Annotated in this window: 53 protein-coding genes and 3 tRNA genes (1 of these 56 cut by a window edge); 27 read left to right on the top strand and 29 right to left on the bottom strand. The window is 66.9% G+C overall.

The window, feature by feature from the left end:
• The 16 genes from BMY12_RS06395 to BMY12_RS06320 form a co-directional block, all read right to left on the bottom strand.
• Positions 1–778, bottom strand: the 5' portion of a protein-coding gene (locus BMY12_RS06395; protein ID WP_093283593.1) for a sterol desaturase family protein. The gene continues 26 nt to the left of window position 1, outside the view; 778 of the gene's 804 nt are visible here — the first part of the coding sequence; it begins with the start codon at positions 776–778; its stop codon lies beyond the left edge, outside the window.
• Positions 778–1,851 carry a MarR family winged helix-turn-helix transcriptional regulator gene (locus tag BMY12_RS06390; protein ID WP_093283592.1) on the bottom strand — a complete coding sequence of 358 codons (1,074 nt, stop codon included), beginning with the start codon at positions 1,849–1,851 and terminating at the stop codon, positions 778–780. Before BMY12_RS06390 ends, BMY12_RS06395 begins: the two co-directional genes overlap by 1 nt.
• Before the next feature lie 213 nt (positions 1,852–2,064).
• Positions 2,065–2,532, bottom strand: a complete 468-nt coding sequence (locus BMY12_RS06385; RefSeq protein WP_143068865.1) for a hypothetical protein — start codon at positions 2,530–2,532, stop codon at positions 2,065–2,067.
• A gap of 15 nt (positions 2,533–2,547) precedes the next feature.
• Positions 2,548–4,542, bottom strand: a complete 1,995-nt coding sequence (locus tag BMY12_RS06380) for a CopD family protein (protein WP_093283587.1) — start codon at positions 4,540–4,542, stop codon at positions 2,548–2,550.
• A complete protein-coding gene (locus BMY12_RS06375) occupies positions 4,539–4,928 on the bottom strand; it encodes a copper resistance CopC family protein (protein WP_093283584.1) in 390 nt (129 codons plus the stop codon). The genes BMY12_RS06380 and BMY12_RS06375 overlap by 4 nt, the downstream gene beginning before the upstream one ends.
• A gap of 18 nt (positions 4,929–4,946) precedes the next feature.
• Positions 4,947–5,543, bottom strand: coding sequence for a hypothetical protein (locus BMY12_RS06370; RefSeq protein WP_093283582.1), 597 nt, complete (start codon positions 5,541–5,543; stop codon positions 4,947–4,949).
• On the bottom strand, positions 5,543–6,772 hold the full coding sequence (amoB, locus tag BMY12_RS06365) for a bacterial ammonia monooxygenase, subunit AmoB (RefSeq protein WP_093283579.1): 1,230 nt from the start codon (positions 6,770–6,772) through the stop codon (positions 5,543–5,545). The genes BMY12_RS06370 and amoB overlap by 1 nt, the downstream gene beginning before the upstream one ends.
• Positions 6,773–6,782: 10 nt before the next feature.
• Positions 6,783–7,538, bottom strand: a complete 756-nt coding sequence (locus tag BMY12_RS06360; protein ID WP_093283576.1) for a methane monooxygenase/ammonia monooxygenase subunit A — start codon at positions 7,536–7,538, stop codon at positions 6,783–6,785.
• Between the two features lie 187 nt (positions 7,539–7,725).
• Entirely contained in the window at positions 7,726–8,514 is a 789-nt protein-coding gene (locus tag BMY12_RS06355) for a methane monooxygenase/ammonia monooxygenase subunit C (protein ID WP_093283574.1), read from the bottom strand.
• A gap of 358 nt (positions 8,515–8,872) precedes the next feature.
• On the bottom strand, positions 8,873–9,664 hold the full coding sequence (locus BMY12_RS06350) for a MerR family transcriptional regulator (RefSeq protein ID WP_281242405.1): 792 nt from the start codon (positions 9,662–9,664) through the stop codon (positions 8,873–8,875).
• A gap of 275 nt (positions 9,665–9,939) precedes the next feature.
• Positions 9,940–10,016: transfer RNA gene (locus tag BMY12_RS06345), tRNA-Met, on the bottom strand.
• Complete coding sequence (locus BMY12_RS06340; protein WP_218140108.1) at positions 10,007–11,269, bottom strand: SAM-dependent methyltransferase; 1,263 nt, start codon at positions 11,267–11,269, stop codon at positions 10,007–10,009. The genes BMY12_RS06345 and BMY12_RS06340 overlap by 10 nt, the downstream gene beginning before the upstream one ends.
• Before the next feature lie 97 nt (positions 11,270–11,366).
• On the bottom strand, positions 11,367–12,125 hold the full coding sequence (locus BMY12_RS06335; RefSeq protein ID WP_143068864.1) for a hypothetical protein: 759 nt from the start codon (positions 12,123–12,125) through the stop codon (positions 11,367–11,369).
• A 48-nt stretch (positions 12,126–12,173) separates the two neighbouring features.
• Positions 12,174–13,268: a redox-regulated ATPase YchF gene (gene ychF / locus BMY12_RS06330; RefSeq protein ID WP_093283563.1), complete on the bottom strand. Its 1,095-nt coding sequence runs from the start codon at positions 13,266–13,268 to the stop codon at positions 12,174–12,176.
• 30 nt (positions 13,269–13,298) lie between these two features.
• Positions 13,299–13,895 carry an aminoacyl-tRNA hydrolase gene (gene pth / locus BMY12_RS06325; protein WP_093283560.1) on the bottom strand — a complete coding sequence of 199 codons (597 nt, stop codon included), beginning with the start codon at positions 13,893–13,895 and terminating at the stop codon, positions 13,299–13,301.
• Positions 13,896–13,991: 96 nt separating this feature from the next.
• The gene (locus BMY12_RS06320; RefSeq protein ID WP_093283557.1) at positions 13,992–14,669 is read right to left on the bottom strand and encodes a 50S ribosomal protein L25/general stress protein Ctc; all 678 of its coding nucleotides are present in this window, start codon (positions 14,667–14,669) and stop codon (positions 13,992–13,994) included.
• Positions 14,670–14,839: 170 nt separating this feature from the next.
• Between BMY12_RS06320 and BMY12_RS06315 the strand changes: the two genes are divergently transcribed.
• Positions 14,840–15,280, top strand: a complete 441-nt coding sequence (locus tag BMY12_RS06315) for a hypothetical protein (RefSeq protein WP_093283555.1) — start codon at positions 14,840–14,842, stop codon at positions 15,278–15,280.
• On the opposite strand, the gene BMY12_RS06310 is transcribed toward BMY12_RS06315, so the two are convergent.
• The 5 genes from BMY12_RS06310 to BMY12_RS06290 all read right to left on the bottom strand — a co-directional run bounded on the left by BMY12_RS06310 (position 15,277) and on the right by BMY12_RS06290 (position 19,685).
• Positions 15,277–16,230, bottom strand: coding sequence for a ribose-phosphate diphosphokinase (locus BMY12_RS06310; protein WP_093283552.1), 954 nt, complete (start codon positions 16,228–16,230; stop codon positions 15,277–15,279). The genes BMY12_RS06315 and BMY12_RS06310 overlap by 4 nt on opposite strands.
• A gap of 70 nt (positions 16,231–16,300) precedes the next feature.
• Positions 16,301–16,375: transfer RNA gene (locus BMY12_RS06305), tRNA-Gln, on the bottom strand.
• Positions 16,376–16,457: 82 nt separating this feature from the next.
• Positions 16,458–17,339 (bottom strand): 4-(cytidine 5'-diphospho)-2-C-methyl-D-erythritol kinase, encoded by an 882-nt coding sequence (gene ispE, locus BMY12_RS06300; RefSeq protein ID WP_093283550.1) that lies wholly within the window; start codon positions 17,337–17,339, stop codon positions 16,458–16,460.
• 31 nt (positions 17,340–17,370) lie between these two features.
• Positions 17,371–18,003 carry a lipoprotein insertase outer membrane protein LolB gene (lolB, locus tag BMY12_RS06295; RefSeq protein WP_093283547.1) on the bottom strand — a complete coding sequence of 211 codons (633 nt, stop codon included), beginning with the start codon at positions 18,001–18,003 and terminating at the stop codon, positions 17,371–17,373.
• Positions 18,000–19,685 (bottom strand): tetratricopeptide repeat protein, encoded by a 1,686-nt coding sequence (locus tag BMY12_RS06290; protein ID WP_093283545.1) that lies wholly within the window; start codon positions 19,683–19,685, stop codon positions 18,000–18,002. The genes lolB and BMY12_RS06290 overlap by 4 nt, the downstream gene beginning before the upstream one ends.
• Before the next feature lie 172 nt (positions 19,686–19,857).
• Here BMY12_RS06290 and hemA point away from each other — a divergent pair, with 172 nt between their 5' ends.
• The 5 genes from hemA (at position 19,858) to BMY12_RS06265 (ending at position 24,158) form a co-directional block, all read left to right on the top strand.
• The gene (hemA, locus tag BMY12_RS06285) at positions 19,858–21,120 is read left to right on the top strand and encodes a glutamyl-tRNA reductase (RefSeq protein WP_093283542.1); all 1,263 of its coding nucleotides are present in this window, start codon (positions 19,858–19,860) and stop codon (positions 21,118–21,120) included.
• A gap of 77 nt (positions 21,121–21,197) precedes the next feature.
• The gene (gene prfA, locus BMY12_RS06280; RefSeq protein WP_093283540.1) at positions 21,198–22,280 is read left to right on the top strand and encodes a peptide chain release factor 1; all 1,083 of its coding nucleotides are present in this window, start codon (positions 21,198–21,200) and stop codon (positions 22,278–22,280) included.
• The gene (prmC, locus tag BMY12_RS06275; RefSeq protein ID WP_218140107.1) at positions 22,277–23,098 is read left to right on the top strand and encodes a peptide chain release factor N(5)-glutamine methyltransferase; all 822 of its coding nucleotides are present in this window, start codon (positions 22,277–22,279) and stop codon (positions 23,096–23,098) included. The genes prfA and prmC overlap by 4 nt, the downstream gene beginning before the upstream one ends.
• A complete protein-coding gene (locus tag BMY12_RS06270; protein WP_093283537.1) occupies positions 23,095–23,826 on the top strand; it encodes a HesA/MoeB/ThiF family protein in 732 nt (243 codons plus the stop codon). Before prmC ends, BMY12_RS06270 begins: the two co-directional genes overlap by 4 nt.
• A complete protein-coding gene (locus tag BMY12_RS06265; protein WP_093283535.1) occupies positions 23,823–24,158 on the top strand; it encodes a hypothetical protein in 336 nt (111 codons plus the stop codon). Before BMY12_RS06270 ends, BMY12_RS06265 begins: the two co-directional genes overlap by 4 nt.
• A gap of 10 nt (positions 24,159–24,168) precedes the next feature.
• On the opposite strand, the gene BMY12_RS06260 is transcribed toward BMY12_RS06265, so the two are convergent.
• Entirely contained in the window at positions 24,169–26,631 is a 2,463-nt protein-coding gene (locus tag BMY12_RS06260; RefSeq protein ID WP_093283532.1) for an adenylate/guanylate cyclase domain-containing protein, read from the bottom strand.
• A 69-nt stretch (positions 26,632–26,700) separates the two neighbouring features.
• Here BMY12_RS06260 and BMY12_RS06255 point away from each other — a divergent pair, with 69 nt between their 5' ends.
• The gene (locus BMY12_RS06255) at positions 26,701–29,646 is read left to right on the top strand and encodes a toll/interleukin-1 receptor domain-containing protein (protein ID WP_093283530.1); all 2,946 of its coding nucleotides are present in this window, start codon (positions 26,701–26,703) and stop codon (positions 29,644–29,646) included.
• Positions 29,647–29,745: 99 nt separating this feature from the next.
• Here BMY12_RS06255 and BMY12_RS20235 read toward each other — a convergent pair whose 3' ends face one another.
• Complete coding sequence (locus BMY12_RS20235; RefSeq protein ID WP_177188874.1) at positions 29,746–30,075, bottom strand: hypothetical protein; 330 nt, start codon at positions 30,073–30,075, stop codon at positions 29,746–29,748.
• 175 nt (positions 30,076–30,250) lie between these two features.
• Between BMY12_RS20235 and BMY12_RS06245 the strand changes: the two genes are divergently transcribed.
• A tRNA-Pro gene (locus BMY12_RS06245) sits at positions 30,251–30,327 on the top strand.
• Between the two features lie 52 nt (positions 30,328–30,379).
• Here BMY12_RS06245 and BMY12_RS06240 read toward each other — a convergent pair.
• Positions 30,380–31,348, bottom strand: coding sequence for a polyprenyl synthetase family protein (locus BMY12_RS06240; protein WP_093283525.1), 969 nt, complete (start codon positions 31,346–31,348; stop codon positions 30,380–30,382).
• Between the two features lie 210 nt (positions 31,349–31,558).
• Here BMY12_RS06240 and rplU point away from each other — a divergent pair, with 210 nt between their 5' ends.
• From rplU to BMY12_RS06215, 5 genes are all read left to right on the top strand, one after another.
• On the top strand, positions 31,559–31,870 hold the full coding sequence (gene rplU / locus BMY12_RS06235; RefSeq protein ID WP_093283522.1) for a 50S ribosomal protein L21: 312 nt from the start codon (positions 31,559–31,561) through the stop codon (positions 31,868–31,870).
• A gap of 19 nt (positions 31,871–31,889) precedes the next feature.
• Positions 31,890–32,147 (top strand): 50S ribosomal protein L27, encoded by a 258-nt coding sequence (gene rpmA, locus BMY12_RS06230; protein ID WP_093283519.1) that lies wholly within the window; start codon positions 31,890–31,892, stop codon positions 32,145–32,147.
• A gap of 128 nt (positions 32,148–32,275) precedes the next feature.
• Positions 32,276–33,460: an Obg family GTPase CgtA gene (gene cgtA, locus BMY12_RS06225; RefSeq protein ID WP_093283517.1), complete on the top strand. Its 1,185-nt coding sequence runs from the start codon at positions 32,276–32,278 to the stop codon at positions 33,458–33,460.
• Between the two features lie 8 nt (positions 33,461–33,468).
• Positions 33,469–34,602: a glutamate 5-kinase gene (proB, locus tag BMY12_RS06220; RefSeq protein WP_093283514.1), complete on the top strand. Its 1,134-nt coding sequence runs from the start codon at positions 33,469–33,471 to the stop codon at positions 34,600–34,602.
• Positions 34,603–34,784: 182 nt separating this feature from the next.
• Positions 34,785–36,086: a patatin-like phospholipase family protein gene (locus BMY12_RS06215; protein ID WP_093283512.1), complete on the top strand. Its 1,302-nt coding sequence runs from the start codon at positions 34,785–34,787 to the stop codon at positions 36,084–36,086.
• A 61-nt stretch (positions 36,087–36,147) separates the two neighbouring features.
• Here BMY12_RS06215 and rpsT read toward each other — a convergent pair whose 3' ends face one another.
• On the bottom strand, positions 36,148–36,411 hold the full coding sequence (gene rpsT, locus BMY12_RS06210; protein ID WP_093283509.1) for a 30S ribosomal protein S20: 264 nt from the start codon (positions 36,409–36,411) through the stop codon (positions 36,148–36,150).
• A gap of 148 nt (positions 36,412–36,559) precedes the next feature.
• Between rpsT and murJ the strand changes: the two genes are divergently transcribed.
• From murJ to BMY12_RS06150, 12 genes are all read left to right on the top strand, one after another.
• On the top strand, positions 36,560–38,104 hold the full coding sequence (murJ, locus tag BMY12_RS06205; RefSeq protein ID WP_093283507.1) for a murein biosynthesis integral membrane protein MurJ: 1,545 nt from the start codon (positions 36,560–36,562) through the stop codon (positions 38,102–38,104).
• A 9-nt stretch (positions 38,105–38,113) separates the two neighbouring features.
• Positions 38,114–39,073, top strand: coding sequence for a bifunctional riboflavin kinase/FAD synthetase (locus tag BMY12_RS06200; RefSeq protein ID WP_093283504.1), 960 nt, complete (start codon positions 38,114–38,116; stop codon positions 39,071–39,073).
• 163 nt (positions 39,074–39,236) lie between these two features.
• On the top strand, positions 39,237–41,993 hold the full coding sequence (gene ileS, locus BMY12_RS06195) for an isoleucine--tRNA ligase (RefSeq protein ID WP_366516795.1): 2,757 nt from the start codon (positions 39,237–39,239) through the stop codon (positions 41,991–41,993).
• Positions 41,993–42,391: a hypothetical protein gene (locus BMY12_RS06190; protein WP_218140106.1), complete on the top strand. Its 399-nt coding sequence runs from the start codon at positions 41,993–41,995 to the stop codon at positions 42,389–42,391. Before ileS ends, BMY12_RS06190 begins: the two co-directional genes overlap by 1 nt.
• A 10-nt stretch (positions 42,392–42,401) precedes the next feature.
• Positions 42,402–42,899 (top strand): signal peptidase II, encoded by a 498-nt coding sequence (gene lspA, locus BMY12_RS06185; RefSeq protein WP_093283498.1) that lies wholly within the window; start codon positions 42,402–42,404, stop codon positions 42,897–42,899.
• Entirely contained in the window at positions 42,899–43,870 is a 972-nt protein-coding gene (gene ispH / locus BMY12_RS06180; RefSeq protein ID WP_093283496.1) for a 4-hydroxy-3-methylbut-2-enyl diphosphate reductase, read from the top strand. The genes lspA and ispH overlap by 1 nt, the downstream gene beginning before the upstream one ends.
• Positions 43,867–44,811: an FAD-dependent oxidoreductase gene (locus BMY12_RS06175; protein ID WP_143068862.1), complete on the top strand. Its 945-nt coding sequence runs from the start codon at positions 43,867–43,869 to the stop codon at positions 44,809–44,811. Before ispH ends, BMY12_RS06175 begins: the two co-directional genes overlap by 4 nt.
• Positions 44,812–44,901: 90 nt before the next feature.
• The gene (locus BMY12_RS06170) at positions 44,902–45,609 is read left to right on the top strand and encodes a GntR family transcriptional regulator (protein WP_093283490.1); all 708 of its coding nucleotides are present in this window, start codon (positions 44,902–44,904) and stop codon (positions 45,607–45,609) included.
• A gap of 163 nt (positions 45,610–45,772) precedes the next feature.
• Complete coding sequence (locus BMY12_RS06165) at positions 45,773–46,879, top strand: BMP family ABC transporter substrate-binding protein (RefSeq protein WP_093283488.1); 1,107 nt, start codon at positions 45,773–45,775, stop codon at positions 46,877–46,879.
• Positions 46,876–47,979, top strand: a complete 1,104-nt coding sequence (locus BMY12_RS06160; protein ID WP_093283485.1) for an ABC transporter permease — start codon at positions 46,876–46,878, stop codon at positions 47,977–47,979. The genes BMY12_RS06165 and BMY12_RS06160 overlap by 4 nt, the downstream gene beginning before the upstream one ends.
• Positions 47,972–48,892, top strand: coding sequence for an ABC transporter permease (locus BMY12_RS06155; protein WP_093283482.1), 921 nt, complete (start codon positions 47,972–47,974; stop codon positions 48,890–48,892). Before BMY12_RS06160 ends, BMY12_RS06155 begins: the two co-directional genes overlap by 8 nt.
• 5 nt (positions 48,893–48,897) lie before the next feature.
• Positions 48,898–50,445, top strand: a complete 1,548-nt coding sequence (locus BMY12_RS06150; protein WP_093283480.1) for an ABC transporter ATP-binding protein — start codon at positions 48,898–48,900, stop codon at positions 50,443–50,445.
• A 12-nt stretch (positions 50,446–50,457) separates the two neighbouring features.
• On the opposite strand, the gene BMY12_RS06145 is transcribed toward BMY12_RS06150, so the two are convergent.
• The 3 genes from BMY12_RS06145 to BMY12_RS06140 are packed head-to-tail and all read right to left on the bottom strand — an operon-like array spanning position 50,458 to position 51,926.
• Complete coding sequence (locus BMY12_RS06145; RefSeq protein WP_218140105.1) at positions 50,458–50,814, bottom strand: DUF2867 domain-containing protein; 357 nt, start codon at positions 50,812–50,814, stop codon at positions 50,458–50,460.
• Between the two features lie 6 nt (positions 50,815–50,820).
• The gene (locus BMY12_RS20480; protein ID WP_218140104.1) at positions 50,821–50,988 is read right to left on the bottom strand and encodes a hypothetical protein; all 168 of its coding nucleotides are present in this window, start codon (positions 50,986–50,988) and stop codon (positions 50,821–50,823) included.
• Entirely contained in the window at positions 50,985–51,926 is a 942-nt protein-coding gene (locus BMY12_RS06140) for an AraC family transcriptional regulator (RefSeq protein ID WP_093283477.1), read from the bottom strand. The genes BMY12_RS20480 and BMY12_RS06140 overlap by 4 nt, the downstream gene beginning before the upstream one ends.
• A gap of 175 nt (positions 51,927–52,101) precedes the next feature.
• Between BMY12_RS06140 and BMY12_RS06135 the strand changes: the two genes are divergently transcribed.
• Together BMY12_RS06135 and BMY12_RS06130 are read left to right on the top strand one after the other, a co-directional pair.
• Positions 52,102–53,094: an aldo/keto reductase gene (locus tag BMY12_RS06135; RefSeq protein WP_093283860.1), complete on the top strand. Its 993-nt coding sequence runs from the start codon at positions 52,102–52,104 to the stop codon at positions 53,092–53,094.
• A gap of 109 nt (positions 53,095–53,203) precedes the next feature.
• On the top strand, positions 53,204–53,863 hold the full coding sequence (locus tag BMY12_RS06130; RefSeq protein ID WP_093283475.1) for a glutathione S-transferase family protein: 660 nt from the start codon (positions 53,204–53,206) through the stop codon (positions 53,861–53,863).
• 137 nt (positions 53,864–54,000) lie between these two features.
• On the opposite strand, the gene BMY12_RS06125 is transcribed toward BMY12_RS06130, so the two are convergent.
• Positions 54,001–55,614, bottom strand: coding sequence for a substrate-binding domain-containing protein (locus tag BMY12_RS06125; RefSeq protein WP_093283472.1), 1,614 nt, complete (start codon positions 55,612–55,614; stop codon positions 54,001–54,003).
• Positions 55,615–55,710: the final 96 nt, after the last annotated feature.

The raw sequence follows: 55,710 nt of genomic DNA, 5'->3' as shown, positions 1-55,710 counted from the left end.
TCTTGATCTCGCCGCGCTTGGGGCGCTGCCAGCCCTGGCCGGTGTCGTAGGTGCCGAACAGCCAGTCGTAGAACAAGGAGATGGTGGCGAAGTTGCCGGCGGTGAAGCGCGCGTGATGCACGTGATGCATGAAGGACATGTAGCGCAGATAGCGGTACGGGAAGCGATCCTCGATGTCCATCAGATCATGGTTGTGCAGATTGATCTCGGAGAAGGCGATGGCGGTGATGATGATGGTGACGATGTGGAAGTCGCCCATCAGCAGGCCCAGCACGCCGATGGTGCTGCCATAAAGGCCCACGCCCAGCGAGGTTTCGATCGGGTGCAGATAGTTGGAATCCATGCGGCAGGGATTGCGCTGCTGATGATGCACGGCGTGCACCCACATCAGCGGGCCGGGGCCGAAGCCGCCGTCATGAAACAGGAAGCGGTGCGTGAGGTAGTAGAAGAAGTCATAGACCATCAGGATCGCGAACACCTCCAGCGGAATCTTCCACCAGGGCTGCGGCTGGCTGCTGACCACGAAGGGAATGACGAAGATGAAGATCGCCAGATAGGTGCTCAGGCCCCAGAGCTTGCTGCGGTTCTGGATCGGCATGTAGAAGCTGCGCTTGAGACGGTCCGTCGCGGCGCTTTTGTTCAGCTCGCGTGATTTGCGAAAAGCCGGAATCAGACGGATCAGCGGCGCGACGGCCGCCGGAATGCCGAGCACGGCCAGCAGCGCGATCAGCGCCGGCTGCCAGTGATAGGTTTCAGAGAAGAAGTGGGAGAAGTCCATTACCGCTTTCCTCGGGTGGCGTTCATCAGGTCCAGGGCCAGTGCGCGGGCGCCGGTGACGCCCAGCTCCGCGACCAGTTGTTGTGAAAGCTGTTCGATGCGCGTGCGCAAGGCGCGGTTGCTGTCGTAACGCTGGGTGATGGCGAGATAGAAGCTGTGCATGCTCTCGTCGAGCAGCCGAAAATCCGCCTCGCCGAGCGTGGCGCGCATGTCGGCTTCGATCTGTGCGACCTTGCCGGCGACTTCACGCAGCAGCTTCTGGCCTTGCGGCGAGAGGTGCACCACGATCTGCCGGCGGTCCTGCGGATCTTCCTCGCGCCGCACATAGCCTTGTGCTTCGAGTTCGGCGGCACTGGCGGCCACCGCCTGCTTGCTGACGCCGAGAATGGCCGCCATCTGCTGCAGGCGCCGACCCTCGGGTCCGAGCATGCCCAGCAGCTGGCCGATGCCCGGGCGCAGTTCGGGACGGGTTTTCTGGCCCATGGCGACGGCGAGTTCCTGGCGCAGCAGCTTGCTGAGCTTGGGCAGCACCACGGCCAGGCGCGCGGGCCGGCGGCCGGCCTTGGCCGCGACGGCATTCTCCAGGCCGGTTTGCAGGGCCTGCTCGCCGCTCATCGCTGCCAGCAGCCGGTCGAGTATGTCGAGCAGGCGATGCAGGCGGGTGGCGCCGATGGTCTCGGCCAGCTGCGCCTGGATGTCGTTGGCGGCCTCGACTCCTTCGCGCAGCAGTTCCAGGCCTTTGGCCGACAGCGAGAGCATGCTGGAACGGCTGTCCTGCGGATGGCTGCGCCGCCGGGTCAGGCCGCGTTGTTCCAGCTCGCGCAGGGTCTTGCTGCAGGCCTGCTTGCTGATGCGCAGACGTTCGGCCAGTTCGCCCGGTGAATGATCGCGTTCCACCAGCAGCGACACGTAGTCGGCATAGCTCAGGCTCAGCTTGCCGTAGCGGCGCTTCTGCGCCAGCCGCTCCATGGACTGCTTCTGCACGAAGTGCGTGACCACCATCAGCCGCGCCAGCAGGCTGTGATTGGCCGCCTGCGGCTGCTCCTGCTGGCGGGACTGGACAGTACTGTTCATCAGCCAATAGTAAACAGAGATTGTCGAAATATACAAATATTGGAAACTATTTGCGCAGGCCGGCACGCGGCGCCACTGGCGTGGCACCCTGCGCGGCGGGTGGACGGGACGGGGAGCGGCCCGGGCCGGCCGGCCCGGGCCCAAAGTCGCTAAAACGGGCCGCCGGTTGCGGCCCCTGTGTCTGCGCGCGGCTTGCGCTCAGGCCGGGGCGGCTTACTGCCTGGCCGCATCCGCGGCGACGGTGACCCGCACTTCATTGACGCTGCTGGCGATGGTGCGGTGCATGGCGTCCGACCAGTAGACGCGGATGGTCTGCGCGCCGGGCTTGGCTTCGAGATCGAACAGGAACAGATAGGTGTCGGGCCCCAGGCGGATCAGCTGGTTGACCATCGGCATCAGCGAGACACCGGCGCTTTCGATGTGCAGATGCGTCCCCATCTGCGCGGCGCCCATGGTCAGATCCGCCATCCTGCCCGGCGTCTTGAAGATCACCGCCAGCTGCGGGCTCACCACCGCGCCATTCTGCGGCAGCAGGATCGACAGCGGCGGTGCGGAGGCCGTGCTCTCGGCGGGCGCCATCGTCGCCATGTCGTGATGGTGGCTGTGATCGTCGTGTGCGCGCGCCAGCGGGGCGCAGAGGCTCAGGGCGGTGCTCAGCAACAGGGTCAGAGAACGTTTCACGTAAGACTCCAGGTTTCAGTGGACGTGGTCGTCCGGTGGCGGACGCAGGCGCGGCTCGCTTGCCAGCGCCTGCACTTGTTCGATCAACTTGCCGCAGGCGCTCCAGCCCTGCGGGTCCTCGTCCGGCAGCCAGCGTGCGCGCACGTAGCCGTAGCGGTCGATGAGGAATTCGGCATGCGAGCGGTTCATGCCGAGCTGCTGTCCGTCGCCGCGATTGCCCAGGCTGCGGCTCAGCAGCTGATAGGCGGACCAGATTTCCGCAGCCCCGTCCGTCACCACCGTGAACGGCAGGGCTCGTGGCGGTGCGCGTCCATCGATGGCAATCGCCAGCACCTGCAGGCCTTGCTGCAGGTGCAGGGCGTGACTGGCGGCCAGATGGTCGAGGCGGGCGCGGCTTTGCGCCTGACGCGGATCGAAGAACACCAGCAGTACCGGCTGACGCTCGCGCCAGTCCTTCAGCTCGGCCTCGCCTTGCGCGGTTTCATAATAGAAATTCGGCGCGCCGAGCCAGGGGCTGTTGCGCACGATCTGGGGACTCAGGATGCGTGCTTCGAAGCCTTGCGAAAAAGCGCGCAGAAAATTGGCCAGGTCCCAGCGGTCCTGCTCGCTGGTGACCGCCGCGAATCCCGGCATGCCGCCTTGCGGGATGCCGTGACTGAACCACCAGTACATATCGCCCACGGTGTGCAGCGCCGTATGCGGCTCGCTGAGATTGACCGGTGGCTTCGGCAGGGACTTGGCCAGCACGCCATCGCCCAGCGCGCCGCGTCCATGGCAGGCCACGCAATGCATCTCGAACAAGGCCTGGCCGTGGGCGATGGAAACCGTGAGATAGGGCGCCGTGGAGCGGCGGAAGGTGTCCGGATAAGCCGGCACCGCCAGCGCCCACATCGTCGCCGCCAGGCCGCCGGCACACAGCAGCAAGGCGACGGCGCGCAGCCCTGCCTGCGGCGCGCTGCGGCTGCGCAAGCCCAGGATCAGGCCCAGGGCGATCGCCAGTGCGCCCAGGCCGGTGACCAGCGGCGTGGGCCAGACTTTCCAGGTCGCGGACAGCGACAGCCGGAACGGCAGGTACCAGAGCGGCTGTTCGTGCGTGGCCGGCGTGGTCTGCGCCAGCGCGGCAGCGGCCAGCAGAATCGCCAGCGCCAGCGCCCATTCGCGGCTGACGCAGCGCGCGGCCTGCGCAAAGGCCTGCGACGAGTGCTGCTGCATCTGCGGCAGCCACCCTTGCCGGAGACGCCAGGCCTGATGCAGGGCCAGCAGCAGCAGGACGATCTTGGTGAGCATCAGCAGTCCGAAGCGGGTGCCGAGCCAGTCGCCCTCGTTGCGCGTGTATTGCAGGCTCAGCACGATGCCGGCCGCCACGATCAGCCCCATTGCCGGCAGGGCTGCGGTCGAGAAGCGCGCGAATGCCCGGATGGCATAGGGTCGCAGCGCGTCGTGCGCAGGCGCGCTGGCCAGTCGCGCCAGCGCGAGCCAGGACGGCAGGGCCCCCAGCCAGGCACTGGCGATGACGATGTGCAGGGCGTTGAGCGGCATCAGCCACCAGGCATCGTCGCCGCCGGCGGCATGACCTGCGAGGCTGGCGCCACCGGCGGTGAGCGCCGCGAGCAGCAGCAATATCAGCAGCGTTGGCCGGCGATCCAGTCTGTCGCCACGCCAGCTGAGTGCCAGCAGCATCAGCATCAGCGCGCTCAGCGTCAGACGCCAGGCCCAGATGTGACCGACCAGGGTCTTGCCGATCAGCGCGGACAGCAGCGCGACATCAAGCGTCGGTTCGCGTCCCGGCTGATCCGCCAGCAGCTGTGCCTGCGTGGCGATCCACAGCAGCAGGGACAAGGGCAGGGCCAGCGCGGCCCACAGCAGCCAGCGGCGCTGCCGGGCTCGCCAGAGCCTGGCCTGCGCCTGCTGCTGCGGCCCTGCCAGCAGCAGGAAGGCGCTCACGCCCAGCAACTGCGCCTGCGCCCACAGCGCGATGAAGCGCGCGGCGATGCCGAGGCCTACGCTCACTGCGAAGCGGCCGCGGCCTCGATGCGGAAGCGATAGCCGTATTCAACCAGATGTCCGTCCTGGGACAGCACGCGGTAATGGACGGTGTAGGTTCCCGGCGCGAGTGCCGGCAGGCTGACGCTGAGTTTGTTGGGCTCGGTCGGACTGCTTTCCGGCGTGCCGGTGCGCACCGCCTGGCCGCTCGGGTCTTCGACACGGATGGTGGAGAACGAGGTCTCCACGTTTTCGTTGAACCACAACTCGATGGCACGCGGCGGCTGACGCAGCGTGGCGCGCGAGCCCGGCGTGGACTTGAGCAGCGCCGCGTGCGCCCAGGCGCCGCCCACCGGGGCCAGCGCCAGCAACAGCGCCAGCGGGCGGAGCTTGCGGGACAGGGAAGGGATCACGGCGGCGTCCGGTTCGCGCTACGCGGCTGGCGCGGCTTTGAGCTTGCGCCCGGTGAGGCGGTACAGCAGCAGCGAGAGCGTCATGATCACCGCAAAGGCGAGCAGATACGGCCAGCGCTTGCTGACACCAACCTTGAACGGGAACACCGAGTGGATCACCGCGCCGCTCTGCGGATCGGTGGCGGTGAGCACGCCGATGTACCAGCCGGCTTTCGTGAAGCTGGGCTTGAAGGTGATGGTGCCGTGCGGATACTGCGCCGGCGGCACGTTCATCAGCGCCGAGCGACGGATCGTATCGAGCCCGCCCAGATCCTCGAAACGCGCGCGCGAGCCCAGATCGGCGTTATCGGCGACGACGCTGAACTCGACGTTCATGCCGCGCAGCGCGTTGTCGATGAAGTCCAGCACGATGATGGCGTCGGCCACCTCCGGAATGTCCTCGCAGAATTCCTGCGTGGCGCGGAACTCCGGCTGATAGCCGCTGAAGTGCGCACGGTACTGACCGATGCGCATGATGCAGACATCGTTCTCGACGGAGACGCCGCCGTGGGCGCTCGCGGCTGTCGCCGCGAGCGCCGTCAGCGCGCCCAGAATACCCAGGAGCCATCCGCGCATTAGCCGAACACCGGAATCATCGGGCCGCCAATTTCCGCGTAATAGCGTTTGCCCTGGTCGTCATAGAAGAACAGCATGCCGGCGATGACGGCATCCGGGGAGGCAATCATGGTGGTCATGCGCTGCGTCTCCCACATGGCATCGTCGGCGTAGATCACCAGCTTGCGGGTTTCGCCAGCCGGGATCGGGCTGCCTTCCACGCGCAGGGCATCCGGCGCCACCAGATCGTCCTCATCGGTCGGCTTGATGTCGAGCACCTTGCTGTTGATGAAGCGCAGATTGCCGGCGGAAAACTCGCCGATGCTCAGCGGCCGGTCGCTCTTGTTGCTCACCGTCAGTTCGATGCGGAAGCTGCGGCCGGGAATCCGGTAGCGTGCCTCGCCCATGGTCACTTCCAGCGGCATCGGTGCCTGCACCGCCGGCGGGGTGTGCACCTTGCCGGTCTGCAGCGGCGTGGTGATGGGCCAGCGATCATTGGCGTAGAGGTAGCCGCCCATCGTGACCGACAGGGTGATGATCAGGAACAGCAGGCCCAGGCGCCGGTCGGTGGGCGTCAGGATGGCGTCGGCGTCCTGGCCCAGTTCGCTGACACGCTTGAAGCGCGGCACGATCAGCGGACGGCGCGAGAACAGCCAGTAGACGATCCAGGCTGCGGCAATCAGCATCCACAGCGCCGACCAGGCCACGGTGTGGCCGAAGTTGTAATGCTCCATATCCACCGTCTGGCCCAGCAGGGTCTTGGCGGTGTTGGTGAACTGCGCTTCGCTGCCGGTGACTTCCACCCAGATGCCGGGGCCGATCACCGGACCGGCCGACTCGACGTTGATCAGCGGATGGATGTGGTACTTGCCGGGCTTGCGCGCCTTGAGCGTGATCTCGAAGTTGTACAGCTCGCCCTTGTGGAAGGCGGTCGAGCGGATGCCGGGCGTGCCGTTGATCCGGCTGTCGAGGCGCACGAAGGTGGGCCCCGGCACGCCGATGTTCAGATAGGAAGCGCCTTCGATGGAATGCACGTGCTCCGGCCAGTAGTTGGAAGGCACGAACGAGCCTTTCACCACCAGGATGTCATTGACCTGCAGCTGCTTGGTCGACACCGAGACATCGAACCATTCCACGGTGCGCATGCGCAGTGCCGGCTGCTGGGCGCGTTCGCCGTGCGCTTCGGCCAGCGAAGGGATCAGGACGCTGAGGACCAGGAAGATCAGCGCGAGAACAGCGGAAAATCTCATGGCGATCTCCTTAGACGATCTTGCGAATCCAGATCGCCTTGACACCGAGCGAGCCGATCCAGATCCAGAACCAGTAGTTGATGATGTTGATGAAGCCGGCGAACACCGCGGTCAGCGGCGTGACCGCTTCGCCAAAGGTGCGCAGCGTGGACTGCTCGATGATGCGCAGATATTCCGGAATCGAGGTTCTGACGTACTCGAAGCCGAACACGTCGGCGACGGTCATCAGGATGCCGTCCATCTCCACGGGCACGTGGTACTGCGCCAGGATCGGCCAGTTCATCGGGTAGATGAGCAGTCCCACCAGGAACGCGCCGATCAGGCCGGTGAAGAACCAGCTGCGGGTCAGCAGCAGCATGCAGTCCAGCAGCAGACCGAGGCCCACGTACGAGGACGGGAACACCATGTCCATCGGGAAGTTGGCCAGCAGATGGAAATTCAGATAGCGGCTGATCCAGGCGGCCAGGGACAGGCAGAAGATGGTGAGCGTGCCGCCCAGCGGCAGGCGCAGCTTGTCCCAGAGCAGATAGCCGAACACGGCCGGCAGAACGGTGATGGCCAGCGGTGTGACCAGCGGCCACCAGCGGCGGTCACGCCAGTCGATCCAGTAGTCCCAATCGCCGACCAGCAGCGCGAAGTGGAAACTGAAAATGCCCATGAACAGCAGCACGACAAGCGGAATGATCAGCATGTCGAACTGCAGATATGAGCGCCGTTGTTCGGCCGTCGTGGTGACGGCCGTGTCGTTGGGTACGGCAGCGGTCATGGTGGCTCCCTCTTGAGAGGCGCGTTACAGGAAATCGAGCGCGCGCCTTGTGCCGATCCGTCTTTTGGCGGGGGAAGCGTTCACAAGCGCGGGCAAAAAACCCCTGACGGCGAACCCGCGAGGGTTCGCCGTTCAAGGCATGGCTAGGGTCTGGCCGGTGATGGCGTCGCGGCGCGACGCCCGGCGATCAGGCGGCGGACGCTGCCTTGTCCACGGACATGAGGCGGGTGAGCTGCACCACTCGCGTCAGCACCTGGACGATGAGGCCGCCGGCGGCAAAGGCCGACCAGCCCAGGGCGACGAAGCCCCAGTGGATCGGCGCCGCGAACAGTTCCTCGGCGTAGAAGAAGGTGTGGCCCCACTCGTTCAGGCCGAGGTTGGGCATGATCATGAACGGGCCGGCCACCAGCAGCGCGAACGGCAGCGAGAGCTTGTTGGCGAACTGCGGAATCCGGGTGCGCGCGTACATGAAGGCCACGAACGAAGCCAGGATGAAGCAAGGCACGCCGAAGTAGAACAGACCGATGTGCGTGGGGGTGAAGTCGGTGTCGCGGATCGTGATCTGGTGCCAGGCGGCGTCGGATTCGGTGTAGATCGAAGCGACGATGTAGAAGATCACGCCGAAGGCGAGCAGCAGGGACATCATCACCATGTAGCGACGCAGTTCCTCGCCGGGCTTGATCTTGTCGAGGTTGCGGTCACGGGTCGCCCACAGATACAGGCCCGCGCCGACGCCGAACAGCACCTCGATCGAGAGTTCCGAGTACAGCAGGCTCATCCAGTACTTCTGGAATTCGGGGCTGAAGAAGTCCAGGCCATAGGTGAAGGCGGTGGCGTGCTGATAAAAGCGGTAGCAGGTGAACAGCGTCAGCAGCGCGGCGGTTGCCAGAAAGAACTTGGCCCAGGGCGCGGTCGGGCTGCGCTCGGACAAGGCCTTGTCGACGTCTGCTTTGACGCTGGAGGCTAGGGTGGCCATGAAAAAAATCTCCTCGAATCGAATGAACGCGATATCGCCAAAGACCCCTCGGAGTACATCGGACTGGTACTCGGAGGGTTCCAACTTTCTGGTTATATCTTCTGGCGGACACTAGAAGAGTGTCAAGTGTGCGTAGACGTACTACGTACAATTTACTGGCGGATCCATTGTCCGCGCGCATTGCGAAATTTCGCGTTTTGCTGTATCCGCGCACGCGTTTATTGGGGGGGCGGCTTCACGGCGCAGGGACCGGCGATGGTGCCGCGCAGGGCCGCGGGTGCCCTGGCTGTCTGCAGGCGGCGAGGCGCCACCGCCGGCGCCACGCGCCTGGGTGGCCGCCGGCTTCCCGCCAGAAGGCTTAGTTGCTGCCGGCCTTGCTGCGCCGCGGGGATTTACGGGGGGCGGCGCTCTTGGCGTCCGCGTCGGCCTGGCGGCTGACGAAGCGCTGGATGAAATGCGCCAGCCGCCGCTCGTGCAGAATCACGAAGATGCGGCTCAGGGACGGGATGATGACGCCCTGCAGCCTCGCGGCTTCGTCGGAAGACATCGTGCGGATGCGCTTTTCGAACAGGTGCAGCTCCTGGGCGATGCCGGCGTCGACCAGATCGCGCAGATAGACCAGATCCCGCGGGCTGAACTGACGTTCCGCGTTGAGGCCGTTGTCGCGCATGCGCACCCACAGCTGCGCCAGCTCGATATCGCTGACGGTCACCACGCCTTGCTCCGCGAAGCCGATTTCCTGCAGCTCCTGCAGTTCCTTCGGGCTCAGGCCGAGATTCTGGCCAACCTGGGCCACCGAGCTGGAGACCGTGAGCTTTCTGCTGTCGAGTTCCAGCTTTTCACGGATCTGCGACAGCACCTTGGTCTGCGCCTTGGTGAACTCGTATTCGTCGGAGGAGCCGGCGACCAGGGTCTTGATCGCCTTGAGCGGCAGGAAGTGATCCTGGCGCAGGCGCTGAATCAGGCGCAGCAGTTCGACATGGCGGTCGGAATACCAGCCCATGTTGCGCGCGGTCTTGGCCGGATGCGGCAGCAGGCCTTCGTTGATGTAGAAGCGGATCGTCTCCCTTGAGACGCCTGTCATCGCCGAGACTTGCTTGATCCGGTACTGCGAGCTGGCATCAGCGGACTTTTTCGGCGCGCGGGGCATGGGAGTTCGGAAAGTGAGCGGGCGGCGATGGCGCGGACAGGCCAAGGCAGGCGGTTTTTTTCGATTGTAACCGGCTTTCGTCGCGGCACCCGCCGCTGCCGCGGCCATGCGCAAGGCCGGGCGGGCGGTGCTGGGCAAGGCCTGGGGCTGCTGCTGCGCAGCGAGAGATGGGACCGGCCTCAGCCGCAAGTCTGGTGGGCTGCACTGAAGCGGCTGTGCGTGCCCGGCCCGGCCTCCCTGAAACCTGCCACACCATCAAGAGAGGCTTGAAGAATTGGTGGTGATGAGTGGAATCGAACCACCGACCTCAGCATTATGAGTGCCGCGCTCTAACCGTCTGAGCTACATCACCACGGGGGCGCGCATTGTAGGGAATTCATCCGGCAACGTCGAGACGTTGGCCGGCTCCGTTTGGCGACCGGGGTAGAGGTAGTCGCGGGTGGTGGGCAGGCGCTGCAGGTTCTTGCTCAGCTGCAACTGGAAGACGCAGAGATTGCCCCAGCGAAACGCGGCTTCGCTGCTCTGCAGATAGAACTCCCACATGCGGCAGAAGCGCTCACCCAGGCGCTGGGCGAATTCGGCGCGCGCCTGCTGGAAGCGCTGCTGCCAGTGCTGCAGGGTCAGGGCGTAGTGCAGGCGCCAGATCTCCAGATCGTTGAGCAGCAGGGGCTGCGGCTGCATGGCCTGCAGCACTTCGGAGGCCGCCGGAATGTAGCCGCCGGGGAAGATGTATTTGCGGATCCAGGGATTGGTCACGCCCGGCGGGCCCAGGCGGCCGATGGTGTGCAGCAGCGCGCTGCCTTGCTCGTCCAGCAGCTCGGCAATGCGGCGGAAGAACACCGGATACTGCGGCCGGCCCACATGCTCGAACATGCCGACGCTGACGATGGCATCGAAGCGCCCCTGCATGTCGCGATAGTCCTGCAGCTGCAGCTGTACCTGCTTCTGCAGGCCGCGGTCGGCGACGCGCTGCAGGGCCACGGCCAGTTGCTCGCTGGACAGGGTGATTCCGGTGACCTGGACGCCATGGTGCTGCGCCAGATACATGGCCAGGCCACCCCAGCCGCAGCCGATGTCCAGCACGCGCGCGCCGGGTTTCAGATCCAGCTTGCGGGCAATCAGCGCGCACTTGGCCTGCTGCGCCTGTTCCAGCGTCATCTGCGGATTTTCGAAGTAGGCGCAGGAATAGAACATCTCGGCATCGAGAAAGCGCCGGTAGAGCGTGGCATCGAGGTTGTAGTGATGCTCCACATGGCGCCGGCTGATGCGGGGTACGTTGAGCTCCATCAGCTTGCCCAGGCCACGCTTCAGCCACGGCCAGCTCTGACGGCGGTCCAGCGCTTCTTCGATCTTGATCGCCACTTCCAGCACGCGTTTCAGCCCGCCTTGCACCGGCTGCCAGCGGCCGTCCATATAGGCTTCGCCGAACTTCAGTCCCGGGCGGCTCAGGATGCTGCGCAGCACCTGCGGACTGTGCAGCTGCAGGACCGCGCGCGGCTCACCATGTCCGAGCGTCCAGCGTCGTCCCTGGGGCGCGCTGAATTCCAGGGTGCCGCCCTCGAAGCCATGGCTCATGCGGTCGAGCAGAGACTGGGTGGTAAGCATACGAACCTCCTCGCGCAAGCTTGCTTGCGCTGACGTTCCAGCTCCCTGTCGAGGTCGATCTAATGATGGTGAAGCGCTTGCCGCACCGCGCCGTGTTTCAGCGCGTCCACTCCAAGCCTACATAGTAGGAAACCAGGTTGGTATCGCCTGCATTTCGCAGGCCACGGCCCAGCGATGCTACCAGATGCCAGCGCTCGCTGAAGTCCTGATGCAGAGCAAGGCTCATGCCCGTGCCGGTCTTGCCTTCGTGACTGTCGGGCGTCTCCGTGTACAGCTCGGTGCCCAGGCCCAGCGTGGGCGTCACCGCGCACAGGGTGCCGATGCCGAAGAACTGGTTGTTGCGCCGGTCGCGACCCGGATTGATGCGATAGCCGCCGCCACCGAACACATCGCAGCGGCCGATGCTCTTCTGCGCCCATAGCGGCAGGAACGTGGAGGCCGGACCCTGATCGTTCTGCGGAATCTCCACCGCCGGATAAAAGCTGATCTGCGGCAACCAGCCGTCTTCCTGCTCGTGCACGAAGCGATACTTCGCGCCCAGTTCGGTGGCGCCGTAGCGCGTGTGCCACTGCGGGTCGTCGCTGAGATCGAAGGCCAGGGGCAGGGTGATGCTCAGCTGCAGATCGGGCGCGGCGCCGTAGTTCAGCTCCGCACCCAGCAAAGTGCCGTCGGTGTTGTCGCGCACATGCGTGGCTTCCGTGAACAGATAGGCCTCGATATGACCATCGTCCACCGGCTCCGGATCATCGGTGCGAAACGGCGGGCCGGCCTGCGCCAGCGGGCAGAGCGCGAGCAGCAAAACGCCGCCCGGAAGGCGGCGCGAAGTCGGGTGCGAGGCGGCTTTTTTTTCGGTCATCCGCCAAGCCTAGCCGAGCTGGCTTGCGTCGGCATTAAGTGCGAGGCCTCAGACGTTGAAGCGGAAGTGCATCACATCGCCTTCCTGCACGATGTACTCCTTGCCTTCCAGGCGCCACTTGCCGGCCTCCTTGGCGCCGGCCTCGCCCTTGCAGCGGATGAAGTCGTCATAGGCGATGACTTCGGCGCGGATGAAGCCTTTCTCGAAGTCGGTGTGAATCACGCCGGCGGCCTGCGGCGCAGTGGCCCCCACCTTCACGGTCCAGGCGCGCACTTCCTGCACGCCGGCGGTGAAATAGGTCTGCAGGCCCAGCAGCGCGTAGGCGGCGCGGATCACGCGGTTCAGGCCCGGCTCTTCCAGGCCCAGGTCCTTGAGGAAGTCGGCCTTGTCGGCATCGTCCAGCAGCGCGATCTCGGCTTCGATGGCCGCGCACACCGCCACCAGCTGCGCGCCTTCCTTGTCGGCATGCGCCTGCAGGCGCTTCAGGTATTCGTTGCCGTTCTTCAGGCCCGCCTCGTCGACGTTGGCGACGTAGAGCATGGGCTTGGCGGTGATCAGATGCAGATCGCGCAGCTGCGCCTTTTCCTCGACATCCAGCGTCAGGGTGCGCGCCGGCTGGCCGCCGTCCAGATGGGCCTGCACGCGCTTGAGCAGCTCATGCTTGGCAATTGCATCCTTGGCGCCGGTCTTGGCGGCGCGTGCGGCGCGCTCGCAGGCCTTGGCCACGCTGTCCAGATCGGCCAGCGCCAGCTCGGTGTTGATCACCTCGGCGTCGCGGATCGGATCGGGGCTGCCGGAGACGTGAATCACGTCCGGGTTGTCGAAGCAGCGCGTGACATGGGCGATGGCATCGGTCTCGCGGATGTGGCCCAGGAACTGGTTGCCCAGACCTTCACCCTGCGAGGCGCCGGCGACCAGGCCGGCGATGTCCACGAACTCCACCGTGGTCGGCACCAGGCGCTGCGGTTTGACGAACACCGCCAGTGCATCCATGCGCGGGTCCGGCACCGGCACGATGCCGACATTGGGATCGATGGTGCAGAAGGGGTAGTTTTCCGCCGCGATCTGCGCCTTGGTCAGCGCGTTGAAGAGCGTCGATTTGCCCACGTTGGGCAGGCCGACGATGCCGCATTTGATACCCATATCGAAAAATCCTTGAAGTGAGGCGAGGGCTCAGGGCTTGGCGGCCTTGGTCTCGCTGTGCAGCTGATGCATGGCGCGCTCCCAGCCTTGCCGCAGCCAGGTTTCCACCGCCGATTGTGCCTGCGTCAGGCCTTGCGCAATCGCGCTTTCGTCCTCGCGGCTGGGCCGGCCCAGCACATAGCCCAGCACCAGATTCTTGTCGCCGGGATGGCCGATACCGATACGCAGCCGGCGGTACTGATCGCCCAGCACCTTGTGCACATCGCGCAGGCCGTTGTGCCCGCCGTGACCGCCGCCCAGCTTCAGGCGCATCGCCCCGGCCGGCAGATCCAGCTCATCGTGCGCCACCAGAATCGCCTCGGGCGGCAGCTTGTAGAACTGCGCCAGGGCCTGCACCGCCTGACCGCTGCGGTTCATGAAGGTGCCCGGCTTGAGCAGCAGCACTTCGTGGCCGCCCAGCTTGATGCGCGCGGTCTGGCCATGAAACTTGGCTTCCGTGCGCAGGCTGCTGCCCGCCGCTTCGGCCAGGCGATCCACAAACCAGAAGCCCGCGTTGTGGCGGGTTTTCTCGTATTCGCCGCCGGGATTGCCCAGGCCGACGATAGCGTGAAGAGTCGATGCGCTCATGGTGCCGGTTCAAAGAAAAAGACCGCTCGACCTGGACAGGGCGAGCGGTCTGGCGTGTCGCGAGTCCGCGCAGTGCTGGCGGACAGCGGCGGACGCTTACTTCTTCTTCTCGTCCTTCTTGGCAGCGGCGGCCGGAGCCGCTGCCGCAGCTGCGGGCGCCGCGCCTTCCGCAGGCGCCGGCGTTTCTTCTTCAACGGCAGCGCGCGGCAGATGCACGGAGGCCACGGACTGGTCGTTGCCGTGCTTGAGCTGCACCAGGCTCACGCCTTCGCCAAGCGGCAGCTGCGACAGATGCACCGACTCGTTGACGTTCAGGCCGGACAGATCCACCTCGATGAACTCGGGCAGGTCCTTGGGCAGGCACTCGACTTCCACCTGGTTGAGCTGATGCTCGACGATGCCGCCGCCGGTTTTCACGCCCGGGGCGATTTCCGCGCCCTTGAAGTGCAGGGGCACGTGCATGCGCAGCAGCTGGTCGGCCAGCACGCGCTGGAAGTCGGCGTGGATGGCGTAGCCGCTCACCGGATGACGCTGCAGATCCTTGAGCACCACCTGCTGCGAGGCGCCGTCCAGGGTCAGGGTCAGAAGATGCGAGTAGAAGGCTTCGATCTTCAGATGCTTGTGGAACTCGTTGCTGGACAGTGAAACCGACACCGGCGCATCGCGGCCACCGTAGATGACCGCCGGCAGCTTGCCCTCGCGACGCAGGCGGCGGCTCGCACCCTTGCCCTGGTCAGCGCGCGCTTCGGCGTTGACGACAAAATTCTCTTTCATGAAAGACTCCAGAACCGGATAAAAAAACGAAAACCCCTGCCCGCGACCAGGCAATGGGGGCGCGGATTGTACAGAAGTTCCACGAAAATGCCGAGTTACGAGCGCTGCTGCGTCCGGGTCCCGGCTGCGGGAAGATGTGCACCCATCAGACCAGGAAAAGGAGGAATGCCATGCTCGCCGCCGATTTGGCGCTGTTGTCCTCGGGCGCCCTGCTGTTGGTGGGCATGCTCACCGGCCGCTGGAAATACCGCCGGATGATGGCCAGTCCCACGGTGCAGGCGCCGGTGTACGTGGACATCGCGCACCGCGCTTCGCTGATGTACAGCTTCGCGGCCCTGGTGCTCTGGGCGCTGGCGCAGCGCAGCGTGTTCAGCAATGCCGTGAATCTGGCGGCGGTGGCGGCGAACCTGATCTTCTACGTGGCGGCGATTGCCGCCTATGTGCTGCATGGCCTGCTGCAGGACACCGACAATCAGCTGCGCCGGCCGCATCGCCTGGGCAGCGGCGAATTGTCGCCGGGCCTGATGCGGGCCTTCATGGCGGCGCTGACGGCCGCCGAGATCGGTGGCGCCGGCGTGCTGCTGCTCGGCGCCGCGCGGGGGCTCGCTTAATCCAGATACAGCGAGCTGACCGATTCCTCCGCCGAGATGCGGCGGATGGTTTCGGCCAGCAGGCTGCCGATCGAGAGCTGCCGGATTTTCGGGCAGGCGCGGGCGGCAGCGGTCAGCGGGATGCTGTCGGTGACCACGAGTTCGTCCAGCACCGAGTTGCTGATGTTCGTGATCGCCGGGCCCGAGAGCACGGCGTGGGTGACGTAGGCCACCACCTTGATCGCGCCTTCTTCCTTGAGCGCGGCCGCAGCCTTGCACAGGGTGCCGGCGGTGTCCACGAGGTCATCGACCAGCACGCAGGTGCGGCCTTCGACATCGCCGATGATGTTCATCACCCGCGATTCATTGGGCTTGGGACGGCGCTTGTCGATGATCGCCAGTTCCGCATCGTCCAGGCGCTTGGCCACCGCGCGGGCGCGCACCACACCGCCCACGTCCGGTGCCACCACGATCAGGTTCTCGTACTTCTGGCGCCAGATCTCGCCCAGCAGCACCGGGCTGGCGTAGACATTGTCCACCGGGATGTCGAAGAAGCCCTGGATCTGGTCGGCGTGCAGATCGACGGTGAGCACGCGGTCGGCGCCGCATTCGCCGATCATGTCGGCGACCACCTTGGCCGAGATCGGCACGCGCGCGCTGCGCGGGCGGCGGTCCTGGCGGGCGTAGCCGAAGTAGGGGATCACCGCGGTGACGCGACCGGCCGAGGAGCGCTTGAGCGCGTCCAGCAGCATCAGCAGTTCCATGATGCTGTCATTGGTCGGCGTGCAGGTGGGCTGCACCACGAACACGTCCTTGCCGCGCACGTTTTCCAGGATCTCGATCTGGATTTCACCATCGGAGAACTTGGCGACCATCGCCTGGCCCAGCGAGGTCTTGAGATAGCCGGCGATGTCCTGGGACAGCTTCGGGTTGGCATTGCCCGAGAACAGCATCAGCTTGGAATCAACCATGCGTTGGCCTGCGATGATGAATGCGACGTGTGTCAATCAGCGGCAGCGATGCGCGGCTGCCGCAGGGATATGGCTGGGGCGGATGGACTCGAACCACCGAATGGCGGGATCAAAACCCGCTGCCTTACCACTTGGCGACGCCCCAGTAGCGCCCTGACGAATCAGGGGGCGCGCATTATATCGGAAGCTTTTTCGCCGCCGCGACGCCCGCCGGACCTTTTGCGCTGTCAGGAACGGTCAATGACTTCCAGCAGCGGCGAGCGATTGCAGCCGCGCGCCACGATGCTGTGCCAGCTGCGCGGCACCTGGCGCGCGATGCGATGCGCCGCCGCCTCGTTGGCAAAGGCTGCGAACACCGAGGCGCCGGTGCCGGACATGCGCGCGGGGGCATGCTGGTTCAGCCAGCTCAGCGCTTCGCCCACCAGGGGATAGCGCGCCAGCGTCACCGGCGTGCAGTCGTTGTCGCAGCGCCCCGCCAGGTAATCGGCCAGCTGCACGCGCGGATGATCGCGGCGCAGCTCGGGCGCGCCGAAGATTTCCGCGGTGGATACCTGCACCGGCGGGGTGAGGATCAGATACCAGGGCTGCTCGATGTCCACCGGCGTCAGCCGCTCGCCCAGGCTTTCCGCCCAGGCCGCCTGACCGCGCACGAACACCGGCACATCGGCGCCCAGCTGCAGGCCCAGTTCCGCCAGCTCGTGCAGCGGGAAGCCCAGGTTCCACAGGCGATTGAGCGCCACCAGCGTGGTGGCCGCGTCGCTGGAGCCGCCGCCCAGGCCGCCGCCCACCGGAATCTGCTTGCGCAGATGAATCTCCGCGCCCAGGGGCACGCCGGAAGCCTGCCGCAGCAGCCGCGCCGCGCGCAGAATCAGATTGTCTTCGCCGGCGAGATCGGCCGGCGCGCCGCTGAGCTTGAGCTCCTGATCACCGCGCGGCGTGATGTGCAGGCTGTCGCCCACATCGACGAACTGGAACAGGGTCTGCAGCTCGTGGTAGCCGTTGGCACGGCGTCCGGTGACATGCAAAAACAGATTGAGTTTGGCCGGCGCGGGCCAGGGGAATCCCCTGGACAGCGGGCTCGACAGCACAACGGGTCGGGCTTCTAGCATCGCGTTTGGCTTGATCAGGGACGAGGGCCCATCAATGGCCGTCGGCGGGCGCGGATTTTAGAACGTCCTGCCAGCGGTCGATCAACAATTTGACGCGCAGCTGGGTGTTACTGGCTTCCAGCCGCCGCGGCAAGGCCAGGCCATCGACCTCAGTGTACTCGTTATAGGAGAGGGTCCAGCCCTGCTGCTGCAGTATCGCCAGGCGTCCCTGCGCATCGAGCTGGGTCTGTGCCGGCGCATCCGGTGCCGGCAGGCCCAGCGCCCACCAGCGCAGACCGCGCAGCGGCAGACTCCAGCCGGCGTGCGCCTGCAGCCAGGCTTCCGGATCGTCGCTGAGTTCCTCGCCCTGCGCGCTGCGGATCAGCACGCGCTGCGCGGTGCCGGACAGTGCGGTGGCGCCGCTGCCCAGAGGACCGGCGATGCGCACCTCGAAGTGGCCATCGGCGTATTGCTGCCAGTGCAGATCGGCTTTCACGCCCAGGCTGTTGGCGGCGCGACCGTCGAGCGTGAAGGCGCTGATGCCCGACAGCGCATCGCGATGCGCCAGCCAGGCGGCGCGCGCGCCGGCGTCTTCACCGGGCGCCGAGGGCTGCGGCGCAAGACTGGCGCAGCCGCCCAGGCCCAGGCCGAGGGCCAGCGCCGCCGCGCGCAGCAGTGGCTTCATCGCTGCAGGCGCTGCATGGTTTCCTTGAGCACGGGGTGATCCGGGCTGCCGCGCAGCGCCTGATTCCAGATTTCGCGTGCCTGATCCTTGCTGCCCAGGCTCCACAAGACCTCACCCAGATGTGCGGCAACTTCCGGGTCGGGGAAGCTGGCAAACGCGCGCTGCAGAAAATCGCGGGCCTGCCTGGCGTTGCCGCGCTTGTATTCCACCCAGCCCATGCTGTCCATGATCGCAGCATCGTCCGGATCGAGCTTGAGCGCCTGCGCGATCAGCTTCTGTGCCTCGTCGTAGCGCTTGGTGTGCACGGCGAGCATGTAGCCCAGGGCGTTGAGCGAGCGCACGTTGTCGGGATCGGCGGCGATCACCGCGCGCAAATCCTTTTCCGCCTCGGTGATCTTGTCCAGGCGTTCGTAGACCAGCGAGCGGCCGTAGAGCAGGTCCAGATTCTCGGGATTGTCATCGATGCCCTCGTTGAACACCTGCAGGGCTTCGTCGCTGCGGTTGCTGTTCACCAGCAGCTCGCCCTCGGCGATGGTGAAGCGGGCCGAGAGCTGCGGATAGCGCGCGCGCAGATCGCGCAGCAGCGCGCGTGCCTCATCGATGCGGCCCAGCTGTGCCAGCAGCGAAGCCTTGCGCACCGCCGCCTCGAAGCCCTGCGTGCCGCTGGTGGCGCGGTCGTAATAATCCAGGGCCGCCTGCGGCTGATTCTGCAGCTCCGCCGCGCGGCCCAGCTGCAGCGCCGCGTCCTGGCCGCGCTCGCCGTCGAGCATCGGCTTCAGGGTCTTCTCGGCATAGGCGTAGTCGTGATCGCTGATGGCCATCACCGCCAGGGCAAACTGTGCGTCCTGGTTCTTGGGCGAGTGTTCGAGAATCTTCTTGAGCTGCGCGCGCGCGGGTTCGCGCTGCGTCGATTCGAGCAGCAGCTTGGCGTAGGCCAGACGCAGATCATCGCTCTGCGCATCCTGGCGGCTCATCTCTTCGACCAGGGCATCGGCCTGCGTGATCTGCTGCTGCTTCACCAGCACGCCGACACGCAGCAGCTTCTCGTCCTTGGACTTGGGCGCCAGCAGCAGCGCCTGTTTCGAAGCCTGATCGGCGAGGTCCAGCTGGCCGAAGCGCAGGGCCAGCAGCGCCATGGCGTGTGCGGCGCTCACCGACTTGGGATATTGCGCGACCAGGTTCTGCATCACCTGCAGCGCGGTGCTCGCATTGCTGGCGCCGCCGCGGCCGAGAATGCTGGCCACCAGCTTGAAGGCATCGTCCACGCCGCCGGCATGGCCTTCGATGATGGCCTTGGCCTGCGCCTGGGTTTCCTCGCTGTCATTGTTCAGCAGCGAGACCTGCGCAATCACCTCGCGCGGGTCCATGGCCGTGGGCTCGATGGCCAGCCAGCGGCGCGCCGCCTGCAGGGCCAGATCCTGGTCGCCGCCCTGAATCGCCAGGGCTGTGGCGCGGCGCGCCAGATCGGCGCTGTCGACGATCTCCAGCGCCTGCAGGAATTCCTGGGCCGCCAGCGCCGGCTGCTTGCGCCCGGCCGCCATCTCGCCGGCCACCACATGAAACTGCGCCTCGGCCTCGCGCTCCAGCTGCTCCGGGCTGCGCTGCGTTGCCGCGGCCAGCGCGCCGCCACCCGGCAGCAGCAGACAGGAGCCGAGAACGAGGGCAAGGACAGGCAGGCGCATTGGCGAATCCGAAAAGAGACTTGGCTTTGAGACCGTATGGTACTCGCACAGTTCAGCCGCCGGGCGCCGCGCCGCCGCCGTCCGGAGTGCCAAAAGTGCCCCACGGCAATCCCTTAGCTGCGGTTCGCTGCGCCGACACGTAAAATGCCGGCATCGATCCGCCCGGACAGCCATGGCCTTATTCACCTTGGGTCTCAGCCATCACCGTGCGCCTGTGGAGGCGCGCGAGCGGCTGGCTTTTGCCGAGATCGAGCTGCCCGAAGCCTTGCACCGCCTGCGCGCGCTGCCCGGTATCGACGAAGCCGCCATCATTTCCACCTGCAACCGCACCGAGATCATGGCGGTGACGGCGCTGGAGGAGGAGGCGCGGCTGCTGGAATGGTGGCGGCGCGAACGGCAGGCGCCGGACGGCTACCTGGAGAAATTCCTCTACACGCACCGCGATCTGGGCAGCGTGACGCACAGCCTGCGCGTGGCCTGCGGTCTGGACTCCATGGTGCTGGGCGAGCCGCAGATTCTCGGTCAGATGAAGCAGTCCTTCGCGGTGGCCAGCGAGCAGCACACCTTGGGGCCGGTGCTCTCGCGCCTGTTCCAGCATGCGTTCTCGGTGGCCAAGCTGGTGCGCTCGCAGACCGAGGTCGGCGCGCATCCGGTGAGCGTGGCTTATGCCGCGCTGCAGATGGCGCGGCGCATCTTCGCCAGCCTGGAAGGGCAGACCGCGCTGCTGATCGGCGCCGGCGAGATGGTGCAGCTGGTGGCGCGGCATCTGCAGCAGCATGGCGTGGGGCGCATCATCATCGCCAACCGCAGCCTGGAGCGCGGCGAGCGCCTGGCGCGCGAGGTGCACGGTTATGCGATCAGCCTCGATGACATTCCCGGCTATCTGGGCGATGCCGATCTGGTGATCTCCTGCACCGCCGCCCAGCATCTGGTGCTTAAGCGCGAGGCCATGGCTGCCGCCATCGGCACGCGCCGGCGCAAGCCGGTGTTTCTGATCGACCTCGCGGTGCCGCGCGACATCGACCCGAAGATCGCCGAGCTCAAGGATATCTACCTCTACACCATCGACGATCTGCGCGCGGTGATCGCCGAGAATCTGAAGCTGCGTGAAGAGGCCGCGCGCCAGGCCGAGGTGCTGATCAGCGACCAGGCGCTGGCATTCGCGCGCTGGCTGGAAAGCCGCGATGCCGGCGGCACCATCCAGGAGATCCGCGCCCGTGCCCGCGCCAGCCGCGACGAGGTGCTGGACAAGGCGCGGCGCAAGCTCGCCGCCGGCGACTCGGTCGATGAGGTGATGAGTTTCATCGCCGACACGCTCAGCAACAAGATTCTGCACGGCCCTTCGCGCGTGCTGCGCCGCGCCGATGCGGTGGAGCAGTCGCTGCTGCTCAACGCCGCGCGTAAGCTTTTCGAACTGCCCGACGACCAGGCTTAGCGGCGCTCAAGCGCGCCGGATCGCAGCGCCTGCGATCCACTCCGTGGTCCGTCCTTCGTCATTGCCTTTGGTTCCTCATGAAAGCCAGCCTGCTCGCCAAACTCGATCAGATGTACGAACGCCGCGAGGAACTCGCGCGCGAACTGGGCGATGCGCAGGTGATCGCCGATGCCGACAAGTTCCGCCGCTACTCGCAGGAATACGCGCAGCTGGGGCCACTGGCCGACACCTATGGCGCGTACCAGCAGGCGCAGCGCAATCTTGCCGATCTGGGCCTGATGCGCGAGGACAGCGATGCCGAGCTGCGCGCCATGGCGCAGGCCGAGTATCCGCAGGCGCAGGCCGAAATCGAGCGCCTGGAGAGCGCGCTGCAGGCCTATCTGGTGCCGCGTGATCCGCTCGACAACAACAATGTCTTCCTGGAAATCCGCGCCGGCACCGGCGGCGACGAGGCCGCGATCTTCGCCGGCGATCTGTTCCGCATGTATTCCAAGTACGCCGAAAGTCGCGGCTGGCAGGTGGAGTTGCTCTCCGCCAATCCCGGCGAGCACGGCGGCTTCAAGGAAGTGATCTCGCGCCTGATCGGCTTTGGCGCCTACTCGCAGCTCAAGTACGAGTCCGGCGCGCACCGCGTGCAGCGCGTGCCGGAGACCGAGGCGCAGGGCCGCATCCACACTTCGGCGGCGACGGTGGCGGTGCTGCCGGAAGTGGAGGAGACGCAGATGCAGATCAATCCGGCCGATCTGAAGTTCGACACCTTCCGCTCCAGCGGCGCCGGCGGCCAGCACGTCAACAAGACCGAATCGGCGATCCGTGTCACGCACATTCCCACCGGCGTGGTGGTGGAGTGCCAGGAAGAGCGCTCGCAGCACAAGAACCGCGCCAAGGCCATGGCCCTGCTCTCGGCGCGTCTGCTCGATGCCGAGCGCGAGAAGAACGCCAGCGCCCGCGCCGCGCAGCGCAAGAAGCTGGTCGGTTCGGGTGATCGGTCCGAGCGCATCCGCACCTACAACTTCCCGCAGGGCCGCGTCACCGACCATCGCATCAATCTCACGCTCTATCAGCTGGAGCGCGTGATGCAGGGCGATCTGGATCCGGTGATCCAGCCGCTGCTGGCCGAAGCACAGGCCGAGGCCCTGGCCGAACTGGGCGAGGCGTGAAGCGCCAGGACCTGTTGAATGAGGCCGGTGCGCGGCTCGCCGCGCACAGCGACAGCGCGCGCCTGGATGCGGAGCTGCTGCTGGCGCATGCCCTGCAATGTTCGCGCACGCAGCTCTGGCTGCGTGCCGAGGATGTGGTCGACGCGGGCACGCAGCAGCGTTTTGCGGCGCTGCTGGCACGCCGGCTCGCCGGCGAGCCGGTGGCCTACCTGCTCGGCACGCAGGGCTTCTGGAGCCTGGAACTGCAGGTCACGCCGGCGGTGCTGGTGCCGCGTCCGGAAACCGAGCTGCTGGTGGAATGGGCCTTGAGCGTTGGTCCCGCGCAGGAGGCGCAGGTCGTTGATCTGGGCACCGGCAGCGGCGCCCTGGCGCTGGCCCTGGCGCGTGAACGGCCGCGCTGGCGCGTACACGCCAGCGATGTTTCACCGGCAGCGCTGGCGGTGGCGCAGGCCAATGCCCAGCACCTGGGCCTGGCGGTGGCGTTTCGCGAAGGCAGCTGGTGGCAGGCGCATGGCGCGCAGCGCTTCGATCTGGCGGTCTGCAATCCGCCCTACATCGCGCGCGAGGATGCGCATCTGCAGGCGCTGCAGCACGAGCCGCTGCTGGCCTTGAGCGATGGCGGCGATGGCCTGGGCGCGCTGCGCGAGGTGATTGCCGGCGCGCATGCGCATCTGCACGCGGGCGCCTGGCTGTTGCTGGAGCACGGTTATGATCAGGGCGCAGCGGTGCGCGGGCTGCTCGCCGCCGCGGGCTTCACCGACATTCACACGCGCCGCGATCTGGAACAGCGCGAGCGCGCCACCGGAGGCAGGGCATGAGCGAGCTGGCGCGCTACAGCCGGCAGATCGTGTTGCGCGAGCTGGGCGTCAACGGCCAGCAGCTCTTGCGTGACTCCACGGTGCTGTTGATCGGCCTCGGCGGCCTGGGCAGCATCGCCGCAGCGTATCTGGCCGGCGCCGGCATCGGCCGTCTGCTGCTGTCGGACCGCGACCGTGTCGACACCAGCAATCTGCAGCGTCAGGTGCTGTACCGGCAGAGCGATGTCGGCCGGCTCAAGAGCGAGGCGGCGGCGGCGCAGCTGCGCGCGCTCAATGCCGGCATCGAGATCGAGGCCCTGGATGCGCAAGCCGGCCTGGCTGCCGTGGCGCAGGCCGATGTGGTGCTGGACTGCACCGATAATTTTCCGGCGCGACGCGCCATCAACGCCGCCTGTGTGCGCGCGCGCAAGCCGCTGGTGTCGGGCGCGGCGATCCGCTTCGAGGGCCAGCTGGCGCTGTTCGATGTCGCCGCCGGCAGCGCCTGTTATGACTGCCTGTATCCGGATACCGGCGAGCAGGCCGAAACCTGCGAGGAGGCCGGCATCCTCGGACCCGTGGTGGGCACGGTGGGCGCGCTGCAGGCGCTGCTGGCGCTCAAGTATCTGCTGGGGCTGCGCGAGGATCTGAACGCGCTGCAGGTCTGGGATGCGCGGCAGATGCAGTGGCGGCGCTTTACCATGAGCATCGATCCGGCCTGCGCGGTCTGCGGGCAAACGAGACTGACATGAAACAAGACGTACTGGTGATGCCGCGCAATCTCGCGATCCGCCTGCTGCACGAGGCGCAGATCGCGCAGCCCGAAGCGATCCGGGGGCTGGTGACTGCCCGCGGTGAGGAGCCTTGCGCCTACGTGCCCGGCGCGCAGCTGCCGGCACAGGCAGAGCTGTGGGCGGTGCTGTGGTCGCAGCCGCTGGCGCCGGCGGTGCCCGAGGCCGCGCAGCTGCGCGAGGGCGAGCTGAGTCTGGTGATCTCGCTCAACACCAAGGGCGTGCTGGAAATGCGTGCCTGGCGTCTGCGCGACGGGCAGGTGCAGGAACAGGTGCTGAAGATTCGCGACTGAGCGTCTGCGCTCAGCGCGCGCGCAGCGCGAACAGGCGATAAGCACCGTAGTGCTTGGCCAGCTCCACCTCGCCGGCGTATTCCAGGATGTAGCGCTGCGGTGATTCGAAGCTCAGCCGCGCCGCAAAGTTTTCCGTGACGTAAATGCTGCCGGGCGGTGCCACCGGTTCGATGCGCGCGGCAAACGCCAGCTGCGTGCCGAAGTGCGCGGGCAGGTGCTCCACCTCGTCATAGCCGGAGAACACGGGGGCGTAATGCGCGGCCACGCGCAGCTCCAGATCGCCGAGCATGCCGTCATGGCGCAGGCGGTGTTTCTCCATGAACGCCTGCACCTCGACGGCGATCAGCGCCGCGCTGCTGGCATCGTCGGTGACCACGTGCAGGGCATCGCCCCAGGTCTTGCGCACGCGCACGGTCTGGCCGTGGCGGTCGAGCAGCCGCGCCAGGCCGCCGATCACCTCGCGGTAATAACGCGGATACAGGCTGTCCTGCAGGCGTGCGAAGCCGGAGAAGTCGGCGAAGATCAGGCCGGCCATGCGCCGCTGGCTGGAGCTGGGTTTGACCGTGGGCAGACCGGCCAGCGCGTAGGCGCGCGCCGCTTCACGCGCGGGCTCGGCCACCAGTTCGCTGCGCAGGCAGCGCGGACCGTCTTCATTCCAGCTCAGCTCCAGCAGCCGCCACTGCATCGCGGTGCGCGCCGCCGTGAGCACCGACAGCCCCAGGGTCAGCGCCTGCGCCTCGGCGTTCTGCCAGCTCTGTTCGCGCGGCAGAAAGCCGCGTTGCACGATCACGGTCTGTGCCTTGTCCAGCAGGGCCGTCAGGCGTTCCTCGCATTTGTGTGGCGAAGGCTGACGCCAGCGCCGCACCAGTTCCGGCGCCGGCACCGGCAGGGTCAGATACAGGCGCGCCCCCTGTTCGTGCAGGCGCTCGCAGAGCAGCAGATCGCCCGGGGTCTGCAGGCAGAGATTGATGAAGCTGCGCTGCGCGATCAGCTCGCGCAGCGGGGCCGGCCATTGCGTACGCTGCAGGCGGCGCGGCGGACGGCCGTGCTGGCGCAGCAGCACCACCGGCGGCAGCTGCAGCTCGCGCAGCGGCGCGGTGCTCAGTCCCAGCTCCTGACACAGCAGATGCAGCTGCTGCTGGGTGCGGCTGCGGCGCAGGGTGTCCTGTGGCAGCAGGGGATTGGCCTGGCGCAGCGCCAGCGCGCAGGCCTGGGCGTCGCCCAGCAGCAAGAGCGCCTCGGCGCGGGTGGCGTGCTGGTAATAGCGTTCGATCTCATCCGGTGCGCTGCGCACGGCCAGCAGCTCCAGGGTCTGCTCGGCCAGCTTGTGGGCCTGTCGCGCCTGTCCGGCGAGCAGGCGCATGCTGGCGGCATTGATCGCGCTGTAGTAGCCGCCATGGCGCTTGAACGCGGCTTCGTAGGCTTCGGCGGCGCGGGCGAACTGCCGCCAGGAGCGCGGCTGCGCGCGCAGCGCCAGGTCCTTCTCCAGGCGACCGCGCAGCGCCAGCCAGTCCTCGCTGTGCGCTTCCGGCCCCAGGTCCAGCTCGCGGTAATGATTCAGCGCCTGCTGGGTGTTGCCGGTGTTGGCCAGCGCCTGGATCAGCTGATAGTCCAGGCGCACATCCTGCAGACCCTGACGCTGCGCAGCGCGCACGATGTCCAGGCAGGCCAGGGCGTTGCCGCTCTGACTCGCTTCCTGCGTGCGCTGCAGCACGCGCTGCACGGGATCGTCCGGTCCGGCGCGCAGCGCGCCCGCGCTCTCGCTGAGATTCACCACCAGGGTGCGCGGCTGGGCAGCGCAGTGATTGCGATGCAGACGCAGATCGCTGGGGATGCGGCGCCGGTCCTCGCGCCAGCCCAGCACCTCCAGCGAACCGCCGGGCGCGCCGCCACGCTGCGGGCGCACGATGCCGAACAGGAGCTCCGGATGCTGCGCCAGAATCGCCGCCAGGCGCTGGTATTGATGCTGGCGATAGCGGCGTGAACGAAACTGCGCCGGACCGTCGTCCTCGCCGAACAGCGGAATCACCTCGCGTGCCTGGGCCAGCTGCGCCTCCAGCTGGGCCTGCACGCGGCGCCGCGTGATGGCGCTCACATGCAGCTGCTCCTGTTCGCAGCGCAGCTGCCAGTCACTGATCAGATATTCCGCCGGCACCGGCAGGATGGCGATCAGATCGAACTCGATTCCCCGGGCCTGCAGCCAGCGGCTGAGCGTCTCGACGAACAGCAGATCGGCGCCGGGCGCCATGCCGGACAACAGTTGCCAGCGTTGCTTCGTGTCCGCCAGCGGTGGCAGCAGCTGCTCCTCCAGCAGGCGCCGCGCATGCGCCTGTTCGGCATCGCTGATCAGCAGATGGCCGCAGCCGCCCACGCTCAGCCAGTGCCGCGCCTGTTCCTCGGCGCGGCGCAGATAGCGCTGCAGCGCCTGCTGTTCCTGGTTGTCGCCGGCCCTGCTGCCTCGGCTGTTCGGCACCGCATTCCCCCTGCTGCCTGCGTCGAACCATTATGATGGCTTGGCGCGCATCGGGAGACGGGGGGAACGTTGCCGCAGGGTTTCCGCTATTGGGCTTTCATCAGCTATCACCACCGCGACCGTCGCGAGGCGCAGTGGCTGCATCGCTATCTCGAACGTTACCGCGTACCCCGCCATCTGCTGGGCAGGCCGCTGCACGACATCCAGGTGCCGGCGCGCCTGGCGCCGGTATTCCGTGACCGCGACGAGTTGCCCAGCTCCGTGGATCTGGGTGGGGTGGTGCAGCAGGCCCTGCACCAGTCGCGCTATCTGATCGTGCTGTGCTCGCCGGGTGCGGCGCAATCGCGCTGGGTCAATGAGGAAGTGCGCAGCTTCAAGCGCCTGGGCCGCGAGCGCAACATTCTCTGTCTGCGCCTGGATAGCGCCGGCGGGCAGCAAGTGTTTCCCCCGGCGCTGCTGGAGCGTTACGACGAGCAGGGCGAGGTCTGCGGCCGCGCGCCCGAACCCCTGGCGGCAGACCTGAAGGCCGATACCCGGGACGGCGCGGCGCTGAAGCTGATCGCGGGCATGCTCGACATCGGCTACGACGAGCTGCGCCGTCGCGAACGCCGTCGCCGCATCCGCAACCATCTGCTGGCCGGCGCGCTGGGATTGTGTGCGGCCGCGTCCCTGTTCAGCGCCTGGCACTGGCAGCAGGCCGAGAAACAGGAAGCCTTGCGCACGCAGGCCTTGCAAGCGCGCATCGAGATGCTCTACCGCAATGGCCGCGAGGAACTGCTGGCGCACAACGAGGCGCGCGCGGCGGCCTATCTCGGCGAGGCCTATCGCCTGGGTCTGGATACGCCGGCCCTGCGCTTCATGCTGGCGCGCGCCATGGCCGCGGTCGATCCGCAGCAACTGCGCATCCGCACCGGCGTGCCGGTGTGGCTGGCGGACGTGAATGCGGATCTCACGCGCGCCATCGCCATTGGCATCGATGTGCACCTGCGCGGCTATCTGCTGGCCCAGCCCCAGCAGCCGATCTTCGATCTGCCCCTGGGGGATGTGGACAGGTTTTTCGGCGCGTTTGGTTTGGGCGGGCGCGTGTTCTGGCTGGAAAGCCTGGGACGGCAGGGGCACGAAATGCGCCTGTTCGATGCCCGCGACGGCCGGCTGCTGCTGCGCGAGAAGATGAACGATGAGTCGCTGGACGACAGCGACTATGGCGTGTCGCCCAACCCCTTGTCGGACGACGAGCGCGAGGTGGTGCTGCTCGGACCCGATCGCGCGCTGCACTACGGCGCCATTGGCGCCAGCCTGCAGCGACTGGCCGGCGATTACAGCACCGCGCGCTATTGCGGCGGACGCGGCCTGGTCACCGCCGCGCAGGATGGCCGCATCGAGCTGCGTGATCCGCGCCGCGCCGGAGTGCCGGTGCTGCGCCGCTTTCAGGGGCTGCCGGGGCGGGCGGTAGTGCTGGACTGCAGTCGCGACGGCCGGCTGCTGGCCGCAGCGACGCACGACGGTGCGGTGCGGATCTGGGATGTCGACGCGGCCACGCTGCTGATGAGCAGCGGACACAATGCCATCATCAGCGATCTGCACTTCAGTGCGGACGGGCAGCGGCTGATGACCGCGACCCGTGCGCAGGTCAGCATCTGGCAGAGCCGTGGCGGCGCCTTGCTGTATGCCGAGCGCTTCCTGGACCCGGCCGGCAATCCCGCGGTGATGAATCCCGAGGGATCGATGCTGGCGCGGATCGGCGAAGGTCGCTTGTCGGTGGTCGATACCGACAGCGGCGCGTCCTTGTACTCGCTCGATGCGCATCTCGGAGGCGTCAACGCCTTCAACTTTGCGCCCGATGGCCAGCATGCGGTGAGCGGTGGCAATGACGGCACCCTGGTGATCTGGCGTCTGCCGCAAGCCGCGCAGCAGCAGTATCGCGACGGCACGCATCAGGCACCGCCGCTGGCCTTTGCCAGCGACGGCCGATATTTCGTGGGCGGTTCGCAAGGCGGCCTCTACGACGCCCAGGGACGGCGCCAGCCCGGCTTCGGTGCCGGCGCCACACCTGCGCTGCGCGCGGCGCTCTCCAAAGACGGCCGGCAGCTGGCGCTGGCCGACGAGAGCGGCGCCCTGCAGCTGCATTCGCTGCCGGACGACCGCTTGCTGGATCGCTATGCCGGCGTGGCGGCCAAGGTGGTGAATCTGGGCTTCGATCACAGCGGCGCTTATCTGGCGCAAGCGATCAAGGAGGGCGGTATCCGGGTGCTGGAACTGGGCACGCATCGCCAGCGCCATCAGCTGGCAACGGACTTCAGCCGCGCCTTTGCCTTTTCCCCGCGGCAGGCAGAGTTCGCATACGGCAGTGGTGACACCCTCTACCTGCAGCCGACCGCAGCCGATGCCCCGCGCTGGCGGCGCCAGCTGGCGATCGCGCCGGCCACCACCATCAGCGCGGTGGTGTTCAGTGACGACGGCAGCCGGCTGCTGGTGCTCGCCGAGCGGCGCTGGGCGTTCGTGATCGATGTCGCCAGCGGGCGCCTGCTGCAGAGGCTGGATCATCCCGCCGCCGTGCACTTCTCCATGGGAGCGTTCAGTCGCGACGGCGACAAGATCGCCATCGCCGATGCCGGCAAGACGATGCTGCTCTGGCATCTGCCAAGCCGCCGCTATCTCACGCTCAGCGGCCACAATGCCGCCGTGCATACCGTGGCCTTCTCGCCGGACGGCAGTCTGCTGCTGTCGGCGGCGGATGATGGCCGGCTCAGGATCTGGGACAGTCAGGATGGCGAACTGCTGTATTCCTTCAATGCGCATGCCGGCTCCATCCTGCCGTTTGCGGCCGGCTTTGCTCCGGATGGACGGCTGGCCTACACCACCGGCAGCGACGGCGCCACCCGACTCTGGCCGATGAGCGGCGAGACGCGCACGCCGGCGCAGCTGCAACAGCTGCTGCGCTGCAAGATTGCCTGGGTGACGGCGGGACGGGGTTTGCGCGCCCTCGAGCCGGATCCACGCCGCTGCGCGCCTTGAGGTTTTCCGGGGCGTGATGTCCGCGCGGACCCAAATAAAAAAAGGCCGGCACTGCCGGCCTTCGAAGGACGCCTGCGAGGCAGGGACCGCAGCCGCGGCTCAGTTCGGCCTGGGAACGCCGATCCTGCCTCCCTTGCGCACGTTTTTTTTCGTGGTGGCTTTCTTTGCCGGTTTCTTCACCGCTTTCTTCGCCGCTTTGCCGGCTGCCTTTTTCGTCGCCGTCTTGGTGGCTTTCTTGCCGGCCGCCTTGGTCTGGCTCTTTGCGATTTTGCCCATGGTGTCGGGATGACCCTTCTTCAACCCTCGAATCGAGGTGGAATCCACAGCGCTGCGCTGGGCTTCCGTGCCGATGGCATCGCTATGGCGCTGCGGCGGCGAGGCCGTCGCTCGCGGAATTTTCCGGCCGCATGCCTCGCGCTCGCTGTGCACCGGTGCACGTCAGTGCACGCGGTAGTTGCTTCGTCACCGGCTAATTCCTTAGAATCGCGCCCTCGCTGCGGTGGCCCGGTCCGGATCACCAGCAGCGGCAGCGCTGCCGCGACCTGTTCCCGACTGGTCGATCACCGGCAACGACTGACGAGCGTCACTGCTGACGGTGACGCTTCGGGGTGTAGCTCAGCTTGGTAGAGCGCTTGGTTCGGGACCAAGAGGTCGTAGGTTCGAATCCTGTCACCCCGACCAATGCAAAAGGCCGCTCATCGAGCGGCCTTTTTTTGTCTGCGGGTTTTTGCCTTTACGCGGCGCGGTGGGTGTTGAAGTGCGCCAGCGCAATCATCGAGCGGCGATGCGGCGTGTCCGGCAGGCCGTCGAGCGCAGCGATGGCGCGCTCGCTCTGCTGCTGGGCCATGGCCTGCGTATAGGGAATGGCGCCGGTGGCCTTGACGATGGCGACGATTTCATGGAGCTGGCGGGCATCGCCTTCGCGGATCGCCTTGCGGATCAGCTCGCGCTGCGCGGTGCTGCCCTCGCGCATGGCGTGAATCAGCGGCAGGGTCGGCTTGCCCTCGGCCAGATCATTGCCCACCGCCTTGCCGGATTCGGCGCTGTCGGCGGTGTAATCGAGCACATCGTCAATCAGCTGGAAGGCCAGGCCCAGATGGTGGCCATAGGCATGCAGCCTGGCTTGCACGGTCTCGTCCTGTTCGGCGGCGATCGCGCCAAGGCGGCAGCCGGCTTCGAACAGGCGCGCGGTCTTGAGTTCGATGACGCGCAGGTAACGTGCTTCGTCGGTGTCCGGATCGCCGCAGTTGAGCAGCTGCAGCACCTCGCCCTCGGCGATGGCATTGGTGGCATCCGCCATCACCTGCAGCACGCGCATGCGCCCGGACTCGACCATCATCTGGAAGGCGCGCGAGTAGAGGAAGTCGCCGGAGAGCACCGCGCCGGCATTGCCCCAGATCGCATTGGCGGTCTTCAGGCCGCGGCGCAGGCCGGACTCGTCCACCACATCGTCGTGCAGCAGGGTGGAGCTATGGATGAACTCGATCATTGCCGCGTGCAGCACCGGTTCGCTGCTGCTGCAGCCCAGGGCGCGCGCCGCCATCAGCACCAGGGCCGGGCGCAGACGCTTGCCGCCGGCCGATACAATATGAGCGCCGATCTCGTTGATCAGCACGACTTCAGAAGACAGGCGGGCGCGGATGGTGGCGTCCACCTGCTGCATGTCATCGGTGATGACGGAGAGAATGGTTTTGAGGTCCATGAGGGCGGGCGATGCTAGGCGGGAGCGGGGTTGCCCGTCAAACGGCGTGCCAGAGCCGCCGCAGTGTCTCGCGCGATTGTGAAAAATGATTGACCTTTCCGGGGGCTATCCCTAAAATCCGCGCCTCTTTGCCGGTACCTTTCTCAGGTGCCGGGTGTCGGAACCGCCAGGTTCCTGCGCTAAACGATTGAAGCATTGGAGTTACCCGCGATGTACGCCGTTATCAAGACCGGTGGTAAGCAGTACAAGGTCGCCCAGGGCGACACCCTCAAGATCGAGACCCTCGTGGCCGAAGTCGGCAGCACGGTTTCCTTCGACGAAGTGCTGCTGGTCGCCAATGGCGAGCAGGTCACCGTCGGCGCGCCGCTGGTGTCCGGCGGCAGCGTGAAGGCCGAGGTGCTCAGCCACGGTCGCGGCGAGAAGATCCGCATCGTCAAGCACCGCCGCCGCAAGCACTATCACAAGGAACAGGGCCATCGGCAGAACTTCACGGAAGTGAAGGTCACCGAGATCAAGGCTTAAAGCAGCTGGAGTAGACGAAATGGCACATAAAAAGGCAGGCGGCAGTACCCGTAACGGCCGCGACTCGGAATCCAAGCGACTGGGCGTGAAGAAGTTCGGCGGCGAAGAAGTGATCGCCGGCAACATCATCATCCGCCAGCGCGGCACCCAGTATCACGCCGGCGTCGGCGCGGGCCTGGGTCGTGACCACACCATCTTTGCGCTGGTTGACGGCAAGGTGCAGTTCCGCACCCGCGGTCCTGGCAACAAGATGCACGTGGACATTGTCGCGGCCTGAAGCCTCACGGCCTTACGCGATGACAAAAGCCCCGGAAACGGGGCTTTTTTGTGGATTCTGTACATCCTGTACCAGACGGCGCCATCCTTGGCGCCGACTCTCAAAGTAAACGCGACGCGGACCCAGCCATGAAGTTTGTAGACGAAGCGACCATCCGCGTCGAAGGCGGCAAGGGCGGCAACGGCTGCATCAGCTTCCTGCGGCTCAAGTACATGCCCTTCGGCGGCCCTGACGGCGGTGACGGCGGCGAGGGTGGCAGCGTTTATGCCGTGGCGGAGCCCAATCTCAACACGCTCGCCGACTTTCGCTATACGCGCCTGTTCAAGGCGCCGTCCGGCATCAATGGCCAGGGCTCCAACTGCACCGGCGCGGCCGGCGCCGATTTCGATATCCGCGTGCCGCTGGGCACCCGCATCTTCGATGTCGGGACCGAAGAGCTGATCGGTGAGCTGACCCGGCCGGGCCAGCGCGTGAAGGTGGCGCAGGGCGGGCATCGCGGCCTGGGCAATCCGCATTTCAAATCCTCGGTCAACCGCACGCCGTACAAGGCGACCAAGGGCGGCGAGGGCGAGGTGCGCGAGTTACGCCTGGAACTCTCGCTGATGGCCGATGTGGGTTTGCTGGGCATGCCCAATGCCGGCAAGTCCACGCTGCTGGCTTCGCTGTCGGCCGCGCGGCCGAAGATCGCCGACTATCCCTTCACCACGCTCTATCCGCAGCCCGGCGTGGTTTCGCGCGGCGCGGCGCGCTCCTTCGTGATGGTCGATATTCCCGGCCTGATCGAAGGCGCGGCACAGGGCGCGGGCCTGGGCATCCGCTTCCTGAAACATCTGCAGCGCACGCGCCTGATGCTGCATCTGGTCGATGTGCTGCCGCCGGACGGCAGCGACATCGCCGCCAACGTGAAGACCATCAATGCCGAGCTCAAGGCCTTCGGCGCCGAACTCGGCGACAAGGAACAGTGGCTGGTCTTCAACAAGATCGATGTGATGCCCGAGGCCGACTGGCAGAAGTTGGTCAAGGCCGCGCTCAAGAAGCTGCGCTGGAAAGGCCGCTGGTTTGCCATCTCCGCTGCCACGCAGGCCGGCTGCGATGAACTCGCCGAAGCCGCCATGCAGTGGGTGGAGACCCACGCCGCGCCGGTGGTGAGCGAAGCAGTCGAGGACGAACCCGTCGCGGCGCCCAAGCCGGCGCCGCGCAAGCGCGCGCGGCGCAAGGCCGAGGAGCCGGTGCCCAACAAGGATCTGGGCCGCACGGTGACCCGCAGTACCAGCAAGCGTCAGGGCAGCCGCACCAAGCGTCCGCACGATTGAGTCGAGTCATGAGTCAAGCACGCCAGAAACTGAGCGAGACCCGTCGCTGGGTGATCAAGGTCGGCAGCTCCCTGGTTACCGCCAAGGGGCAGGGCCTGGATCACGCCGCCATCGCCGACTGGTGCGCGCAGATCGCGCAGCTGCGCGCGCTGGGCAAGCAGGTGGTGCTGGTGTCCTCCGGTGCGGTCGCCGAGGGCATGGCGCGCCTGGGCATGAAGCAGCGCCCGGCCACCCTGCACGAGCTGCAGGCCACCGCCGCCGTGGGCCAGATGGGTCTGGTGCGCGCTTACGAGGCGGAGTTCAACACCCACGGCATCAAGGCCGCGCAGATTCTGCTCACGCATGAGGATGTGGCTGATCGCGGCCGTTACCTCAATGCGCGCAACACCTTCAACACCCTGCTGGAGCTGGGCGTGGTGCCGGTGGTGAATGAAAACGACACCGTGGCCACCGACGAAATCCGCTTCGGCGACAACGACAATCTCGGCGGGCTCACGGTCAATCTGATCGAGGGCGATGTGCTGGTGCTGCTCACCGATCAGGAAGGGCTGTTCGATGCCGATCCGCGCATCGAGCCGAATGCCAGGCTGGTCAGCGAAGCCGAGCTGTCCGACGCCAAGCTGCAGGGCATGGCCGGCGACAGCAAGGGCGCGCTGGGGCGTGGCGGCATGCGCACCAAGCTCAACGCCGCTTACACTGCGGCGCGTTCCGGCGCGGCCACGGTGATTGCGCACGGCCGCAAGCCCGAGGTGCTGCTGTCGATTGCGCGTGGCGAGGCTGTCGGCAGTCTGCTCAAGCCGGCGCAGGGCGTGATGGCGGCGCGCAAGCGCTGGATCGCGGGACAGATGCAGCTGCGCGGCAGGCTGCATCTCGACGAAGGCGCGGTGCGCGTGCTGCGCGAGCAGGGCCGCAGTCTGCTGCCGGTGGGCGTGAAGCGCCTGGAAGGCGAGTTCCTGCGCGGCGATCTGCTGGCGCTGCTGGCGCCGGACGGCAGCGAGGTGGCGCGCGGCCTGTCCAATTACGATGCCGACGACGCCACCCGCATTCTCGGCGCGCGCGGCGATGAGCTAGCGCAGCGTCTGGGCTATGTCGGCGAGCCCGAGCTGGTGCATCGCGACAACCTGGTACTGAGCCGCGCCTGATTTTTCAGATTGGCGGCATCAGCACGAAAGCCGCATCAGATCAGGCTTTTGGCGTGGTTTTCTGGTAGCGAGTCCGCCGCCAGTCGCAGCCAACACGCCCCACGGGTGGCATTGCCATTGATCGAACTGGCATCGGATTTGCGCCTGGTTCTCTCCAGAACAAGACTTTCGGGAGAGCGGCCATGCCCTCGCAGAATTCCTCAGCCAACGACGCATCTCCTTCAGCGCAAGCCGGACCTGCGCGCGGCGTCGTGCCGGCGGGCATGACCGGCCTGGTGCTCACCGCCGGGGGTGCGCGTGGCGCGTATCAGGCCGGGGTGATGCGGCGCATCAGCGAGATTCCCGCCCTGCGCAAGGGACCATCGCCGTTTCGCATCATCGCCGGTGCTTCGGCCGGCGCCATCAATGGCGCGGCCCTGGCTTGCTACAACGCCTCGTTTCACGAAGGCGCCGAGCGTCTGGCACAGCTCTGGTCACAGCTCACCGTGCGCGATGTGTTCCGCATCGACAGCCTGGCGCTGGCACGCACCGCCACCAAGGCCACGCTCGACATGGCGCTGGGCGGCTTGATTGGCGGCGGGCGCCTGGAAGGTCTGGTCGATACCGCGCCGCTGCGCGCCTTCCTGGGCCGGCATCTGCCCATGGCGCAGATCGGCGAGGCCATCGCGCGCGGCGATCTCTACGCCCTGGCGATCACCGCCGCCGGCTATCACTCCGGCAAGGCCTTCACCTTCATCCAGGGCCAGCCGGGCCATCCGCTGTGGAACAAGAGCCGCCGCGTGGCCCTGGCGGCCACGCTCAAGCTGGAGCATGTGCTGGCCTCCTCGGCGATTCCCATCGTCTTTCCGCCGGTGGCGCTGGCCGCTTCCGGTGCCACGGCTTACTTCGGCGACGGTGCGCTGCGCCTGACCGCGCCGCTGTCGCCGGCGATCCGCCTGGGCGCCGAGCGCATCTTCGCCATCGGTGTGCGCTGCCAGGAATCCGCCGACAGCCTGCTGCGCTCGGAACTGTCCAGCGCGCCCGATCTGGTGGCGCAGCTCAAGCGCCCGCCGCTGTCACAGATCTGCGGCGTGTTCCTGAACGCGGTGTTTCTCGATCACCTGGACGCCGATCTGGATCACTTGAAGCGCATGAACGATCTGGTGGCGCATTACCACCAGGCGCTCAGCGCCGCGCAGGCCAGCGGCGGCGGCAGCACGCTGAAGGAACCGATGCGGGTGGTGGAACCGCTGGTGATCTCGCCCTCGGCCGATATCGCCATCATCGCCAAGACCCTGGCGCACCGCATGCCGCGCACCATCCGCTACGTGATGGACGGGCTCGGCACGCCGGATGCGCAGAGCGCGGATCTGACCAGCTATCTGCTGTTCGACAAGGCCTTCACCAGCGAGCTGATCCAGCTGGGCTATCGCGATGCGGCGCAGCGCATCGATCAGATCGAGGACTTTCTCTGTGCACCGCAGCCGGCGCGGCGGCTGGCCTGAAAAACCGCAGGCAAGAAAAAAGCGGGCTGCAGGAGCCCGCTTTTTGACCGCTTGAGAAGAATCAGGCCAGGGCCTTGATCTTCGCCGCCAGACGCGACTTGTGGCGCGCGGCCTTGTTCTTGTGGATCTGGCCCTTGTCGGCGTAGCGGTCCACCACCGGCACCATTTCCGCATAGGCGGTCTGGGCGGCGTTCTTGTCCTTGGCATCGATGGCCTTCACGACCTTCTTGATGTAGGTACGGATCATCGAACGCTGCGCGACGTTGCGGGCGCGGCGCTTCTCGGACTGACGGGCGCGCTTTTTTGCGCTGGCAATGTTGGCCAAGGGACAGCTCCTGAATACGGATTGGGTCTTTTAAGGGGCGCGCAGTATGGTCAGGCCCCGGCGCCTTGTCAACCGCATTTGCCTGGGCTCAAGCGGCTGAAAAGCTATGGGTTTCGAGACCAGGGCGAACCGCTACACTGCGCGCCCTATGTCCAGATCCCTGTTGCGCGCCTCCGGTGTGGTCGGCGCCATGACCCTGCTCTCGCGCCTGCTCGGTTTCGTGCGCGAAATCATGCTGGCGGCGGCCTTCGGCGCCGGCGGCGGCATGGACGCGTTTCTGATCGCGCTGATGATTCCCAACTTCGGCCGCCGCATGTTCGCCGAAGGCGCCTTCTCGCAGGCTTTCGTGCCGGTGTTCACTGAAACCAAGACCCTGCAGCCGCATGAGGAAGCGCGCGCGCTGCTGGCGCGGGTGATGGGCACTCTCGGCGCGGTGCTGAGCCTGATCACGGTGCTGGGCTGTGTCGGTGCACCGCTGCTGGTCTGGCTGTTCGCCTCGGGTTTTCACAGCGATCCGGACAAGGCCGGTCTGGCGGCGGAACTGCTGCGCTGGACTTTTCCGTATCTGATGTTCATCTCGCTGACCTCGATGGCCGGCGGCGTGCTCAATGCCTACGGGCGCTTCGCGGTGCCGGCGTTCACGCCGGTGATTCTGAATCTCTGCCTGATTGCCTCGGCGTTCATCGATTCCGGTTCGGTGCAGGCCCTGGCCTGGGCGGTGTTTGCCGCCGGCATCCTGCAGTTCGCCTTTCAGCTGCCGACCATGGCCGGCCTGGATCTGCTGCCGCTGCCGCGCTGGGGTTGGCGCGATGAGCGCGTGCGCCGGATCATCGGCCTGATGCTGCCGGTGATGGTGGGTTCCTCGGTGGCGCAGCTGAGCCTGCTGCTCAACACCAATCTCTCCACCCATCTGGGCGATGGTCCGGTGAGCTGGCTGTATTACGCCAACCGCCTGATGGAGTTTCCCCTGGGGATTTTCAGCATCGCCATCGGCACCGCGATTCTGCCCGCGCTCTCGGCCCAGCACGCGCGCGGCGACGCCGGCCAGTTCGCCGGCACCCTGGACTGGAGCCTGCGCAGCATGCTGGTGATCGGCCTGCCGGCGGCGCTGGGCATGCTGGTGCTGGCCGGGCCGCTGGTGGCCACGGTCTACGGTCACGGCCGCTTCGGCGAGGACGATGTGCGCATGACCGCCTATGCGCTCTGGGCCTACGGTCTGGGCTTCATGGGCTTTTCCCTGATCAAGGTGCTCACCCCGGCTTTCTACGCACGGCAGAACACCCGCCAGCCGGTGCGTTATGCGGTGATCGGCCTGATCGTGGGCATGAGCGCGAGCCTCGCGCTGTTTGCCGCCGCCCGGCTCTGGCAGCTGCCGGCCGCGCATGTGGGCCTGGCGCTGTCCACCTCGCTGACCGCCTGGGTCAATGCCCTGCTGCTGCTCTGGCGTCTGCGTCGCGACGGCATCTACCAGGCCGGCGCCGGCTGGGGCGCGTTTGCCCTGCGCCTGCTGCTGGCCAATGTGCTGATGGCGGCGGTGGTGCTGTATCTGGCCGGGCCGCTGCACTGGTGGCTGACAGCCGGCGCCTGGGCGCGCGGCGGTCGTGTGCTGCTGGTGATCGCGGCCGCAGCGCTGGTGTACTTCGGCGTGCTGGCGGCCAGCGGCATGCGCCTGCAGCACTTCCGTCGCCGCTAGAATTTGCACATGGAATTCACCCGTGGCCTCTTCAACCTGCCTGCCGGACACGGCGGCTGCGCGCTGACCATCGGCAATTTCGATGGCCTGCATCGCGGCCATCAGGCCCTGATCGCCGGTGCGCGGCGCCGGGCCGATCAGCTGCGTCTGCCGCTGCTGGCGCTGTGCTTCGAACCCACGCCGCGCGAGTACTTCGAGCCCGAGCGCGCGCCGCCACGCATCGCCACCCTGCGCACCAAGCTCGCGGACTTCTCCCGCTATGGTGTGGACCGCGTGGTGATCCAGCGCTTCGACATGGGCTTTGCCAGGCAGAGCCCCGAGGAATTCATCGCCGAGGTGCTGCTGCGGCAGCTCAAGGTGCGGGCGCTGGTGGTGGGCGAGGACTTCTCCTTCGGCCGTCGCCGCGAAGGCAAGCTGCAGCATCTGCTCGCCGCCGGGCAGCAGCACGGTTTTGCGGTGGAAGGCGTGCCCAGCGTGCTGGTCAGCGGAGAACGTTGCAGCTCCACCGCCGTGCGCGCGGCGCTGGCGCAGCCTGATCTGCCGCGCGCCGCCGAACTGCTGGGCCGGCCGTATCGCCTGCTGGGCAAGGTGGTGCGCGGCCTGCAGCTGGGCCGCACCCTGGACATGCCCACCGCCAACATCAATCTGCGCCGCCGTCCGGCGCTGCGCCTGGGCGTGTACGCGGTGCGCGCGCGCCTGGATGGCGAGACGCAGGCGCGCCTGGGCGTGGCTTCCATCGGCGTGCGTCCGACCCTGGGCATCGCCCGCTGCCTGCTGGAGACGCATCTGTTCGACTCGCCGGGCGATATATACGGCCGGCATCTGGACGTGGAGTTCGCGCACTTCCTGCGTCCCGAAGAGCGCTTCGAGAGCCTGGATGCACTCAAGGCGCAGATGCATCGCGACAAGGCCGATGCCTTGGCCTTTTTGTCGGCAGCGCCGGATAATGCCGGTTTAGTTCAGCCATGAGGCCTTGTGTCTCTTCGCTGGCACCCCCTCACCCCAGCCCTCTCCCCCGACGTGTCGGGGGAGAGGGAGTCCGGGGCGCCACCCGCTTTACAGTTTCAAGCCCACCGTGAGCGACAAGCCGGATTACAAGCACACCCTGAACCTGCCGGAAACCGCGTTTCCGATGCAGGCCAATCTGGCCAAGCGCGAGCCGGAGATGCTCGCGCGCTGGCAGCAGGAAGACCTCTACGCGCAGGTGCAGCAGGCCTGCGCCGGCCGCCAGAAGTTCTGGTTCGTGGACGGGCCGCCGTATGCCAATGGCGATATCCACATCGGCCATGCGGTCAACAAGACGCTCAAGGACATGGTGGTGAAGTCGGCGCGCCTGGACGGTCACGACGCTGCCTTCGTGCCGGGCTGGGACTGCCACGGCCTGCCCATCGAGCTGCAGGTGGAGAAGAAGCACGGCAAGGTCGGCGAGAAGCTGGACGCGCGGACCTTCCGCGAGAAGTGCCGCGAGTACGCCAGCGAGCAGGTCGGCCGTCAGCGCGAGGACTTCAAGCGTCTGGGCGTGCTCGCCGACTGGGACCAGCCTTATCTCACCATGCTGCCGGCCTTCGAGGCCGAGCAGCTGCGCGTGCTGGCGCGCATCGTCGACAACGGGCATGTGGTGCGCGGCTTCAAGCCCGTGCACTGGTGCCTGGATTGCGGCTCCTCGCTGGCCGAGGCCGAGGTCGAGTATCAGGACAAGCAGTCCACCGCCGTGGATGTGAAGTTCGCCGCCGCGGATGCCGCCGATCTGGCGCGTCGCTTCGCGGTGACGCAGGCCGCCGGGGCCGGCTTCGTGATCTGGACCACCACGCCCTGGACGCTGCCGGCCAATCAGGCGGTCGCGGCCGGCGCCGAGCTGGTCTACGCGCTCGCCGACTTCGGCGACAAGGGTCTGCTGGTGGTGGCGGCGGAACTGGTCGAGGCCCTGGCCAAGCGTTATGGCGTGAGCGCGCAGGTGCTCGCGACCGCGCCGGGCAGCGCGCTGGAAGGCGCGCGCGCGCAGCATCCCTTTGCCGACCGCACGGTGCCCGTGATTCTCGGCGCGCATGTCACGCTCGAAGCCGGCACGGGCCTGGTGCACACCGCACCCGCGCATGGCGTGGACGACTACAACGTGGGCCGCGAATACCAGCTGCCCGTGGACAATCCGGTGGGCAGCAATGGCGTGTTCATCGCTGCCGCGCCCCTGGTCGCCGGCCTGCATGTGCGCAAGGCGGAAGAACCGATTCTCGCCGCGCTGCGTGAGTCCGGTGCCCTGGTGCACGAGAGCAAGATCACGCACAGCTACCCGCATTGCTGGCGTCACAAGACGCCGCTGATCTTCCGCGCCACGCCGCAGTGGTTCGTGTCGATGGATGCCAAGGGTCTGCGCGAGCAGGCCCTGGATGCCATCGGCAAGACGCGCTGGGTGCCGGACTGGGGCGAGAACCGCATCCGTGAAATGGTTGCGGGCCGGCCCGACTGGTGCATCTCGCGCCAGCGTTACTGGGGCGTGCCGATGGCGGTGTTCATCCACTGCGAGAGCCAGCAGCTGCACGGCGAGACCGCCGCGCTGCTGCGCCGCATTGCCGACAAGGTCGAAGCCGAAGGTCTGGAGGTCTGGTTCGGTTCCAGCGCCAGCGACTGGGGCGTGGACGAGGCCGCGTATGAGAAGTGCAGCGACACGCTCGATGTGTGGTTCGATTCCGGCGTCGCGCATCAGGCCTTCTTCAAGGCCCTGCTGCCGCAGGAGCTGGACGCAAACGGACTCGCGCCGCAGGCCGATATCTATCTGGAAGGCTCGGACCAGCATCGCGGCTGGTTCCAGTCGTCCTTGCTGACCTCGACCGCCATGCGCGGCCGTTCGCCGTACAAGGAAGTGCTCACGCACGGTTTCACCGTCGATGAGCAGGGCCGCAAGATGAGCAAGTCGCTGGGCAATGTCGTCGCCCCGCAGCAGGTCTTGAAGACGCTCGGCGCCGATGTGCTGCGCCTGTGGGTGGCCTCCAGCGATTACTCCGGCGAGATCGCGATCTCCGATCAGCTCCTGCAGCGCACGGCGGACGCTTACCGGCGCATCCGCAACACTGCGCGCTATCTGCTCGGCAGCTTCAAGAATTTTGATCCGGCAAGGGATCAGGTGCCGGCGGCGCAGCTGGTGGCGGTGGACGCCTGGGCCATCGCGCAGGCGGCGCGGCTGCAGGAGGAACTCAAAGTCGCGTATCGCGAGCGCCAGTTCCATCTGGTCTATCACAAGCTGCACAACTACTGCGTCAACGATCTCGGCGGCCTGTATCTGGACCTGCTCAAGGATCGTCTCTACACCGCGGCCAGCGGCTCGCAGGCGCGGCGTTCTGCACAGACCGCGCTGTATCACATCGCGGAAGGTCTGGTGCGCTGGATCGCGCCGATTCTTTCCTACACCGCCGATGAGATCTGGCGCATGCTGCCGGGTGATCGCCGCGTGCCGGTGTTCGCGCAGGCCTGGCATGAATTCCCGGTGGTGCCGGCGAGCAGCCTGGATTTCAGCCTGCTGCAGGCGGTGCGCGAGCCGGTGAAGAAGGAGCTGGAGAAGCTGCGCGCCGCCGGCGCGATCGGCTCCAGCCTCAATGCCGAAGTCACGCTCTACGCCGAAGGCGAGACCGCGCAGGCGCTGCGTGCGCCGGGCGAGGAGCTGCGCTTCTGGTTCATCACCTCGGCCGCCAGCGTGCAAAGTGCCAGCGACAAGCCGGCCGATGCCGCCGATGCCGGCAACGGCGTGTTCGTCAGCGTGCAGGCCTGCGCGCATGCCAAGTGCGAGCGCTGCTGGCATCTGCGGGCGGACGTGGGCAGCGATGCGCGCCATGCCACGCTCTGCGGGCGCTGCGTGAGCAATATCGAAGGCGGCGGCGAGACGAGGCGCTTCATCTGATGCATCTGCGTCGTCTGTCGCTGTCCTTCACCGCAGGACTGGTGGGTGCCTTGCTTGCGAGCCTCGCGCTCTGGGCTTCGGCGCGTTATGGCCTGAACACGCGCCTGCACGTGGCCATCGCGCCGGTGCTGAGCGCCGACTGGCTGTACCCGCGTCTGGTGATCGGCGGTCTGTGGGGCACGCTGCTGATGCTGCCGGTGTCGCGCAATTTCTTCCTGCGCGGCCTGCTGCTCAGCCTGCCGCCGGCGCTGGTGCAGCTGCTCTGGATCTTTCCTTATCAGTCGGGCCTGGGCTGGCTGGGTCTGGAACTGGGTTTGCTCACGCCGGCGTATATCTGGGCGCACTGGCTGATCTGGGCCTGGATTGCGGTACTCTGGGCGCGACTCACCGGTCAATAGAAGCGAGCGCATGTCCTTTCAACCCCGCAATGTCTACTGGGCCTGGCTGTCGGTGCTGGTGATCGTTCTGGATCAGATCAGCAAGCAGCTGGTGGTGCGGCATATGGACTGGTTTGAAGTCCGGCCGCTGCTGCCGTTCCTGAATCTGGTGCACATGAAGAACACCGGCGCGGCCTTCTCCATGTTCACCAATGCCTCGCCGGTGATCTTCGTGCTGCTGGCCACGGCGGTGAGCGTCGGCATCCTGCTCTGGCTGCGCCGTCATCCCAGCGGCCAGACCCTGGTGGCGATTGGTGCCTCGCTGATCATGGGCGGGGCGCTGGGCAATGCCATCGACCGCGTGACGCGCGGGCATGTGGTGGACTTCATCGACTTCTACGTCGGCAACTGGCATTTCGCGGCCTTCAACATTGCCGATTCAGCGATCAGCTGCGGCGCAGCGCTGTTGCTTCTCGACATGCTGCTGGATGCACGGCGCCAGCGTGAGGCCGGCAAGGTGGGTTCCTGATGGACGTGCTGCTGGCCAACCCGCGCGGCTTCTGCGCCGGTGTGGACCGCGCCATCGAGATCGTGGAGCGCGCGCTGGAGGTGCTGGGTGCACCCATCTACGTGCGCCACGAGGTGGTGCACAACCGCTTCGTGGTGGAGAACCTGCGCGCCAAGGGCGCGGTGTTCGTCGATGAAGTGGACGAGGTGCCGGCCGGCGCCACCTGCATCTTCTCCGCGCACGGCGTCTCGCAGGCGGTGCGCGAGGCGGCCAAGGCGCGGCAGCTCACGGTGTTCGATGCCACCTGTCCGCTGGTGACCAAGGTGCATATCGAGGTCAAGCGCTACTCGCGCGAAGGCCGTGAGGTGGTGCTGATCGGCCACGCCGGGCATCCGGAAGTGGAAGGCACCATGGGCCAGTTCGACACCGCCCACGGCGGCGCGATCTATCTGGTGGAAACGCCCGAAGACGTGCAGAAGCTGCCGGTGCGCAATCCCGCGCACCTGGCCTATGTCACGCAGACCACGCTGTCGATGGATGACACCGCGCGTGTGATCGAGGCCCTGCGCACGCGCTTTCCCGCCGTGGACGGCCCGCGCAAGGACGACATCTGCTACGCCACGCAGAACCGCCAGGACGCGGTCAAGGAACTGGCGGCGCGCAGCGATGTGGTGCTGGTGGTGGGTTCGCGCAACAGCTCCAACTCCAACCGCCTGCGCGAGCTTTCACAAAGCTGCGGCACGCCGGCGTATCTGATCGACGGCGCGCAGGACATCCTGCCCGAATGGGTGCGCAACAAGCAGCGCGTCGGACTCACCGCCGGCGCCTCGGCGCCGGAAGTGCTGGTGAAGGAAGTGGTGAACCGTCTGCGCGAGCTGGGTGCGCAGCACGTAGAAGAAAGACCCGGGCGTGAGGAGAACATCGTGTTTTCGCTGCCGCCGGCGCTGCGCCGTGCGACGGGAAAACCTCCAGTCTCGCAAGAGCCGACGTGAACGAATCCGGTTTTGATGTCGTGGTGGTGGGTGGCGGGGTGATGGGTCTGGCTTGCGCCGAGCGCATCAGCCGCCTGGGTGGCATCCGTCCCGAGCGCATCGCGCTGATCGAACGCGGCAGCCTGGGCCGTGCCTCGGCCTCCTGGGCCGGCGGCGGCATGCTCTGTCCGCTGCCGCCCGATGAATGTCCCGCGCCCATCCGTGATCTCTACGAGCGCAGCCTGGCGCTCTATCCCGGCTGGTGTGCCGCACTGCGCGAGGAATCCGGCATCGATCCGGAGTACTGGCAATGCGGCGCGCTGTATCGCAAGGACGGCCGCGAACAGCATCTGGACTGGCTGGCGCAGGTGCGCAATCCCAGGCTGCTGCAGGCCCTGATCGCGGTGCTGCGCCGGCGTGGCGTGCGCCTGATCGAAGGCTGTGCGCTGCAGTCCTGGATCGTCGAAGACGGCGTGCTGCGCGGCTTGCGCAGCAGCCTCGGTGAAATCCGCTGCAGGCAGGCGGTGCTGGCTGCCGGGGCCTGGTCCGGTGCGCTGGGCGCGGAAGGCATCACGCCGGCCAAAGGCCAGATGCTGCTGCTGCGCGCCGTGCCCGGCGCGCTGGCGCAGATCATCATCGGCGAAGGCGGCTATCTGATTCCGCGCCGCGACGGCGGCGTGCTGGTGGGCAGCACGGTGGAGGAGGTGGGCTTCGACGAGCTGCCCAGCGCCCAGGCCCTGGAACTGCTGCGCGCGCGTGCCCAAAGACTCTGGCCGCAGGCGGCGGCGCTGCCGCTGGAACGGCACTGGGCCGGCCTGCGGCCCAAGCCGCAGGGCGAGGCGCCGCTGCTCGGCGCGCATCCGCAGATCCGCGGACTGCTGCTGGCCACCGGGCATTTCCGCATCGGCATCACCCTGGCGCCGGCCAGCGCGGAGCGCATCGCGCAGCGCATCGCGGCCTGAAAAGGCGTCCGGCCAAGCACGACCTTTGCTTGTGCTTGGCCAGCGCCGCGTGCTACTGCTGCGCATACGCTCATCCTCACCAAGGCCGCAATGGCGCAACAGATCGCCAACTCTCTAGCCGAACAGATCTATGCCCGCGTCAAGGGCGAGATCTTCGACTTCCAGCTGCTGCCCGGCACGCGCTTCACCGAGACCGAGCTGGCCGAGCGCTATGGCGTGTCGCGCACGCCGGTGCGCGATGCCCTGTACCGGCTCAAGCGCGAAGGCTTTCTGGAAGTGGCGTTCCGCAGCGGCTGGAACGTGCTGCCCTTCGACTTCGTGCGCCTGGACGAGCTCTACAGCCTGCGTACCCTGCTGGAAGTCGCGGCCGTGGAGCATCTCTGCCAGGCCAGCGGCAAGCTGGACGCCATCGAGCAGCTGCGCGGCATCTGGTGCCGGCCGGTGGCCAAGCGCGAGAGCGATGCGCGCCTGGTGGCGGAGCTGGACGAGCAGTTCCACCAGCGTCTGGTGGAAGCCGCCGGCAACCGCGAGCTGGCGCGCGTGCACGCCGAAATCACCGAGAAGATCCGCGTAGTGCGACGCCTGGACTTTCTGGTCGAGAAGCGCGTCGATGCCACATATGAAGAGCACGGCAAGCTGCTGCGCCTGATCTTGGGGCGCAAGACCACCGAAGCGGCCATTCTGGTGCGCTCGCACATCACGCAAAGCCAGAAAGAAGTGCGCAAGATCACGCTGCACATGCTGCACGAGGCCCGCGAGGTGCTGACGCGTCGCGATCCCAAGCGCGCGGCTGGCTGAGATTTTTTGCGCGGCGTCGCCGCCGCGCGCCCCCGTCCCCCCCAAAAAGCGCCAGCGTTTGGCACAGCGCTTGCTGCTGGGTATTCAGTCTTGAATACAAGATGGACCGCGCCGGGGGGGCACACCTGCGGTCTTCTCACCATCATCCGCAAGGGAGACCAGCATGACGCTCAATCGCCGCCAGTTCCTGGCATCCGGTGTTTCCGCCGCCGCCGCCGGCCTGCTGCCGTTCGGCGCGTTTGCCGCCGAGCGCAAGCTCACCATCGGCGCGCTGTACGTCGGGCCGCATGACGATTACGGCTACAACCAGTCGCATGCGCAGGCCGTGGCCAAGCTCAAGGCCCTGCCGGGCATCAAGGTGGTGGAGCAGGAGAACGTGCCGGAAACCGTGGCGGTGCAGAAGGCCATGGAAGCGATGATCGAGGAAGACGGCGCCGAGCTGATCTTCGTCACCTCCTTCGGCTATTTCTCGCACGCGGTGAAGCTGGCGCCCAAGTATCCGAAAGTGCGCTTCGCGCATTGCGGCGGTCTCTGGCAGGCCGGCAAGGACCCGGCGAACGTCGGCAGCTACTTCGGCTACATCGACGAATGCCAGTATCTCAACGGCATCGCCGCCGGCCATGCCACCAAGAGCAAGAAGCTGGGCTTCGTCGCCGCCAAACCCATCCCGCAGGTGCTGCGCAACATCAACGCCTTCACCATGGGCGCGCGCAGCGTCAATCCCGAGATCAGCACGCAGGTGATTTTCACCGGTGACTGGTCGATGCCGGTGCGCGAGGCCGAGGCCACCAACTCCCTGGCCGACAAGGGCGTGGACGTGGTCACCTGTCATGTCGACAGCCCCAAGGTGCTGGTGGAAACCGCCGCCAAGCGCGGTGTTGATGTCTGCGGTTATCACGCCGATCAGTCCGTGCTTGCGCCCAAGCTCTATCTCACCGGCGCGGAGTGGAACTGGGAGACCGTGTACAAGGCTTATGCGCTCGCCGCGCAGAGCGGCGCGCCGTTCGCCAACATGACGCGCGGCGGTCTGAAGGATGGCTTCGTGCGCATGTCGGCCTACACCGCCGCCACACCGGCCAAGGCCAGGACCGCGATTGATGGCGTGAAGGCCAAGATGCTGGCCGGCAAGTTCGACATCTTCAAAGGCCCGCTCAAGGACAACACCGGCAAGGAAGTGATCCCGGCCGGCACGACGCTGGTGCAGACCGATCTCAAGCTGGAAAGCATGGATTACCTGGTGGAAGGCGTGATCGGTTCCACCGGCGCATGAGCGAGCTGTTGCGCGAGCGGGCGCTGGTGCTGATGCGCGCACCGGGTTCGTTCGCGCTCGCCGCGCTGCCCACGCTGCTGGCCGTATGCAGCGCGCTGGCGATGTTCTCGCTGTTTCTGCTGGCGCAGGATGTTTCGCCGCTGGAAGCCTTGCGGCTGATGTTCAAGGGCGCGTTCGGATCGTCGTTTGCGTGGGCCAACAGCCTGCAGCGCGCCGCGCCCTTGATGCTCACGGCGCTGTGCGTGGCGCTGCCGGCGCGTGCGGGTCTGGTGGTGATCGGGGGAGAAGGAGCCTTGGCGCTGGGGGGCTTGGCTGCGGGCTCGGTGGCCGTGATGGCGCCGAGCCTCGCGGTTAAAGCCGCCGTGCCGCTCATGGTTCTGATGGGCGCCCTGATCGGCGGCTTGTGGATCGCGTTTGCCGGCATGCTGCGCCAATGGCGCGGCGTGAACGAAACCATCGGTTCGCTGCTGCTCTCGTATCTGGGCATCGCCCTGTTCAATCATCTGGTGGAAGGCGCGCTGCGCGATCCCGCCAGCCTCAACAAACCCTCCACGCTGCCCTTGCCGGAAAGCTGGATGGTGGGCGCGATGCCGGGCCTGGAGGTGCACTGGGGCTTTGCCTTCGGTGCGGCGGCCTGTGTGCTGGCCTGGATTTTCCTGCGCTGGAGCGTGCCGGGCTTCGCGCTCAATGTGGTGGGCGGCAATGTCAACGTCGCGCGCCTGGTGGGTCTGCCGGTGGATCGTCTGGTGATCGGCGCCTGCTTTGCCGGTGGTGCGGCCGCCGGGATCGCCGGCGCGTTTGAAGTGGCGGCGGTGCAGGGCAGCGCCAATGCCTCGCTGCTCTCCGGTTATGGTTATGCCGGCATCCTGGTGGCGTTTGCCGCGCGACAAAATCCGCTGGCGGTGATCGTCTGCGCGGTGCTGGTGGGCGGCATCGGCGCCAGCGGCAGTCTGCTGCAGCGCCGCCTTGGCCTGCCCGATGCCGCGACCCTGGTCTTGCAGGGGCTGATCTTCGCCAATCTGCTCGCCTGGGAAGCCCTGCAGGGCCGCCTCGCGAACTGGCAGCTGCGCCTGAGCAGCCTGGGAGCGCGCGATGTCTGAAGCCGTGGTGAGTACGCTGGCCATCGGCATGATCGGCGGCGCGATCCGCGTCGGCACGCCGTATCTGTTCGTCAGCCTGGGTGAGTGCATCACCGAAAAGGGCGGGCGCGTGAACCTGGGCCTGGAAGGCATTCTGGTGATGGGCGCGATGAGCGGCTACGCGCTCTCATACCTGAGCGGCTCGCCCTGGATCGGTCTGCTTTGCGCCGCGGCCATGGGCTTGTGCATGGGCCTGCTGCACGGGCTGATCTGTTCGCTGCCGCGCGTCAACGACATCGCCTTCGGCATCGGCCTGATGCTGCTGGGCACGGGCCTGGCATTTTTCCTGGGCAAGGGCTTCATCCAGCCACAGGCCCCGCAGCTGCCGGCGCTGTCGCTGGGCAGCTTCATCGCCGATCCGCGCTGGCGCAGTGCGCTGTCGATCAACGCCCTGTTTCCGATCGGCGTGCTGCTGAGCCTGCTGCTGCACTGGGGCTTGCGCAGCACGCGGCCGGGTCTGGCCCTGCGTCTGGTGGGCGATCACGAAGGCACGGCGCGCGCCCTGGGTTATCCGGTGGCCACGGTGCGCATCATCGCCACGGCGGTGGGCGGCGCTTTCGCCGGCGTGGGCGGCGCGTATCTGTCGCTGTGCTATCCGGGTTCCTGGAGCGAGGGCCTGTCCAGCGGTCAGGGCATCATGGCCGTGGCCCTGGTGATCTTCGCGCGCTGGCGGCCGCTGGGCTGTCTGGCGGCGGCGATGCTGTTCGGTGCGGCCGGTGCGCTGGGGCCGGCGCTGCAGTCCATCGGCATCTCCTCCGGCTACCACCTGTTCAATGCCGCGCCCTATGCCCTCACGCTGGCGATCATGATCGCCAGTTGCCGGCCGCGACAGACACTCGGCGGCACGCCGGGTGAGTTGTCGCTGACGAGATAAGCGACATGAGCCGCGCCCTCGCACTCGAAGTCATCGCCGCCGGCAAGTCCTTTGGCGCCTTCCGCGCCCTGGATGAAGTCTCGCTGCGCGTGAAGCCCGGCAGCGTGCACGCGCTGCTCGGTGAAAACGGCGCGGGCAAGAGCACGCTGGTCAAAGGCCTGATCGGTTACCAGTCCCTGGATCAGGGGCAGGTGATGGTCGATGGTCGCGAGGTGGAGATTGCGCATCCGCGTGCCGCGCAGAAGCTCGGCATCGGCATGGTGTATCAGCACTTCACCGTCGCGCCGGGTCTGTCGGTGGCGGAGAACCTGCTGCTGGCCACCGGCAAGCTGCCCCTGCATATCCGCTGGGGCCGCGTGCGCGCCGAGCTGAGCGCGTTCATGGACGGCGCGCCGTTCAAGCTGGCGCTGGATGCGCCGGTGAGCGGTCTGAGCGCGGGCGAAAAGCAGAAGCTGGAGATCCTGAAGCAGCTGTATCTCCAGCAGCGCCTCCTGATTCTCGACGAGCCCACTTCCGTGCTCACCGTGCAGGAGGCCGATGAGGTGCTGGGCCTGCTGCGCGACATGGCACATCGCGGCGAGATCAGCGTGCTGATGATCACGCACAAGTTCGGCGAGGTGCTGGCCTATGCTGATGAAGTCACCGTGCTGCGTCGCGGCCGTCTGGTCGCGCAGGCGCCGGTGGCCGAGGCCACGCATGACAAGCTCGCGCGCTGGATCATGGGCGAACCCGAAGCCGGCGAATCGGCGGAAGCCCTGCTCGATGATGCCGCCACGCGCCGCCTGCCGCGCGCGCCCGGCAGCCGCGAAGCGCGTCTGGAAGTGGATCGCTTGAGCGTGCTGGATGATCGCGGCCTGCCGCGCGTGCACGAGGTGAGCCTTGCCGTGCACGGCGGGGAACTGGTGGGCCTGGCCGGCATCGCCGGCAATGGCCAGCGCGAGCTGATCGAAGCCCTGAGCGGGCAGCGTAGCGTGCTGGGCGGCGCGATCCGCGTCGATGGTCTGCCTTATGCCGCCACGCGCGCGCAGATGCGCGAGCGTCGTGTGTTCAGCCTGCCGGAGGAGCCCTTGTATCGCGGCTGCGTGGGCAAGCTCTCGGTGGCGGAGAACATCGCCCTGCGCAATTTCGATCAGGCGCCGATCCGTCGCCTGGGCGGCCTGGTGAGCTACCGCGCGATCCGCGCGCAGGCGCAGGCACGCATCGCAGCCTTCAAGGTGCGGCCGCCGCTGCCGCAACGCGCGATGGCCTCGCTCTCCGGCGGCAATGTGCAGCGCGCGGTGCTGGCACGCGAGCTGTCCGAGCCGGTGAACGTGCTGATCGCCGCCAATCCGGTATTCGGTCTGGACTTTCGCGCCGTCGCCGACATCCACGCCCGCCTGCTCGCCGCGCGCAACGCCGGCGCGGCGGTGCTGGTGGCCAGCGATGATCTGGACGAGCTGCTGCAGCTCGCCGACCGCCTGCTGGTGATCCGCAACGGCCGCATCGTCTACGAGGTGGACGCCGCCAGCGCCGACCGCGCCGTGATCGGCGGGCATATGGCGGCCGGGCATTGAGCGGCGCCGCCGCTACGCCATCTCTCGCCCCAGCGAAGCCAGCACCGCCGGCGCGATGAGCCGATGCATCGGCCATACCGGAAACATATACAGGCGTCCCAGAGCATTCTTGACATGCACCACCGTGCTCACCGTGATGAGCACTTCGCGGCCACCGGCCTGCAGCTGGCGATGGATGCTCAGCACCACGTCTAGATGTTTGTCGCGATCTCCTATCAAGGCTTCGTTGAAGCTGTTTTCAAACACCGTGAAGATGCCGATCCGCTCGCCGGCTACATAAGCTTGCGCCGGCTTGTCGGCCGCGAGCGAGGACATGGCCCCCAGATTCTTCAGGCCGAGGCGCTGAACCACCCGGTTGCGGATGCGCATGCAGCGCTACACCCAGGGTGGCGTGGTGCGCATCGCGGCGATGAAGTGCGCCAGCGCCGAACGCTCTGTGCGCGCCGAGCTGATGCGCCAGGCGTCGTGGAAGTCGGCGTCCTGCAGCAGCGTCGCGGCGCGGCTTGCCGCTGGCACCGTGGCGGGTTCGGGGCGCGGGTTCATGGGCTGCGATGCTCACCCGCGCGTCGCCGCAAGGCTTCGATCTGCTGGCGTGGTGGCACGCCGAACAGGCGTTTGTATTCGCGACTGAACTGTGAGGCGCTTTCATAGCCGACGCGGTGCGCGGCGCTTGCAGCCTCCAGTCCCTCGCCGAGCATCAGGCGCTGTGCTTCGTGCAGACGCAGCTGCTTCTGATACTGCAGGGGCGACATCGCGGTCACGGCCTTGAAGTGCTGATGCAGCGAGGACAGGCTCATGTTCGCGGTCTGCGCCAGTTGTTCCAGACTCAGGTTCTGCGCATAGCGTTCGCGCAGCAGTTGCAGGGTGCGATGAATGCGCTCGGCGCGGCTGTCCACCAGCGCCAGCGCGCGCAGGCGATGGCCCAGCTCGCCGGTGAGGCTGCGGTAGTGGATTTCGCGCAGCACCAGCGGTGCGAGCACCGGCACATCCTCGGGCGTATCGAGCAGGCGCACCAGGCGCAATACCGCATCCAGCAGCGCTTCGCTCAGCTGCGCGCTGTACAGGCCGCGATCCACCGCGCCGGCCGACGGCGCGCCGCCGTCCAGCAGCAGGCTGCCGAGTTCCCTGGCGTCGATGTTGATGCGCAGACACAGATACGGGCGCTCCGGCGAGGCCTCGATGATCTGCGCGATGATGGGCATGGCCACCGACACCACTAGATAGCGCAGCGGGTCGTAGACATAGGTTTCGCCGTGCAGCAGCGCGTGCTTGCGGCCTTGCACTACGACACACAGCGCCGGCTCGTAGAGCGCCGGCAGGGCCTGCGTGGGCGTGCTGGCGCGGATGATCTGCACGGCCTCGATGGCGGTCTGGTGGCGGCCGTCGGTCGTGGCCAGGCGCGACAGCCGCGCCACCAGTTCGGTGCGGCGTGGCTCGTGGCCGGATTCGTTGGAATTCAGCGGTAGCACGGTGGAGGACATGGTGTCGGCATCGCGAGGGAACCGGCGTCGATGATGCGCGCGTCGCGCCAGGTCTGCACGCGGTTCTGCAGGATCGGGCAAGGATGCGCGAGCATTGATCTAAGCCTGCCCGGCACGGCGGCCTTAGGCTGTGCACCTCATCCCTCGCTGATGGAGTGCTGTCATGAACGACAAGCTGGCAACGCGCAGGCTGGGCCGCAACGGCGCCGTGGTTTCCGCGCTGGGTCTGGGCTGCATGGGCATGTCCGATTTCTATGCCGGCCGCGACGAGGCCGAAGCCCTGGCGACGATCGATCTGGCGCTGGCGCGCGGCATCAATCTGCTCGACACCGCCGACATGTATGGCCCGCATACCAACGAAGAACTGGTGGGGCGCGCCATCGCCGGTCGGCGCACGCAGGTTTTTCTCGCCACCAAGTTCGGCATCGTGCGCGATGCGCAGGATCCCGCGAAGCGCAGCGTCGACGGCCGTCCCGAGTATGTGCGCGCCGCCTGCGAGGCCAGCCTGCAGCGCCTGGGCGTGTCGCATATCGATCTGTATTACCAGCATCGTGTCGATCGCAGCGTGCCCATCGAGGACACCGTGGGCGCCATGGCCGATCTGGTGAAGGCCGGCAAGGTGCGTTACCTGGGCCTGTCCGAAGCTTCGGCGCAGACGCTGGAGCGAGCCTGCGCGGTGCATCCGATCAGCGCGCTGCAGAGCGAGTATTCGCTGTGGACGCGCGATCCGGAAAGCAACAGCACGCTCGCCGCGTGCCGCCGCCTGGGTGTGAGCCTGGTGGCCTACAGTCCGCTGGGGCGCGGCTTTCTCACCGGCGCGCTGCGCAGCGCTGCGGATTTTGCCGAGGACGATTACCGTCGCCAGAGTCCGCGCTTCCAGGGCGAGAACTTCGCGCGCAATCTGAAGCTGGCGGAGGCGGTGCAGAGCCTCGCGCAGCAGCACGGCTGCACGCCGGCGCAGCTGGCCCTGGCCTGGGTGCTGGCGCAGGGACAGGACATCGTACCGATTCCCGGCACCAAGCGGCGCCGCTATCTGGAAGAAAACCTCGGCGCACTGTCGGTGCAGCTCAGCGCCCAGGAACTGGCGCAGCTGGATGCGGTGTTCCCGCCCGATGTCGCGGCCGGTTCGCGTTATCCGCAGGCGGCGATGGCGTCGATCAACGCCTGAGCCCGTCGTCGTCGCGCGACAGCGCGCGGGCCGGCCCAGGCTGCCGCCGGCTTGTGCGCCGTCGCGCGCACGCGCTAGCGTGTGGGCTTGTCCCGACAAGGTCATCGCCATGACGCTCGCGCTCTACGGTCATCCGTTCTCCTCGTACACGCAGAAGGTGCTCATTGCGCTGTACGAAAACCAGCTGCTCTTTGAATTCCGCTGCATCGGCCCCGAAGCGCCGGCGCATGTCACGGAGTGGCTGCGACGCTGGCCGCTGCGCAAGTTTCCACTGCTGCTCGATGGCGAGCAGCAGCAGGTCGAGTCGAGTGTGATCATCGAGTACCTGCAGCTGCGCCACCCCGGCCCGCTGCGCCTGCTGCCGGATGAGCCGATGGCGGCGCTCAAGGTGCGCTTTCTGGATCGCTTCTTCGATCTGCATGTCATGGATGCGATGCAGATCGCGGTGGACAGCGCGCTGGGCAGGCTGCCGATGCCGCGCGAGCAGGGCGTGGCGATTGCCGGCGAGCGTCTGCTGCGTGCCTACGACTGGCTGGAGAACGAGCTAGCCGGGCGGCAATGGGCGGCCGGCGAAGACTTCACGCTCGCCGACTGCGCCGCAGCGCCTGCGCTGTTCTACGCCGACTGGGTGCTGGCCATTCCCGAAGCCCATCCGCGCCTGCGTGCCTATCGCGCGCGACTGCTGGCACGGCCTTCGTTCGCGCGGGCGGTGGACGAGGCACGGCCGTATCGGCCGCTGTTTCCGCTGGGTGCGCCGGATCGCGACTAGGGCCGGTCGACATTCACTTTGCCCGCTGCGCGCAAGAAAATATCAGAGGGTTTTGAAAGGCACGCAAAAAAAAGCCCCGGACGAGCCGGGGCCAGGATGGGAAAGCTACAACGTGAAAACTGTTGCGGCGAAAACCTTTAGTTCTGGATGCAGGCGTCGATCAGCGCCGCCGGCGTGGCGTAGCCGCCACCCAGGGTCAGTGTCAGCGGCGCGTAGCCCGAGGTCTTGCCGATGGTCTTGGTCTTGGCCAGCGTGGCGGTGTCGTAAGGCGTCTTCAGCAGGCTCTTGAGCGCCGCGGTGTTGGCGCCATTGCCCGTGCTGTTGGCCACCAGATAGGTGAGCGCGACCAGCGGGTAGGTGCTGACGTCGGCGGCAGCCTTCTTGGTCGCGGCCGGAGCGGCGAACAGCGCCGCCGGGTCCACCACCTGCACGCAGCCCGCAACGCCAGCCGGCGTGTAGGCAGCGCTGTCGAGCGCCTGACGGCCGTTGGAACCCACCGAGCCCATCAGCTTGTCAGCCTGCGCGGTCAGCGCCACGCCCGTGGTGCCCTTGGCCAGCAGGTTCTTCGCCGGGTCGAGCTTGTTGTAGGTGATGGCCGGGCAGGTGAACTTCAGCGTCTTGGTGGAGCTCGGGTTGGTCACCGTGGTGATCGGCCCCACGGTCTTGTCCACGCGCTTGCCGTAGGTGCCGTTCGGGCAGCTGCCCGAGCCGCTCGGCGCCAGCACCAGCGAAGACTTGGCCACGTCCGCCGCATAAGCCACGGTGGCGTAGGTGACCTTGCTGCCGGCGAGCTTGGCGCGCGCGGCGGCGTCGGCGACGTCGGCATAGCCGATGGAGCCGTCCACTGCGTTGACGCGCGAGACCACGCCGCCGTTGCCGCTCTGCGCATCCACCGTCGGGGCGGTGAAGCCGCTCAGGAAGGACGTGGTGAACACCTTGTTCATCTTGAAGCCGGCGTAGGCGGTATCACCCGGCAGCGCCAGCGAGGGGCAGGCCGCGCTCAGGAAGTTGGTCAGGTTGAAGGTGGTGCCCGAGGAGTCGGAGCGGACCACCAGATTGATGGCCTTGGCCTTGGCGGTGTACTTCGGCGTATGCGTCAGCTGGCTCCAGTTGGTGATCGCACCGGAGAAGATGCCGCAGATGTCCGAACGCGTCAGGTTCAGCTTGGTCTTGCCCAGATCGCTGTTGTTGTAAACGATCGCGATGGAGCCGATGGTGCTGGGAATCTGTACCAGCTCGGTGTGGGTGGCGGCCTTGTTGGTGTTGAAGTTGGTGATGTCGCTGGTGGACAGCGGCTCATCGGTGCCCGCGAAGCTGGCTTCCACGCCCGAGGGCGCGCCGAAGCCGGCCGGCGTGCTGCCGTAGTCACCGCAGGCGCCGCTGGCGAGGACGGTGCCGGCGCTGCCGCCGGTCAGCACGTTCTTGCCCGTGCCCGAACCGGTCTGGCAATACCAGGCGCCGATGGTGTTGTTGAGCACGGCGAAGGCGCCGAACAGCGAGCCCTTGTCGGCGGTGGCGGTGGTGACGCCCGAGGGCGCGGCGATGCCGTTGGTGACGGAGAGACGGGCTGCCGTCGGCAGCGCGGTCTTCACGCCGAGGAAGGTCGAGCCGATGTAGGCCTCGGCCGGGAAGGTGGCGCCGCCGCCGTAGAGAACCGTGGCGGGCGGCGTGGCCGTGGCGGCGAAGGCCGACGGCGCCGCAAGCACGGCCGCGACGGCCGCGATGCGGAACAGCTGATGGATCGATTTCATGAAATCCCCTTGAGAGAAATGGTCAACGACCACGGCGCCTGCAGCGCAAGCGCCGCCGTACTTGAATCGCTTGAATCGCGAAAACCCCTGCTTTGA

It is taken from the genome of Solimonas aquatica, from assembly GCF_900111015.1.
Classification (GTDB): domain Bacteria; phylum Pseudomonadota; class Gammaproteobacteria; order Nevskiales; family Nevskiaceae; genus Solimonas; species Solimonas aquatica.
The sequence above is the reverse complement of the archived record's forward strand: the minus strand, read 5'-3'. Positions and strand labels throughout refer to the sequence as shown.

Coding starts and splice junctions, on each gene's coding strand:
- murJ (WP_093283507.1), top strand. CDS start 36,560: ATGTCCAGATCCCTGTTGCGCGCCTCCGGTGTGGTCGGCGCCATGACC.
- lspA (WP_093283498.1), top strand. CDS start 42,402: ATGTCCTTTCAACCCCGCAATGTCTACTGGGCCTGGCTGTCGGTGCTG.
- BMY12_RS06320 (WP_093283557.1), bottom strand. CDS start 14,669: ATGAAAGAGAATTTTGTCGTCAACGCCGAAGCGCGCGCTGACCAGGGC.
- BMY12_RS06125 (WP_093283472.1), bottom strand. CDS start 55,614: ATGAAATCGATCCATCAGCTGTTCCGCATCGCGGCCGTCGCGGCCGTG.
- amoB (WP_093283579.1), bottom strand. CDS start 6,772: ATGAGATTTTCCGCTGTTCTCGCGCTGATCTTCCTGGTCCTCAGCGTC.
- BMY12_RS06270 (WP_093283537.1), top strand. CDS start 23,095: ATGAGCGAGCTGGCGCGCTACAGCCGGCAGATCGTGTTGCGCGAGCTG.
- rpmA (WP_093283519.1), top strand. CDS start 31,890: ATGGCACATAAAAAGGCAGGCGGCAGTACCCGTAACGGCCGCGACTCG.
- BMY12_RS06335 (WP_143068864.1), bottom strand. CDS start 12,125: ATGACCGAAAAAAAAGCCGCCTCGCACCCGACTTCGCGCCGCCTTCCG.
- cgtA (WP_093283517.1), top strand. CDS start 32,276: ATGAAGTTTGTAGACGAAGCGACCATCCGCGTCGAAGGCGGCAAGGGC.
- lolB (WP_093283547.1), bottom strand. CDS start 18,003: ATGAAGCCACTGCTGCGCGCGGCGGCGCTGGCCCTCGGCCTGGGCCTG.
- ispE (WP_093283550.1), bottom strand. CDS start 17,339: ATGCTAGAAGCCCGACCCGTTGTGCTGTCGAGCCCGCTGTCCAGGGGA.
- BMY12_RS06265 (WP_093283535.1), top strand. CDS start 23,823: ATGAAACAAGACGTACTGGTGATGCCGCGCAATCTCGCGATCCGCCTG.
- proB (WP_093283514.1), top strand. CDS start 33,469: ATGAGTCAAGCACGCCAGAAACTGAGCGAGACCCGTCGCTGGGTGATC.
- hemA (WP_093283542.1), top strand. CDS start 19,858: ATGGCCTTATTCACCTTGGGTCTCAGCCATCACCGTGCGCCTGTGGAG.
- BMY12_RS06200 (WP_093283504.1), top strand. CDS start 38,114: ATGGAATTCACCCGTGGCCTCTTCAACCTGCCTGCCGGACACGGCGGC.
- rplU (WP_093283522.1), top strand. CDS start 31,559: ATGTACGCCGTTATCAAGACCGGTGGTAAGCAGTACAAGGTCGCCCAG.
- BMY12_RS06370 (WP_093283582.1), bottom strand. CDS start 5,543: ATGCGCGGATGGCTCCTGGGTATTCTGGGCGCGCTGACGGCGCTCGCG.
- BMY12_RS06360 (WP_093283576.1), bottom strand. CDS start 7,538: ATGACCGCTGCCGTACCCAACGACACGGCCGTCACCACGACGGCCGAA.
- BMY12_RS06240 (WP_093283525.1), bottom strand. CDS start 31,348: ATGGACCTCAAAACCATTCTCTCCGTCATCACCGATGACATGCAGCAG.
- BMY12_RS06340 (WP_218140108.1), bottom strand. CDS start 11,269: ATGCTTACCACCCAGTCTCTGCTCGACCGCATGAGCCATGGCTTCGAG.
- BMY12_RS06290 (WP_093283545.1), bottom strand. CDS start 19,685: ATGCGCCTGCCTGTCCTTGCCCTCGTTCTCGGCTCCTGTCTGCTGCTG.
- BMY12_RS06310 (WP_093283552.1), bottom strand. CDS start 16,230: ATGGTTGATTCCAAGCTGATGCTGTTCTCGGGCAATGCCAACCCGAAG.
- ileS (WP_366516795.1), top strand. CDS start 39,237: ATGCAGGCCAATCTGGCCAAGCGCGAGCCGGAGATGCTCGCGCGCTGG.
- ychF (WP_093283563.1), bottom strand. CDS start 13,268: ATGGGTATCAAATGCGGCATCGTCGGCCTGCCCAACGTGGGCAAATCG.
- BMY12_RS06150 (WP_093283480.1), top strand. CDS start 48,898: ATGAGCCGCGCCCTCGCACTCGAAGTCATCGCCGCCGGCAAGTCCTTT.
- BMY12_RS06165 (WP_093283488.1), top strand. CDS start 45,773: ATGACGCTCAATCGCCGCCAGTTCCTGGCATCCGGTGTTTCCGCCGCC.
- BMY12_RS06355 (WP_093283574.1), bottom strand. CDS start 8,514: ATGGCCACCCTAGCCTCCAGCGTCAAAGCAGACGTCGACAAGGCCTTG.
- BMY12_RS20480 (WP_218140104.1), bottom strand. CDS start 50,988: ATGAACCCGCGCCCCGAACCCGCCACGGTGCCAGCGGCAAGCCGCGCC.
- BMY12_RS06140 (WP_093283477.1), bottom strand. CDS start 51,926: ATGTCCTCCACCGTGCTACCGCTGAATTCCAACGAATCCGGCCACGAG.
- BMY12_RS06215 (WP_093283512.1), top strand. CDS start 34,785: ATGCCCTCGCAGAATTCCTCAGCCAACGACGCATCTCCTTCAGCGCAA.
- BMY12_RS06170 (WP_093283490.1), top strand. CDS start 44,902: ATGGCGCAACAGATCGCCAACTCTCTAGCCGAACAGATCTATGCCCGC.
- BMY12_RS06315 (WP_093283555.1), top strand. CDS start 14,840: ATGCTCGCCGCCGATTTGGCGCTGTTGTCCTCGGGCGCCCTGCTGTTG.
- BMY12_RS06350 (WP_281242405.1), bottom strand. CDS start 9,664: ATGCCCCGCGCGCCGAAAAAGTCCGCTGATGCCAGCTCGCAGTACCGG.
- BMY12_RS06160 (WP_093283485.1), top strand. CDS start 46,876: ATGAGCGAGCTGTTGCGCGAGCGGGCGCTGGTGCTGATGCGCGCACCG.
- BMY12_RS06155 (WP_093283482.1), top strand. CDS start 47,972: ATGTCTGAAGCCGTGGTGAGTACGCTGGCCATCGGCATGATCGGCGGC.
- BMY12_RS06145 (WP_218140105.1), bottom strand. CDS start 50,814: ATGCGCATCCGCAACCGGGTGGTTCAGCGCCTCGGCCTGAAGAATCTG.
- BMY12_RS06130 (WP_093283475.1), top strand. CDS start 53,204: ATGACGCTCGCGCTCTACGGTCATCCGTTCTCCTCGTACACGCAGAAG.
- ispH (WP_093283496.1), top strand. CDS start 42,899: ATGGACGTGCTGCTGGCCAACCCGCGCGGCTTCTGCGCCGGTGTGGAC.
- prfA (WP_093283540.1), top strand. CDS start 21,198: ATGAAAGCCAGCCTGCTCGCCAAACTCGATCAGATGTACGAACGCCGC.
- BMY12_RS06390 (WP_093283592.1), bottom strand. CDS start 1,851: ATGAACAGTACTGTCCAGTCCCGCCAGCAGGAGCAGCCGCAGGCGGCC.
- pth (WP_093283560.1), bottom strand. CDS start 13,895: ATGAGCGCATCGACTCTTCACGCTATCGTCGGCCTGGGCAATCCCGGC.
- BMY12_RS06190 (WP_218140106.1), top strand. CDS start 41,993: ATGCATCTGCGTCGTCTGTCGCTGTCCTTCACCGCAGGACTGGTGGGT.